Origin of the sequence: Afipia clevelandensis ATCC 49720 (assembly GCF_000336555.1) — a bacterium.
Taxonomy (GTDB): domain Bacteria; phylum Pseudomonadota; class Alphaproteobacteria; order Rhizobiales; family Xanthobacteraceae; genus Afipia; species Afipia clevelandensis.
Map to the genome: position 1 here is coordinate 3,597,154 of NZ_KB375281.1, position 53,516 is coordinate 3,650,669.

Annotated in this window: 55 protein-coding genes and 1 tRNA gene (2 of these 56 only partly in view); 38 read left to right on the forward strand and 18 right to left on the reverse strand. The window is 62.9% G+C overall.

Annotated elements, in window-relative coordinates:
- From hisD to HMPREF9696_RS17215, 6 genes are all read left to right on the forward strand, one after another.
- Positions 1 to 239, forward strand: the end of a protein-coding gene (gene hisD / locus HMPREF9696_RS17190; protein ID WP_002714313.1) for a histidinol dehydrogenase. Its footprint begins 1,060 nt before the window's first position; only the last 239 of its 1,299 coding nucleotides appear in the window; its start codon lies beyond the left edge, outside the window; the stop codon is at positions 237 to 239.
- Positions 236 to 745 (forward strand): UPF0262 family protein, encoded by a 510-nt coding sequence (locus tag HMPREF9696_RS17195; RefSeq protein ID WP_002714314.1) that lies wholly within the window; start codon positions 236 to 238, stop codon positions 743 to 745. The genes hisD and HMPREF9696_RS17195 overlap by 4 nt, the downstream gene beginning before the upstream one ends.
- A gap of 44 nt (positions 746 to 789) precedes the next feature.
- Positions 790 to 1,242, forward strand: a complete 453-nt coding sequence (locus tag HMPREF9696_RS17200) for an arsenate-mycothiol transferase ArsC (protein WP_002714315.1) — start codon at positions 790 to 792, stop codon at positions 1,240 to 1,242.
- Positions 1,243 to 1,353: 111 nt separating this feature from the next.
- On the forward strand, positions 1,354 to 1,977 hold the full coding sequence (locus tag HMPREF9696_RS17205; protein ID WP_002714316.1) for a Maf-like protein: 624 nt from the start codon (positions 1,354 to 1,356) through the stop codon (positions 1,975 to 1,977).
- Positions 1,967 to 2,161, forward strand: a complete 195-nt coding sequence (gene yacG, locus HMPREF9696_RS17210) for a DNA gyrase inhibitor YacG (RefSeq protein ID WP_002714317.1) — start codon at positions 1,967 to 1,969, stop codon at positions 2,159 to 2,161. Before HMPREF9696_RS17205 ends, yacG begins: the two co-directional genes overlap by 11 nt.
- A gap of 174 nt (positions 2,162 to 2,335) precedes the next feature.
- Positions 2,336 to 2,411: transfer RNA gene (locus HMPREF9696_RS17215), tRNA-Phe, on the forward strand.
- 105 nt (positions 2,412 to 2,516) lie between these two features.
- Here HMPREF9696_RS17215 and HMPREF9696_RS17220 read toward each other — a convergent pair.
- Positions 2,517 to 2,855: a hypothetical protein gene (locus HMPREF9696_RS17220; RefSeq protein WP_245259241.1), complete on the reverse strand. Its 339-nt coding sequence runs from the start codon at positions 2,853 to 2,855 to the stop codon at positions 2,517 to 2,519.
- Positions 2,856 to 3,043: 188 nt separating this feature from the next.
- On the opposite strand from HMPREF9696_RS17220, the gene HMPREF9696_RS17225 reads away from it, so the two are divergent.
- The gene (locus HMPREF9696_RS17225) at positions 3,044 to 3,853 is read left to right on the forward strand and encodes an MBL fold metallo-hydrolase (protein WP_002714319.1); all 810 of its coding nucleotides are present in this window, start codon (positions 3,044 to 3,046) and stop codon (positions 3,851 to 3,853) included.
- A gap of 3 nt (positions 3,854 to 3,856) precedes the next feature.
- Here HMPREF9696_RS17225 and HMPREF9696_RS17230 read toward each other — a convergent pair whose 3' ends face one another.
- Complete coding sequence (locus HMPREF9696_RS17230; protein WP_002714320.1) at positions 3,857 to 4,909, reverse strand: hypothetical protein; 1,053 nt, start codon at positions 4,907 to 4,909, stop codon at positions 3,857 to 3,859.
- An 89-nt stretch (positions 4,910 to 4,998) separates the two neighbouring features.
- Entirely contained in the window at positions 4,999 to 5,787 is a 789-nt protein-coding gene (locus HMPREF9696_RS17235) for a thioesterase family protein (protein WP_002714321.1), read from the reverse strand.
- A 360-nt stretch (positions 5,788 to 6,147) separates the two neighbouring features.
- Between HMPREF9696_RS17235 and HMPREF9696_RS17240 the strand changes: the two genes are divergently transcribed.
- Entirely contained in the window at positions 6,148 to 6,381 is a 234-nt protein-coding gene (locus HMPREF9696_RS17240) for a hypothetical protein (RefSeq protein WP_009735052.1), read from the forward strand.
- Between the two features lie 23 nt (positions 6,382 to 6,404).
- Here HMPREF9696_RS17240 and HMPREF9696_RS17245 read toward each other — a convergent pair whose 3' ends face one another.
- From HMPREF9696_RS17245 to HMPREF9696_RS17255, 3 genes are all read right to left on the reverse strand, one after another.
- Positions 6,405 to 8,102, reverse strand: a complete 1,698-nt coding sequence (locus HMPREF9696_RS17245; protein ID WP_002714323.1) for an MFS transporter — start codon at positions 8,100 to 8,102, stop codon at positions 6,405 to 6,407.
- 93 nt (positions 8,103 to 8,195) lie between these two features.
- Positions 8,196 to 8,624, reverse strand: a complete 429-nt coding sequence (locus HMPREF9696_RS17250) for a hypothetical protein (protein WP_002714324.1) — start codon at positions 8,622 to 8,624, stop codon at positions 8,196 to 8,198.
- A 71-nt stretch (positions 8,625 to 8,695) separates the two neighbouring features.
- On the reverse strand, positions 8,696 to 9,715 hold the full coding sequence (locus tag HMPREF9696_RS17255) for a Bug family tripartite tricarboxylate transporter substrate binding protein (RefSeq protein WP_002714325.1): 1,020 nt from the start codon (positions 9,713 to 9,715) through the stop codon (positions 8,696 to 8,698).
- A gap of 319 nt (positions 9,716 to 10,034) precedes the next feature.
- Between HMPREF9696_RS17255 and HMPREF9696_RS17260 the strand changes: the two genes are divergently transcribed.
- The 8 genes from HMPREF9696_RS17260 to HMPREF9696_RS17295 all read left to right on the forward strand — a co-directional run bounded on the left by HMPREF9696_RS17260 (position 10,035) and on the right by HMPREF9696_RS17295 (position 18,077).
- Positions 10,035 to 10,982: a TAXI family TRAP transporter solute-binding subunit gene (locus HMPREF9696_RS17260; RefSeq protein ID WP_002714326.1), complete on the forward strand. Its 948-nt coding sequence runs from the start codon at positions 10,035 to 10,037 to the stop codon at positions 10,980 to 10,982.
- Positions 10,983 to 11,109: 127 nt separating this feature from the next.
- The gene (locus HMPREF9696_RS17265) at positions 11,110 to 13,224 is read left to right on the forward strand and encodes a TRAP transporter permease (RefSeq protein ID WP_002714327.1); all 2,115 of its coding nucleotides are present in this window, start codon (positions 11,110 to 11,112) and stop codon (positions 13,222 to 13,224) included.
- A gap of 20 nt (positions 13,225 to 13,244) precedes the next feature.
- Entirely contained in the window at positions 13,245 to 14,378 is a 1,134-nt protein-coding gene (locus HMPREF9696_RS17270) for a DUF1850 domain-containing protein (protein ID WP_002714328.1), read from the forward strand.
- A 130-nt stretch (positions 14,379 to 14,508) separates the two neighbouring features.
- Positions 14,509 to 16,419, forward strand: a complete 1,911-nt coding sequence (locus HMPREF9696_RS17275) for a propionyl-CoA synthetase (RefSeq protein WP_002714329.1) — start codon at positions 14,509 to 14,511, stop codon at positions 16,417 to 16,419.
- 14 nt (positions 16,420 to 16,433) lie between these two features.
- Positions 16,434 to 16,640, forward strand: coding sequence for a DUF6494 family protein (locus HMPREF9696_RS17280; protein WP_002714330.1), 207 nt, complete (start codon positions 16,434 to 16,436; stop codon positions 16,638 to 16,640).
- 188 nt (positions 16,641 to 16,828) lie between these two features.
- Entirely contained in the window at positions 16,829 to 17,107 is a 279-nt protein-coding gene (locus HMPREF9696_RS17285; RefSeq protein ID WP_002714331.1) for a hypothetical protein, read from the forward strand.
- Between the two features lie 47 nt (positions 17,108 to 17,154).
- On the forward strand, positions 17,155 to 17,367 hold the full coding sequence (locus HMPREF9696_RS17290) for an alkylphosphonate utilization protein (protein ID WP_002714332.1): 213 nt from the start codon (positions 17,155 to 17,157) through the stop codon (positions 17,365 to 17,367).
- A 38-nt stretch (positions 17,368 to 17,405) separates the two neighbouring features.
- The gene (locus tag HMPREF9696_RS17295; RefSeq protein WP_002714333.1) at positions 17,406 to 18,077 is read left to right on the forward strand and encodes a DsbA family protein; all 672 of its coding nucleotides are present in this window, start codon (positions 17,406 to 17,408) and stop codon (positions 18,075 to 18,077) included.
- 15 nt (positions 18,078 to 18,092) lie between these two features.
- Here HMPREF9696_RS17295 and HMPREF9696_RS17300 read toward each other — a convergent pair whose 3' ends face one another.
- Both HMPREF9696_RS17300 and HMPREF9696_RS17305 read right to left on the reverse strand, forming a co-directional pair.
- Positions 18,093 to 18,332, reverse strand: a complete 240-nt coding sequence (locus HMPREF9696_RS17300) for a hypothetical protein (RefSeq protein WP_002714334.1) — start codon at positions 18,330 to 18,332, stop codon at positions 18,093 to 18,095.
- 64 nt (positions 18,333 to 18,396) lie between these two features.
- On the reverse strand, positions 18,397 to 19,098 hold the full coding sequence (locus HMPREF9696_RS17305; protein WP_002714335.1) for a DUF1013 domain-containing protein: 702 nt from the start codon (positions 19,096 to 19,098) through the stop codon (positions 18,397 to 18,399).
- A 197-nt stretch (positions 19,099 to 19,295) separates the two neighbouring features.
- Here HMPREF9696_RS17305 and ispH point away from each other — a divergent pair, with 197 nt between their 5' ends.
- The 3 genes from ispH to rnhA all read left to right on the forward strand — a co-directional run bounded on the left by ispH (position 19,296) and on the right by rnhA (position 21,780).
- Positions 19,296 to 20,270: a 4-hydroxy-3-methylbut-2-enyl diphosphate reductase gene (gene ispH / locus HMPREF9696_RS17310; protein ID WP_002714336.1), complete on the forward strand. Its 975-nt coding sequence runs from the start codon at positions 19,296 to 19,298 to the stop codon at positions 20,268 to 20,270.
- A gap of 83 nt (positions 20,271 to 20,353) precedes the next feature.
- Positions 20,354 to 21,334: a homoserine kinase gene (locus HMPREF9696_RS17315; RefSeq protein ID WP_002714337.1), complete on the forward strand. Its 981-nt coding sequence runs from the start codon at positions 20,354 to 20,356 to the stop codon at positions 21,332 to 21,334.
- The gene (gene rnhA, locus HMPREF9696_RS17320; RefSeq protein ID WP_002714338.1) at positions 21,331 to 21,780 is read left to right on the forward strand and encodes a ribonuclease HI; all 450 of its coding nucleotides are present in this window, start codon (positions 21,331 to 21,333) and stop codon (positions 21,778 to 21,780) included. The genes HMPREF9696_RS17315 and rnhA overlap by 4 nt, the downstream gene beginning before the upstream one ends.
- Before the next feature lie 180 nt (positions 21,781 to 21,960).
- On the opposite strand, the gene HMPREF9696_RS17325 is transcribed toward rnhA, so the two are convergent.
- Together HMPREF9696_RS17325 and HMPREF9696_RS17330 are read right to left on the reverse strand one after the other, a co-directional pair.
- Positions 21,961 to 22,446 (reverse strand): peroxiredoxin, encoded by a 486-nt coding sequence (locus HMPREF9696_RS17325; RefSeq protein ID WP_002714339.1) that lies wholly within the window; start codon positions 22,444 to 22,446, stop codon positions 21,961 to 21,963.
- Positions 22,447 to 22,558: 112 nt separating this feature from the next.
- Complete coding sequence (locus tag HMPREF9696_RS17330) at positions 22,559 to 23,419, reverse strand: protein-disulfide reductase DsbD domain-containing protein (protein WP_002714340.1); 861 nt, start codon at positions 23,417 to 23,419, stop codon at positions 22,559 to 22,561.
- A 160-nt stretch (positions 23,420 to 23,579) separates the two neighbouring features.
- Here HMPREF9696_RS17330 and HMPREF9696_RS17335 point away from each other — a divergent pair, with 160 nt between their 5' ends.
- Positions 23,580 to 24,230 carry a YqgE/AlgH family protein gene (locus tag HMPREF9696_RS17335; protein WP_002714341.1) on the forward strand — a complete coding sequence of 217 codons (651 nt, stop codon included), beginning with the start codon at positions 23,580 to 23,582 and terminating at the stop codon, positions 24,228 to 24,230.
- 107 nt (positions 24,231 to 24,337) lie between these two features.
- Here the strand turns inward: HMPREF9696_RS17335 and HMPREF9696_RS17340 are convergent, their stop codons facing one another.
- A complete protein-coding gene (locus tag HMPREF9696_RS17340; RefSeq protein ID WP_040301567.1) occupies positions 24,338 to 27,304 on the reverse strand; it encodes an EAL domain-containing protein in 2,967 nt (988 codons plus the stop codon).
- 148 nt (positions 27,305 to 27,452) lie between these two features.
- Positions 27,453 to 28,451, reverse strand: coding sequence for an NAD(P)H-quinone oxidoreductase (locus tag HMPREF9696_RS17345; RefSeq protein WP_002714343.1), 999 nt, complete (start codon positions 28,449 to 28,451; stop codon positions 27,453 to 27,455).
- A gap of 83 nt (positions 28,452 to 28,534) precedes the next feature.
- Between HMPREF9696_RS17345 and HMPREF9696_RS17350 the strand changes: the two genes are divergently transcribed.
- Complete coding sequence (locus HMPREF9696_RS17350; RefSeq protein WP_002714344.1) at positions 28,535 to 28,726, forward strand: DUF1192 domain-containing protein; 192 nt, start codon at positions 28,535 to 28,537, stop codon at positions 28,724 to 28,726.
- A 377-nt stretch (positions 28,727 to 29,103) separates the two neighbouring features.
- Complete coding sequence (rcdA, locus tag HMPREF9696_RS17355; RefSeq protein WP_002714345.1) at positions 29,104 to 29,610, forward strand: protease adaptor protein RcdA; 507 nt, start codon at positions 29,104 to 29,106, stop codon at positions 29,608 to 29,610.
- 213 nt (positions 29,611 to 29,823) lie between these two features.
- Here rcdA and rpmE read toward each other — a convergent pair whose 3' ends face one another.
- Positions 29,824 to 30,051: a 50S ribosomal protein L31 gene (rpmE, locus tag HMPREF9696_RS17360; protein WP_002717151.1), complete on the reverse strand. Its 228-nt coding sequence runs from the start codon at positions 30,049 to 30,051 to the stop codon at positions 29,824 to 29,826.
- Between the two features lie 162 nt (positions 30,052 to 30,213).
- Here rpmE and HMPREF9696_RS17365 point away from each other — a divergent pair, with 162 nt between their 5' ends.
- Positions 30,214 to 32,082: an ABC transporter ATP-binding protein/permease gene (locus tag HMPREF9696_RS17365; RefSeq protein ID WP_002714347.1), complete on the forward strand. Its 1,869-nt coding sequence runs from the start codon at positions 30,214 to 30,216 to the stop codon at positions 32,080 to 32,082.
- A gap of 132 nt (positions 32,083 to 32,214) precedes the next feature.
- Here the strand turns inward: HMPREF9696_RS17365 and HMPREF9696_RS17370 are convergent, their stop codons facing one another.
- Complete coding sequence (locus tag HMPREF9696_RS17370) at positions 32,215 to 33,063, reverse strand: enoyl-CoA hydratase (protein WP_002714348.1); 849 nt, start codon at positions 33,061 to 33,063, stop codon at positions 32,215 to 32,217.
- A gap of 265 nt (positions 33,064 to 33,328) precedes the next feature.
- Here HMPREF9696_RS17370 and HMPREF9696_RS17375 point away from each other — a divergent pair, with 265 nt between their 5' ends.
- From HMPREF9696_RS17375 to HMPREF9696_RS17385, 3 genes are read left to right on the forward strand one after another with little or no spacing between them, the layout of a single operon-like run.
- Positions 33,329 to 33,958 (forward strand): LemA family protein, encoded by a 630-nt coding sequence (locus HMPREF9696_RS17375; RefSeq protein WP_002714349.1) that lies wholly within the window; start codon positions 33,329 to 33,331, stop codon positions 33,956 to 33,958.
- A gap of 20 nt (positions 33,959 to 33,978) precedes the next feature.
- Positions 33,979 to 34,854 (forward strand): TPM domain-containing protein, encoded by an 876-nt coding sequence (locus HMPREF9696_RS17380; protein ID WP_002714350.1) that lies wholly within the window; start codon positions 33,979 to 33,981, stop codon positions 34,852 to 34,854.
- Positions 34,855 to 34,868: 14 nt separating this feature from the next.
- Positions 34,869 to 35,366 (forward strand): TPM domain-containing protein, encoded by a 498-nt coding sequence (locus HMPREF9696_RS17385; protein ID WP_002714351.1) that lies wholly within the window; start codon positions 34,869 to 34,871, stop codon positions 35,364 to 35,366.
- A gap of 112 nt (positions 35,367 to 35,478) precedes the next feature.
- Here the strand turns inward: HMPREF9696_RS17385 and putA are convergent, their stop codons facing one another.
- Positions 35,479 to 38,490 (reverse strand): bifunctional proline dehydrogenase/L-glutamate gamma-semialdehyde dehydrogenase PutA, encoded by a 3,012-nt coding sequence (gene putA / locus HMPREF9696_RS17390; RefSeq protein WP_002714352.1) that lies wholly within the window; start codon positions 38,488 to 38,490, stop codon positions 35,479 to 35,481.
- Positions 38,491 to 38,601: 111 nt separating this feature from the next.
- Here putA and HMPREF9696_RS17395 point away from each other — a divergent pair, with 111 nt between their 5' ends.
- Both HMPREF9696_RS17395 and HMPREF9696_RS17400 read left to right on the forward strand, forming a co-directional pair.
- Entirely contained in the window at positions 38,602 to 39,063 is a 462-nt protein-coding gene (locus HMPREF9696_RS17395) for an Lrp/AsnC ligand binding domain-containing protein (RefSeq protein ID WP_002714353.1), read from the forward strand.
- Between the two features lie 121 nt (positions 39,064 to 39,184).
- Positions 39,185 to 39,817: a hypothetical protein gene (locus tag HMPREF9696_RS17400; protein WP_040301569.1), complete on the forward strand. Its 633-nt coding sequence runs from the start codon at positions 39,185 to 39,187 to the stop codon at positions 39,815 to 39,817.
- A 137-nt stretch (positions 39,818 to 39,954) separates the two neighbouring features.
- Here the strand turns inward: HMPREF9696_RS17400 and HMPREF9696_RS17405 are convergent, their stop codons facing one another.
- Positions 39,955 to 41,508: an acyl-CoA synthetase gene (locus HMPREF9696_RS17405; RefSeq protein ID WP_002714355.1), complete on the reverse strand. Its 1,554-nt coding sequence runs from the start codon at positions 41,506 to 41,508 to the stop codon at positions 39,955 to 39,957.
- 150 nt (positions 41,509 to 41,658) lie between these two features.
- A complete protein-coding gene (locus tag HMPREF9696_RS17410; protein WP_002714356.1) occupies positions 41,659 to 42,831 on the reverse strand; it encodes an acetyl-CoA C-acetyltransferase in 1,173 nt (390 codons plus the stop codon).
- A 137-nt stretch (positions 42,832 to 42,968) separates the two neighbouring features.
- On the opposite strand from HMPREF9696_RS17410, the gene HMPREF9696_RS17415 reads away from it, so the two are divergent.
- The 9 genes from HMPREF9696_RS17415 (at position 42,969) to HMPREF9696_RS17455 (ending at position 52,690) form a co-directional block, all read left to right on the forward strand.
- Positions 42,969 to 43,688 carry a TetR family transcriptional regulator gene (locus HMPREF9696_RS17415; protein ID WP_040301571.1) on the forward strand — a complete coding sequence of 240 codons (720 nt, stop codon included), beginning with the start codon at positions 42,969 to 42,971 and terminating at the stop codon, positions 43,686 to 43,688.
- A gap of 89 nt (positions 43,689 to 43,777) precedes the next feature.
- Entirely contained in the window at positions 43,778 to 44,902 is a 1,125-nt protein-coding gene (locus tag HMPREF9696_RS17420) for a CaiB/BaiF CoA transferase family protein (RefSeq protein WP_002714358.1), read from the forward strand.
- Between the two features lie 49 nt (positions 44,903 to 44,951).
- The gene (locus tag HMPREF9696_RS17425; RefSeq protein WP_002714359.1) at positions 44,952 to 45,710 is read left to right on the forward strand and encodes an SDR family NAD(P)-dependent oxidoreductase; all 759 of its coding nucleotides are present in this window, start codon (positions 44,952 to 44,954) and stop codon (positions 45,708 to 45,710) included.
- A gap of 4 nt (positions 45,711 to 45,714) precedes the next feature.
- Complete coding sequence (locus HMPREF9696_RS17430; RefSeq protein WP_002714360.1) at positions 45,715 to 46,524, forward strand: enoyl-CoA hydratase/isomerase family protein; 810 nt, start codon at positions 45,715 to 45,717, stop codon at positions 46,522 to 46,524.
- Positions 46,525 to 46,574: 50 nt separating this feature from the next.
- The gene (locus HMPREF9696_RS17435; RefSeq protein ID WP_002714361.1) at positions 46,575 to 48,449 is read left to right on the forward strand and encodes an AMP-binding protein; all 1,875 of its coding nucleotides are present in this window, start codon (positions 46,575 to 46,577) and stop codon (positions 48,447 to 48,449) included.
- 136 nt (positions 48,450 to 48,585) lie between these two features.
- Positions 48,586 to 49,713 carry an acyl-CoA dehydrogenase family protein gene (locus tag HMPREF9696_RS17440; protein WP_002714362.1) on the forward strand — a complete coding sequence of 376 codons (1,128 nt, stop codon included), beginning with the start codon at positions 48,586 to 48,588 and terminating at the stop codon, positions 49,711 to 49,713.
- Between the two features lie 14 nt (positions 49,714 to 49,727).
- Positions 49,728 to 50,972, forward strand: coding sequence for an acyl-CoA dehydrogenase (locus HMPREF9696_RS17445; protein ID WP_002714363.1), 1,245 nt, complete (start codon positions 49,728 to 49,730; stop codon positions 50,970 to 50,972).
- A 5-nt stretch (positions 50,973 to 50,977) separates the two neighbouring features.
- On the forward strand, positions 50,978 to 51,670 hold the full coding sequence (locus HMPREF9696_RS17450) for a nitroreductase (protein WP_002714364.1): 693 nt from the start codon (positions 50,978 to 50,980) through the stop codon (positions 51,668 to 51,670).
- A 138-nt stretch (positions 51,671 to 51,808) separates the two neighbouring features.
- A complete protein-coding gene (locus HMPREF9696_RS17455) occupies positions 51,809 to 52,690 on the forward strand; it encodes a haloalkane dehalogenase (protein ID WP_002714365.1) in 882 nt (293 codons plus the stop codon).
- Between the two features lie 3 nt (positions 52,691 to 52,693).
- On the opposite strand, the gene HMPREF9696_RS17460 is transcribed toward HMPREF9696_RS17455, so the two are convergent.
- Positions 52,694 to 53,113, reverse strand: a complete 420-nt coding sequence (locus HMPREF9696_RS17460; RefSeq protein ID WP_040302144.1) for a GFA family protein — start codon at positions 53,111 to 53,113, stop codon at positions 52,694 to 52,696.
- A 213-nt stretch (positions 53,114 to 53,326) separates the two neighbouring features.
- On the opposite strand from HMPREF9696_RS17460, the gene HMPREF9696_RS17465 reads away from it, so the two are divergent.
- On the forward strand, positions 53,327 to 53,516 hold the 5' end (the start) of the coding sequence (locus HMPREF9696_RS17465) for a hypothetical protein (RefSeq protein ID WP_002714367.1). It continues 224 nt past the right edge of the window; only the first 190 of its 414 coding nucleotides appear in the window; the start codon lies at positions 53,327 to 53,329; the stop codon falls past the right edge of the window.

Genomic DNA, 53,516 nt, shown 5'->3' on the forward strand with positions numbered 1-53,516 from the left:
GCCATACGCCGGAAGCGATCGGCGATTATGTCGGCGGCTCGAACCATGTGCTGCCGACGGCGCGTTCGGCGCGGTTCTCGTCCGGCCTCGGCGTGCTGGATTTTATGAAGCGCACCTCGATCCTCAAGTGCGGGCCGGATCAGCTCCGTGCGCTGGGGCCGGCGGCGATGACGCTGGGCAAGGCGGAAGGACTTGAAGCGCATGCGCGCTCGGTCGGGTTGCGGCTGAATCTGACATGAGCAAGCCCGCGCCAGACAAGGACGCCAACAACCGCGTGGTCGCGGTGACGCTCGATGAGGAATCCATCGGGCGGTCCGGTCCGGATATCGAGCACGAGCGCGCGATTGCGATCTACGATCTTGTCGAGCAGAACCTGTTCGCGCCGGAGGGCGACCATACCGGGCCGTTCACGCTGCATATCGGCATCACCGGCAACCGCCTGATGTTCGACATCAAGCGCGCCGACGGCACGCCCTGTGTGGTGCATCTGTTGTCGCTGACGCCGTTCCGCCGGATCGTGAAGGACTATTTCATGATCTGCGACAGCTACTATCAGGCGATCCGCACCGCGACGCCGGACAAGATCGAAGCCATCGACATGGGCCGCAAGGGTATCCATGACGAAGGCTCGCGCACCCTGATGGAGCGCCTGGAGGGCAAGGTGCGGGTCGATTTCGAGACCTCGCGCCGCCTGTTCACCCTGATTTCAGTGCTGCACTGGAAGGGCGAAGGGGGCGGGGCGTGATTGCGGCGTGCATCGTGTGTAAACCTCGCGGGAAAGCCTGAGGCATGGCGCGTTCTCCGCAGGCCGTCCTGTTCATGTGCGGGCAGAACAGCGTTCGATCTCCGACGGCGGCTTGCCTGTTGCGGCATCTCGTGCCGCGCGGGCTGTATGTGCAATCGGCGGGCGTCAGCAAGGCGGACCTCGATCCGTTCGCCGTCGCGGTGATGAAGGAGATCGGCCTCGACATGTCCAACCACAAGCCATGGACCGTCGAGGATCTGGAGGACTGGGAAGGCCTGAACTTCGATCTGATCGTGACGTTGTCTCCGGAAGCGCATCACAAGGCGCTGCAACTCACCGCGACCTCGGCCACCGATGTCGAATACTGGCCGACGCCGGACCCGGTCGGCGTCGAGGGCCGCCGCGAATTGCAACTCGATGCCTATCGCAACGTCCGGGACAGTCTGCAGAAGCGCATCCGCGAGCGTTTCGGACCAGCCGCCATCAAGAACGAGTAGGACAAATCGCCCGAAATCGGCCTCCGGCGCGCCGCCGCGCTGTTGTCGCCGCCGCCCCCTTCGGATAGTTTCCGCGCCCATTGACCCCTCAGCGACATTGATCAATCCCGCATGTTAGGCCGTACCAAATTCGTGCTTGCTTCCGGCTCGCCCCGCCGCCTCAGCCTGCTCAATCAGGCCGGCATCGAGCCCGATGCGCTGCGCCCCGCCGATGTCGACGAGACGCCGAAACGCGGTGAACTGCCGCGCGCCTGCGCCAACCGCCTCGCGCGCGCCAAGGCCGAGGCTGCGCTCAAATCGGTCCAGCTCGATGACGAATTGCGCGGCTCCTACATTCTCGCCGCCGACACGGTGGTTGCGGTGGGCCGCCGGATCCTGCCAAAGGCGGAACTGGTGGATGAAGCCTCGCAGTGTCTTCGGCTACTGTCGGGCCGCAACCATCGGGTTTACACGGCGATCTGCCTTGTCACGCCGAAAGAGAGCTTCCGTCAGCGTCTGGTGGAGACCCGCGTGCGTTTCAAGCGCCTGAGCGAGGATGATATCCAGGCCTATATCGGCTCCGGCGAATGGCGCGGCAAGGCAGGCGGCTATGCCGTGCAAGGCATCGCCGGCTCGTTCGTGGTGAAGCTGGTCGGCTCCTACACCAATGTTGTCGGATTGCCGCTTTATGAGACCACGGCGCTGCTCGGCGGAGAGGGTTTCCCGATCCGGTTCGGCTGGCTGAATGCGAGTTGATGGCGAAAAATCTGCGGCCCGCGTGAAACCGTGCCCGATCTGCGGCAAGCCGCCGGTGGAGGCCTCGCGGCCGTTCTGCTCTGAGCGCTGCCGCGAGGTGGACCTCAACCGCTGGCTGTCGGGCTCCTATGCCATCCCGGCGCGGGAAACCGACGACGAGGACGACATGGACGAGCCGAAATAGGTCGTTCGGCCCTTTTTCCGAGGCTTCGGAAGCCCTTGAATCCGATGAAATTTTGTCGCGCGCCGGCGGCAGTCATGGGGCGTGGGGAAATTGCGCCGGTGGCTGGACAGGGCGGTTCTGGCTCTCTATAAACCGGCGCTCCCTCCAAGCTGTCTTGGCAGCGTTCGAGGCGGCGCCCAGGTAGCTCAGTTGGTAGAGCATGCGACTGAAAATCGCAGTGTCGGTGGTTCGATCCCGCCCCTGGGCACCATTTCTCCCACATCCCATCGGTCAGATATCGGATATCTCGCGCGGCGTGACGTGAAAACGCGCCCGCTGATCGCGATGCATCGGCCCGGTTTGGCACCGTGATATCCTAGCTTTCCGGCGGCGGAACGAAGCAGAGGATTCCTGCCTCGGGCGTGTAGCAGAGGACCGCTCCGCCGGTAGGGTTGTCGCGCTCATCGAGGATCCGCTCCGCTGGAATGCGGAGCCAGAATGCCGACGAGATATGCCACCTGTGGTCGATCTTGACCTCATAGCCCCGGCTGTCCCGCCGCACCTCAGCCGTGCGGCAATCCGAAATGGAGCAACATTCCGCGCCGGTTCCCGGCTGCTTCAGGCTTTTGAACCACGGCGCCAGCCGCGGGTCGGCATTGTCAGGCGGCTGGGCATGGACTGGCGTTATCAAGAGTGCGGTTGCTGCGGTTCTCATCAGGAATGTTCGCATGCTGACCTCCGTCAAGACAGATGCGGCCGCCCCCGGGCTGGCTTGGTGCTTCAACTCCCCAATTAGCGACAATACGCCGTCAGGCCGGCATCGCAATCAGCCGGCGGCGCTCGTGTATACTGAGCCCGTCCCGGCTGGGTTGACTTCCGCTTGTCGTTCGACAGGAGCCCTCGATGCGATTGCGCCTGATCCTCGCTTTCATTGCTCTCGTCCTGCCGATCCATGCAGCCGCGCAGGACAAGCCGCTGCCGAGCGAGTGCCTCGCGATGGCGCAGTCGTTGCCGCGGGTGAGGTATGCCAGCCTGTCGCGGGTGGCGGCCGGCAGAGGCGAGGTGACGATCACCTATGCGGGGCACTCGACCTACATCATTGAGACGCCGGGCGGTGTGACTATCGCCACCGATTTCAGCGGCGCCTATACTGCCGGAAAATCGCCCAACGTGGTGACGATGAACCGGGCGCATACAACGCACTACACGCTCAATCCAGATCCCGGCATCGCCCATGTTCTGCACGGTTGGGGTGAGGGTGGCCAGCCGGCGCGGCATTCCAGAATGATCGGCGACGTGCTGATCCGGAACGTCACCACCGACATCCGCGCCTTCCGGTTCGATTCCGAAGCGCTGCAGAAGGACGGCAACTCGATCTTCATCTTCGAGGTCGCGGGCCTGTGCGTCGGCCATCTCGGTCATCTGCATCATCCGCTGGACGAGACGCACTACGCGGCGATCGGCCGTCTCGACATCGTGATGGTGCCGATCGACGGCACGTTCACGATGTCGCTCGATGGCGTATCCGAAATCACGCGGCGGCTGCGTTCCTCCATCGTGCTGCCGATGCACCGCTTCGCGACGCCGCTCAGTGAATTTCTGGCGCGGATGAACGGGCAGTTCGAGATAGACATCCGTCCCGAGCGGTCGTTCACCGTTTCGCGCGATACCTTGCCGCAGAAACCGACCATGATCGTGCTGGACGGAGTCTAGGTTTCAGAACGCCGCGGCGAGATCCTTCGCGCCCTGCAGGTTGACCTGATTGTCCATCCGCGCGTCGGTCGCAGCGAGCAACCTTGCGACAGTGTTGTTGCGGATCGCCACCGGATTGCGCTCATAGCCGTTGCGCTGGAAGAAATTCGAGGTCGGAACGATCACGCGCAGTGACTGCGGCATCGACACCATGTCGAAACCGTTGCCGTCGCCAGTCAGGTTCATCATTTCAAGCTCGGCGGCGGTGAGCGGCGCGTTGTGGCCCTTGCGCTTGGCGAAGGTCACCGAGTCCATCAGCTTGAGCGTCTGCAGCACCGGGCCGACATCCATGTCGAGATTGAGCGCATGGACCCCGATGCCGCGCGGCGTGACGCCGAGTTTTTCATGCGCGCTCCACTGGTTCGGTACGGTTTTGCAGAACGCGACCATCTGCTGGACGATGGCGGCCTTGCGCTGCAGGTCGGCTTTCTGCGCGCCGCTGGCTTGATGCGCCTTGTCGTGCATGGCCTTGACCACAAGGCCGCCGTGTTCCGCGAGGATGCTGATGGTGTTGGTGGTCAGAAGCTGGTTGTAGCCGAGCGCGGTGGAGATCGCACGGGCTCCGGGGCGAGTGCCTTCCAGCCCGGCCTGCACATCGTACTTGCCGTTGCCGCCGGATTCAAAGCTGTAGACCCGCACCGCCTGATCGCGCGTCAGGCCGAAGCTCGCCGCCACCCGCGCATAGGCGCGCTTGTAGTCGATCTCGTTGACTGGCTTGCGCGGCGAGAAATTGAAATGCTGCTGCGCCTGGGCGAGGAAATCTGCCACCACGGGCAGCGGTGCGCGCGGTTTCGGCTGTTTTTCCGGCGGCGTGGGATCGCGCGGCTTCGGTGGGCCGCTATAGACAGGCGGCTGGGTCAGGACGTAGTCCTCGGCAACGATAGTCTCGCCGTTGCGGCGTTTGGCGAAGCGCGCGCGCCGCTTCTCGCTGATCGTGCTCCAGTAGGCAGAGGCGGCTTCCTCAAACGGCTCGCGCACGGCGTTATACTCGGCGAGCTTGCGGCGATAGTCCGCCATCTGCTGCGGCGTCTGGGCGATGGCGGCAGAAAACCACGCTGCGGCACATGCCGCAGCCGCAAGGCCTGTGACCGCGCGTGAACGGGGCCTCACATGAACACCGCGACGTTCTGCCGGCTGACCAGAATGGGCTGGCGGGCGGAATTCCACAGCGTGGTCGCCTGGCTGGAATAGCCGCCGACGACATTCTCCGCCTTGGTTTGCAGCAGCCACCAGCCGTCCTGGGTCTCCGGCATGTCGGTGAGCAGATCGACGGCCCACGTCATGGTGCTGATCGGTCCCGGCCGTTCAAACAGCACCAGCGCTGCGGGCGGCGGCGCGTCGGTGAGCGCGACCAGCGCCGACATTGTCGCCGGCTTCGCCGGGTCCTGATGACGCAGCCAGATCGAGAAGTTCGGATTCTGGCTTTGGCTGAACGGCGGATGCCCGCCGGCGAAACGGCCTTCAAAGTGCTGGATGAAGTTCAGTCCCGGAATCTTGCGGAAGAACGGTGGGCAAGCTTCGGGTTCCGGCACGCTGGGCGCCGCGAGACTACCATAGGCAACAGCGGAGGTGCGCGCCGTGCCGTAGCAGAGCGTCGCGCGTGTCGCGAGGCCGCCTTCGCCGAACAGTTCGACGCCGACGAACACGGTGGACTTGCCTTTCCGCAGCAGCGTCGGGCGGATCATCACGGTGCCGGCGGCCGGACCGACAAAGCTGAACTGCGCGGAGCGTAACGGCGGCAGGTCGGAGAAATGCTGCGCCACGCTTTCCAGACAGAAGGCTGCGGTCAGGCCGCCATAGATGGTTCGCCCTTGCAGCCAGTCTTCCGTCGCGGTGACGGAACTGGTGTCGGCCTCCGCGGTCATGCTTGCCATCAGTGCGGTGAAATCAATCATCGTCTTGCGCCTGTTCCAGAAATTGTCCGCAATTGTATCGCGGCTTTTGATGTTTAAGTCGTCATGCCGCCCATGCGGTGCGACTCAACTGGCGGAATCATACGTGGCATGCTGGCCATTGGAAGTTCTTGCGCCGTCCCGGGCGAATTCCACCCCTGGAACGGGCGTTGAAAAACATGTCCGCACCGCTTGCAAGTCCGCTTTGACTCATCGCGGACTCAATCTGTCAGTAGGACTGACCGAATCGAGTTATCAACAGGCGTTTCGGCTGCTCTTTCGAATCATTCTCGCTTCACGTTACGAGATCGTCTCAAATGTGACGCTTGGGTGACTGTGGCGTTCGCGTGCGGGGCGACGATCATGAACAAACTTGTTTCGCCGAAAGGCATTGTGTCGCGTGAGTCGTCGAAGCTGTTTGGCGATGTTCCGAAGCCGGATCGCGCCGAATGGGAAAAGACACTCAAGGCGCTGAAGCCGTGGTTGAGCCCCGAAAAGTTCGCGGAGACCGAGGCCATTCACTGGCGCATGTTCGAGCGCGCAAATCGCTGGCACGAAAATTTTTCGTTGTCGTCGGACGATCCCGCAGCCTCCTGAATCCGAACGAGTGCGGCGTGCGATCACACGCTGCTGGCTGATGGTTCGATTTCCACATTTCCGCCCTTGGCGCGATCCGGCGTTTCATCCTTCCAGCGCACCGATCCCAGCGGCCGCTCCAGCATGCGGTGAATCTTGATCGGCTCCGGCCCAAGGTGGAATTCGATCGCCTTGAGCTGGATTTCCCGCTCCGACTGGGTCGAGCGATTGCGCTGGCGCAGATAATCGAGCCAGGTCGGGCAGTGATAACGCTCGATCCACAGTTCCGGATCGGTGATGTCGCGGGCGATCGACCAGTCATAGGCACCGTTGCGCTGACGGATCGCCTGAAGCTGCAGCATCGTGGTGTAGAAGGCGCGTGCCTGCTGCTGGTTCACGCGATATTCGATCTCGACCACGATGGGTCCGCTACGCGGCGTGATGGCGAGGTTGACTTCCGGCTCTTCCAGCGCATCGACCGCGTCGTTATTCGTCCCTTCCGTGGACGGCATGCGGAACCAGATCGCAAGGACCGGCGATACAAACATCGCTGCGCCCGCGATGAGCAAGGCGTTGTTGAGCCCGACGATGTTGGCGACATAGCCCCACAGCCAACTCCCGATTGCGACGCCGCCGGCGATTGCGGCCTGATAGGCTGCCAGCGCACGCCCCGCGACCCAGCGCGGCGTCGAGAGTTGCACGCCGATATTGAACAGCGTCACCGCGATCATCCAGGATGAGCCGGCCACCACCAGTCCGGCCCCGGTGAGCACCGGCCAGCGGCTCAGGGCGAGGATACAGATCGCCAGCCCCATGGTCAGCGCGCAAAGCCGGACGGCGGCTTCGCTGCTCAGGCGGGCGCGGACGCTGGAAATGTTGAGCGCGCCGAGCACGCCGCCGATGCCGAAACAGCCGAGCATGATGCCGTAGGTTTGCGCGCTGCCGTGAAGGGTGTCGCGCGATACCAGCGGCAGCAGCGCGAGCACCGAGCCGCCCGCGATGCCGGTCACCAGCGTGCGATACAGCACAATCCGGATCGAGGGCGAATGGATGATGTAACGCACGCCGGAGACCACGGCGCGGCGCAGCCGCTCCGGCGGCAGCCGCGACGGCTCCAGCGTGCGCTGCCAGAGATAAAGCACGATAATCAGCGGAATATAGAGCAGCACGTTGGACACGAACGCGGCCACCGCGCCCGCAGCGGCCACGATGATGCCGCCCAGCGCCGGGCCAAAGCTGCGCGCGATATTGTAGCTGATGCCGTTCAGCGCCACCGCCGAGGGCAGCGTCTCGGGCGGAACCTGTTCGCTGACCGAGGCCTGCCATGACGGGCCGAACAGTGCCATGCCGCTGCCGATCATGAAGCAGAACAGCAGCAGGCTGTTAGGCGTGATGGCATTGACGTAGGCGAGAGTCGCCAGCGTGACCCCGCCGATGAGCCCGAGCGACAGCGCAATCAGGCCGACGATGCGGCGGTCGTACATGTCGGCGATGGCGCCGGCGGCCAGCGAGAGGAGCATGATCGGCATCATCAGTGCGGTCTGCACCAGCGCCACCATGCCGGCCGAGGAGGTCATCTGGGTCATGGCCCATGCGGCGCCGACGCCGTTGATCATCAGCCCGAGATTGGTGAGCAGGCTGGCCGTCCAGATTCTCCGGAACACGGCATGGCGCAGCGGCGCGGTGATTCCGTCGGCCGAGAAAAGCGAGCTTTTGGCGGATTTATCGGTCGTCGTGCTCACAAAGGCCTCTGGACGATTCACGGAAAGCGGGCGGAGCGGCCGCAACGGCAGCCGCGACTGTGTTACAATCGGAGTGCATTGAAAAGGGATTTGCTACCAGCGCCACTGTCCGTCGGCGGTCCAGCGCGAGCGATATCCGGTCAGGCGCATCCAGCGCGTGATGATCTGGTCGAAGCCGGTGATGTAGTCGCACGCGGCGTCGCGGGACCATTTTCCATCCGCCTTGATGTCGGCGATGGTTTTCTCGCTGGCATAGGAAAAGAGCTGAAGCGGCTTGGCGGGATCGTTGACTTCCGAACGGTTGGCGATCAGTTCGCGGTCCAGCTTGTTGAACACGACGCAGGGCGTGCTGGCATAGGTTAGCCGTTGCTCGTCGACGACAACCCGCGCGTTGTCCGGCGGCGGCTCTACCTTGTAGGAGAAAAGGATCGCGGCGGCCGCGATCAGGACGGCGAGGATGGCGCTGGTCAAAATCGGCCAGAGCCTGGACCTGACATCGCTCGCGGGAATCGGTTGCGCCATGGACTCGATGCTAGCATGGCCGGACGGAATGGTCCCGGATGCAGCGGGGACGCTGCACCCGGGCGTGGCGGTTACTGAGGCTGGATCTTGGCGAATTGGGCGACCTTGCCCCACTTTTCGGTCTCGGCGATGACAAAGGCCTGCATCTCTTCAGGCGTGTTGCCAATCGGCTCGCCGCCCAGCTTGCGGATGCGCTCGATGCCCTCCGGAGACTTGATATACTTGATGATGCTGGCATTGAGCTTCATCACGATATCCTTCGACACCTTGGCCGGGGCGGCGACAGTGAACCACGACGCGGCGTCGTACCCCTTCACGGTGTCAGCGATCGGCGGAATGTTCGGCAGCAGCGGCCATTTCTCCGCGGTGCTCACTGCCAGCGGACGCACGTTGCCGGCTTCAGCGAACGGCAGCACCGCCGGAAGATTGTCGATCATGACATGGACGCGGCCGGCCACGAGGTCGGTCAGGGCCGGTGCGCTGCCCTTGTAAGGCACATGCACGATGTCGATGCCGGTCATCGACTTGAACAGTTCGGTGGACAGGTGCGCCGTGCTGCCAAGGCCGGGCGTGCCGTAGAACAATTGTCCCGGCTTCGACTTCGCCAGCGCGATGAATTCGGCGACCGACTTCGCCTCCACCGACGGGGTGACCGACATAAGGTTCGGCACCCGCGCGATAATGGTGACCGGCTGGATGTCCTTGATCGGATCGTAGGGCATGTTCTTCTGAACATACTTGTTGATCGCATGGGTACCGGGCGTGCCGACAATGAACGTATATCCGTCCGGATCGGACTTCGCGACGAAATCGGCGGCGATATTGCCGCCCGCGCCGGGCTTGTTTTCGACGATGAACTGCTGGCCGTACTCTTCCGAGAGCTTCTGCGCCACCAGGCGGCCGAGAATGTCGGTGGTGCCGCCGGCTGCGAAAGGCACGACGAATTTAACGGGACGATCCGGCCATGCGGAGGCTTTGGAGGTCTGGCTCAGGAACGGTGTGGCCGCCAGCGCGGCGCCGCCCGCCAGAATGCGGCGGCGAGTGATATGCGATCCTGAAACAGGCTGTACGGAAGTCGGTCGCTTGGTCATATTTTTGCAGTCTCCATCCCGCCCGCTGTGCGGGCCTTGTTGTTGTCACCGGATTGGCCGGTGCTGTCAGCGTTCTAAAGCATCCATCAGGGCTTGGCCATGTGAGCCGTGCCTGCAGGCGTGAGGCGAGGAGCCTGCAGCGGCGTTATTACCCGCGCACGACGGTTCCTTCTCGCAGCGCAGCAAAAGCGGATCGCGCGTCCTAGACCAATGTCTAGGGCCGGTCATGCCGGTCTTATTGCGTTCTTGCCCATGTCACGGGTTGACCGCGTGCGCTCATCCGTCCAATTTCGCGCGAAATTTTAAAAAGGATCAGCGAATGAAGAAGACCCTGTTTGCCGCCGCCGTCCTGTCCGCCACTGCGCTGGCCGCGCCAGCCGCTCATGCCCAGCAGTTCATCAACATTCTCACCGGCGGAACGTCGGGCGTCTATTATCCGCTCGGTGTGGCGATCGGAAAAATCTACGGCGAAAAGATTTCCGGCGTTAAAACCCAGGTGCAGGCCACCAAGGCCTCGGTCGAGAATCTCAATCTGATCGAGCAGGGCCGCGGTGAACTCGCCTTCACCCTCGGTGACTCGCTGAAGGCCGCAGTCGACGGCGATGAGGAAGCGGGCTTCAAGAAGAAGCTGGATAAGCTGCGCACCATCGGCGCGATCTATCCGAACTACATCCAGATCGTCGCGACCGCCGACAGCGGCATCAAGACGCTCGCCGATCTCAAGGGCAAGACGCTGTCGGTCGGCGCGCCGAAGTCGGGCACCGAACTCAACGCGCGCGCGATCCTGAAAGCGGCGGGTCTGAGCTACAAGGATCTCGGCAAGGTCGAATACCTGCCGTTCGCCGAGTCGGTCGACCTGATGAAGAACCGTCAGCTCAACGCCACGCTGCAGTCGGCGGGCCTTGGCGTCGCGTCGCTGAAGGATCTGTCCAGCTCAACCGAAATCAACGTGGTCTCGGTGCCGAAGGCTGTCGTTGACAAGATCGGACCTCCGTTCGTGTCGGTCACCATCCCGGCCAACACCTATACCGGTCAGAAGGCCGACGTTCCGACCGCCGCCGTGGTGAACTATCTCGTCACCAGTTCGGCGGTCTCCGACGACCTCGCATATCAAATGACCAAGCTGATCTTCGAGTCGCTGCCGGAACTTGCGAATGCCCATGTCGCCGGCAAGGACATCAAGCTGGAAACCGCGGCCACCGGCAGTCCGGCGCCGCTGCATCCGGGCGCGATCCGCTATTACAAGGAAAAGGGCCTGATCAAGTAAGGCCGGAAGACTTGCCGGATAAAGAAGACATGATGCCCGGGCTTGTCCCGGGCATCCACGTCTTTGCCGGCTATGACGGACTAGGCGTTGGGGCTTTAAGCGCTGCAAGGCGCGCGGGGACTGGGACATGATCTACGAGCACGGCACCGAGGAAAAGGTCAAAGTCGAACTCGATAATTTCGAGCACGGCTTTCCGGAGGGCTTCGGCCCCGGCTGGTGGGGCCATCTCGCCTATCTGATCGGCATCTGTTTTGCGGTGTTCCAGTTGATCATCGCGGCGTGGAATTTTCTCCCCAGCCAGGCGGTGCGCGGCATCCATGTCGGCTTCCTGCTGCTGCTGACCTTCGGTCTGATCGCCAATTTCACCGCGAAGACGAATTTCCAGCGCGCGATCGGCTGGATCATCGGCGGAGTTGGATTTTTCTGCGGTCTCTATCAGTACATTTTCTATGCGGAACTGATTCAGCGCGACGGCGATCCGACCCGGCTCGATCTCGTGGTCGGCACGGTGCTCGGCATCCTGATCTTCGAGGGCGTGCGCCGGATGATGGGCCTGGCGCTGCCGCTGATGTGCGGCGCGTGTCTGCTGTACTGGTTCTTCGGCCAGTATCTGCCGTCGCCGCTGAACCATCGTGGCTACGATTTCGATCAGATCGTGACGCATCTGTCCTACGGCACCGAAGGTTTTTATGGCGTGCCGATCTATGTTTCGGCGACCTATATCTTCCTGTTCATCCTGTTCGGCTCGTTCCTCGAACGCGCGGGCATGATCAAGCTGTTCACTGACGTCTCGCTCGGCCTGTTCGGCGGCACGCGCGGCGGTCCGGCGAAGGTGGCCGTGGTCGCATCGGGCATGATGGGCACGATTTCCGGTTCGGGTGTCGCCAACGTCGTCACCGTCGGCCAGTTCACGATTCCGCTAATGATCAAGTTCGGCTATCGCCGCGCCTTCGCGGCCGGTGTCGAGGCCACTGCCTCGATGGGCGGGCAGATCATGCCGCCTGTGATGGGCGCGGTCGCCTTCATCATGGCCGAGACTCTCGGCGTCGATTACTCGGTGATCGTCAAAGCCGCTGTCATTCCGGCGGTCCTCTACTTCGCGTCCGCATTCTGGATGGTGCATCTGGAAGCCGGCAAGTACGGCCTCACCGGCATGAAGAAGGACGAGATTCCGAGTGCGCTGAAGGCGCTGACCAAGGGCTGGTATCTCGTGCTGCCGCTGGCTGCGCTGGTGTTCATGCTGTTCGAGGGCTTCACCCCGCTTTACGCCGGTTCGATGGGCCTTGCGCTGACGGTCGCGCTGATTCTCGGCGCGAGCATCGTGCTCGGCTTTTCGAGCGTGGCGCTGCGTTACGTGTTCTGGATCGGCCTCGCGCTGATCGCCGGATCGTTGTTCCGCAACGGCACCTCGGTGGATATCCGCTATGTCGCGGCCATTGTCGGCGCGCTGGTGCTGATCGCTGCGCTGACCCGCGGCGGCCGCGCGACACTGACGGCCTGCCGCGACTCGCTGGCGGACAGCGCCAAGTCCGCGCTCACCGTCGGCATGGCCTGCGCCATCGTCGGCACCATCATCGGCATGATGACGCAGACCGGTGTCGGCACCATTTTCGGAAGCTGGGTGATCGGGCTTGGCGAAAAGAGCCTGTTCCTTGCGCTGATCATGACCATGCTGCTGTCGATCGTGCTCGGCACCGGCATCCCCACCATTCCGACCTATATCATCGTCGCCGCATTGGCCGCGCCGGCACTCGCCAAGCTGGGTGTGCCGCTGATCATCAGCCATATGTTCGCGTTCTACTACGGCATCATGGCCGATCTATCGCCGCCGGTGGCGCTGGCCGCACTGGCCGCGGCGCCCATCGCCAAGGAAAATCCGGACAAGATCGGCTGGGAGGCGATGCGGATCGCATTGGCCGGGTACGTCATCCCGTTCATCGCGGTTTATTCGCCGGCGCTGATGCTGCAGCCTGGCGACCCGATGCAGGCCTCGCTCGGCTTCTATGGCGCGGTGGCTTACGCCTTTGTCAAGGCGCTGGTCGCCATCGGCCTGTTCGGCATGGTTGCCATCGGCTACCTGTTTACGCGCATGAGTGTTGCCGAGCGGATTGCGTGCTTTATCGCCGCGCTGTTGCTGCTCGGCGAATTCACCTACAGCGACGAACTCGGCTTTGCGCTCGCGATTGCCGCTGTGATCTGGCAGTGGCGCAAAAAGCCGGCGCAGGTCGCTGCCAGCGCATGACCTGATCGCGTGAGGTAACCGTGGGTCTCTGTCTCGCCAGCGCAGGCGTCGTCAAGTCGCTTGCGGTGGCGTCGTTCATGCTGTCATGGACCCATTCGGTGGAGAAGATCGAGTGGCAGGAAGACTGGCGCGTCACGCCGCAGGGTCTCGAAATCGTGGAAGCGCGGGTCAAGGGTTCGGGCGCGGGGATGGAGCCGCCGCCGGAGGCGCGGCTGGCCAATGGCTGGTTTCACTGGACGCCGAAACTGCCGGTCCTTCCCGAGGTCGCGCTCGGAAATTCCGGAATGGCGGGAGAGTGGCGGCTCTGCAGCGGCGGCGTCTGCCAGACGCTGTCCGGCATTCTCGGAATGCCTGCCGGTCCCGTGACCACGATGCGGGCCTGCGACATGCCGGCGAATGTGAAGATCGGCGACGCCGCGCCGATGACCAACAGCGCGATAGCCGCGGAGCATGTTGCGGTTCTGATCGCGCGTGCGGGAGCGCTTGTCGAGGCAAAGCAGTTCGACAAGGCCATCGACAGCTACGACGAGGCGATCAGGCTCGATCCGAACAGCGCACGCCTGTTCGCGCTGCGCGCTGCGGCCTTCGCCTCCATGCACGAGCCGCGTCTTGCGATCCGCGATTACACCGAATCCGTCCGTCTTGATCCCGGCGTGATGAAGACCTATACCGACCGCGCCGCGGTCTTCAGACGAATCCGGCGCTTCGATCTTGCGATCGACGATCTCACCGAAGCCCTTCGTCGCGATCCTGCTTCCGCCGATCTCTATGACAGCCGTGGCCAGGTCTATGCGCACAACAATGCGTATGACCGCGCCATCGCGGACTACAACGAAGCCATCCGGTTGCGGCCCGCCGCCGCGTTTTATCTCAATCGCGGCATCGCCCGGCAGCTTAAGGACGAACTCGACCCGGCGATTGCGGATTACAACAAGGCGATCGAACTCGATGGCAAGCTGGCGCTGGCCTACAACAACCGCGGCATGGCGCTGCGTGCGCAGGGGCACCGCCCGCGCGCGCTGGCCGACTTCACAACGGCGATCAGGCTCGATCCGACCCTCGACGTTGCAGTTGCGCATCGCAAGGATCTGGCCCGGGAGATCGAGCGCCTCGGCGCGCGGATGCCGCTGAAGGGCAAAGACACCGGCCGATAGGCGCAACAACGGGAATTTTTTGTTCATTCTGACCGGACTTGTTCCGGGCATCCACGTCTTCTAGGCTCCAACGCAAGACGTGGATGGCCGGGATCAACGCGGCCATGATGACGGAGTTCAAAGCAGACCCATGACCGCCATTTCCAACAGCCGCTACGCCGAAATCCATGCGCGCTCATTGCGCGATCCGGAGGGATTCTGGGCCGAGGCCGCGCGCGAGATCGACTGGATCGAACCGGCGAAGAAAGTCTTCGATCCGTCCATGGGCCTTTATGGCCGCTGGTTCGCGGGGGGTGTGGTAAACACCTGCTACAACGCGCTGGATCGTCATGTCGCGGGCGGCCGCGCCAGCCAGCTTGCGCTGATTCATGACTCGCCGCTGACCAACACCGTTACGAAGTTCACTTATGCGGAATTGCTGCACGAGGTGCAGACACTGGCCGCCGTGATGCAGGATTTCGGCGTGGTGAAGGGCGACCGCGTCATTCTTTATATGCCCATGGTGCCGCAGGCGATGGTGGCGATGCTGGCCTGCGCCCGCATCGGCGCCATTCACTCCGTGGTGTTCGGCGGCTTTGCAGCGAAGGAACTGGCCACCCGCATCGAGGATGCCGAGCCGAAACTCATTCTCTCCGCAAGCTGCGGCTTGGAGCCGGGCCGCATCGTTCAATACAAGCCGCTGCTGGACGAGGCGATTAATCTCTCCAGCGTGAAGCCGCAGGCCTGCATCATCCTGCAGCGTCCGCAGCAGGCCTGCGATCTGATCAAGGGCCGCGATCACGACTGGGGCGAGCTGCGCGAGGCGGCGATCAAGGCGAAGAAGCTTGCTGCCTGCGTGCCGGTGCTGGCGACCGATCCGCTGTACATTCTTTACACATCAGGCACGACCGGAAAGCCGAAGGGCGTGGTGCGCGACAATGGCGGGCACCTCGTCGCGCTGAAATGGTCCATGTTCAATCTCTATGGTGTGAAGCCGGGCGAGGTATGGTGGTGCGGCTCCGATATCGGCTGGGTGGTCGGTCACAGCTACATCATTTACGGACCGCTTTTTCATGGCGCGACCTCGATCATGTACGAGGGCAAGCCGGTCGGCACGCCCGACGCCGGCGCGTTCTGGCGCGTGATCTCGCAGCATGGCGCGGTGGCATTTTTCACAGCGCCCACTGCATTCCGCGCCATCAAGAAGGATGATCCGAACGGCGAGTTCATTCGCAAGTATGACCTGACGAAATTCCGCACGCTGTTTCTCGCCGGCGAACGGGCCGATCCGCCAACGGTGGAGTGGGCCGAGCAGCAGTTGAAGGTGCCGGTGATCGATCACTGGTGGCAGACGGAAACCGGCTGGTGCATCGCCGGCAATCCGGTGGGGCTTGGGACATTGCCGGTCAAGCATGGCTCGCCGACAGTGCCGATGCCGGGCTATCAGGTGGACGTGGTCGATGAAGCAGCCAAGCCGCTGCCGCCGAACACCATGGGCTCCATCGTCATCAAGCTGCCGCTGCCGCCCGCCAACCTGCCGACGCTTTGGCAGCAGGACGAGCGCTGCAAGGAAGCGTACTTCACGGAATTCCCCGGCTACTACAAGACCTCCGACGCCGGCTACAAGGATGAGGACGGCTATGTCTTCGTGATGGGCCGCACCGATGACATCATCAATGTCGCGGGCCATCGTCTCTCCACCGGCGGCATGGAGGAGGTGCTGGCCTCGCATCCGGATGTCGCCGAATGCGCGGTGCTCGGCATCAAGGACGCGGTGAAGGGCGAGGTGCCGTGCGGCTTCCTGGTGCTGAAGGCCGGTGTGACCCGGCCTGTGGCGGAGATCGAAAAGGAAATCGTCGCGCTGGTGCGCGAGAAGATCGGACCCGTGGCCGCGTTCAAGCTCGCGATCACCGTGGCGCGGCTGCCGAAGACGCGCTCCGGCAAGATCCTGCGCGGGACCATCAAGAAGATCGCCGACGGCGAGCCATGGACCATGCCCGCGACCATCGAGGACCCGATGGTGCTGGAGGAAATCAAGGCGGCCCTCAGCGGCCGGGCCTGACAGAGGAGACGACAATGAACGAGGACGTCTTCAACACCAGCGTGCGCAAGTTTCTCAAGCAGGTCGGCGTGACCTCGCAGCGCCAGATCGAAAAGGCGGTGCGTGATGCGGTCGCTTCCGGCAAGCTGAAAGGTGGCGAAAAGCTGCCCGCCAAAATGGTGCTCACCATCGACGGAGTTGCGCTATCTTTCACGGTCGATGGCGAAATCGAGCTTGGATAGGCTCAAGACCCAGCCACGGTCGTCATCACCGGGCTTGACCCGGTGATCCCGATTGGTTGAGTACGGTGCCAGCCCCATCGGGATGGCCGGACATAGGCAAGCGGAAGCGACGCCGTTCCTCGAACGGCTGTGCCTGGCCATGACAAAACCTGAAAGGCCCGCTGTGCTGCGGCTCCAAAGGACATCAGATGAACGCATCAACTGCAAAATTTTCCAGCCTGCTTGCTTTCGCCGTTGCCGCGCTGTTGCTGTCGGCCTGCGCGCAATTCGAGCGCAACACCTCGCCGCAGGCCACCGTGGACGACGACGCCTATTGCCGCGCCAACGGAGGCGAGCCGGGATCGTCCGCCTATGTGGCCTGCCGCAAGGATCGCGACGTCCAGAGCAGCCGGGCGGCGGGCAGCAACTCGCGGATCGAGCGCTCTCACCGCAATCTGGCGGAAGACATGCTCAACAATCCGCGCTAAGGCTATCGGAATGCGGCGCGGATGCCGTGTTCTGTGATGGATATGCGATGGCGGTCAGGGACAGCAACGGCAACGAACTGAAGGACGGCGACACCGTCGTCGTCATCAAGGACCTGAAGGTCAAGGGTTCGTCCAGCGGACTGAAGCGCGGCACCGTGGTGAAGAACATCCGTCTCACCGGCAATGAGGACGAGATCGAAGGCCGCACCGACAAGATCAAGGGCCTCGTTCTGCGCACGGAATTTCTCAAGAAGGCGTAGCGGTCTTTACGCTCGCAGATTTGAAGGCTGATGATCCCATGAAACTTGCTGCACGGTACACCATCGGTCTCGTGGTCATGGTCCTTGCGACGATGGCGCCGGTGCTCGACTCCGCGCAGACCGCGCCGGCACAGGGGCAAAGCACGGCCCCGGACATCCTGAGCAAGGATGCGGTGCTGCGCGATCCGGAGATTCCCGCGCTCGGCAATCCCAAGGGCGACATCACCATTGTCGAGTTCTTCGATTACCAGTGCCCCTACTGCAAGAAAATCTCGCCGGTGCTGGATCAGGTGCTGAAGGACGACGGCAATGTGCGGCTGGTGCTGAAGGACTGGCCGATCCTCGGTGATCCGTCGGGCTATGCGGCCCGGCTTGTGCTGGCCACGAAGTATCAGAACAAGTATGAGGCCGCGCACCGCGCGCTGATCGTCAAGGTCGGCCGCCTCACCGAAGCTGTGATCGACGAGACGCTGGCGCAGGCCGGCGTCGATGTGACCAAAGCCAAGGCGGACCTCGCGGCGAACAAGGCGAAGATCGACGCGCTGCTCAAGCGTAACAGCGAGCAGGCGCAAGCGTTCGGCTTTCGCGGCACGCCTGTCTTCATTGTCGGGACGTTCCGCATTCCCGGCGGCCTGACGGCGGAGCAGTTCAAGCTCGCCATCGCCGATGCGCGGAAGGCGGCGAAGCAGGGCGGCGCAAAGGGGAAGTAGACCGGCTCAAGCCGTCTACTTGTCAAAACACTGGGCAACGTATTGCGCCAGGTCGCGCCGCGGGACTTTCGCGACCTTCGCGGCATTGTTGCATTCGATCAGCTTCATCTGTTCGGCGTGGCGCTTTTCGGCGGCCTCGCGGAACTCGGGCGCGACGGTTTTGGGATCGACGATTTTGTCGGCGTGCGCAGGCGCTCCGCTCAGGGTCGCTGCGGCCAGAAGGGCAAGAAAAAGGGGCGTGAAGCGATGGCGCATCACACCCCTTTACCATTGATCTGTGGATCAGGCTACGCGCCGTCCGGCGCATCCTCCAAAATGGTTATTCGTCCTCGGCCTTCTTGCCGCCGATGGTCTTGAGCTTGGCGAACACCGCGTCCACCTCGAGATCGTCGCGCTGCTTGTCGGAGGCCGGCGAGCGCTCGTGCTCCTCCTCCTTGCGGGTGGTTTCCGAGGCCGGGAGCAGGGTGGCGCCGCCATACTGCTGGGCTGCCGGCTTTTCCTTGGCCGCGCGCTGCACCTCAAAATCAAGCTCGATCTGGGAGCAGAGGCCGAGGGTGACCGGGTCCATCGGGGTCAGGCCGGCGGCGTTCCAGTGGGTGCGCTCGCGGACGCTGGCGATAGTGGTCTTGGTGGTGCCGACCAGACGCATGATCTGGCTGTCCTTCAACTCGGGATGGTTGCGGACCAGCCACAGGATCGCGCTCGGGCGCTCGTGGCGGCGCGAAACCGGGGTGTAGCGCGGGCCCTTTTTCTTCTTCGCTTCCGGCAGGATCACCTTGGATTCGCCGAGTTTGAGGCGATAGTCCGGATCGGCTTCGCCCTTTTCGATTTCCTCGCGGGTCAACTGGCCGGTGGAGATGGGGTCCATGCCCTTGATGCCCTGCGCGGCGTCGCCGTCGGCAATCGCGCGGATTTCGAGCGGGTGCATCTTGGTGAATTCGGCCACCTGATCGAAGGTCAGGGCGGTATTATCGACCAGCCAAACGGCCGTCGCCTTCGGCATCAGCGGTGCATTGCTCATGGCAAATCTCCTTTGCGCTTCGCCCGCCAATTTTTTGAGGGGTAAAGCCGTCTGGTCATCGGTGATGACGGGAATTCGTCCCTATATAGTCCGCGGAGGGCGGGCCGTGCAATGGTTTGGATCGCCCTTGACAGAACCGGGATGGCGGCCCCAAGTCCTTTCCCGAAGCTCCCAAAACGCTTGATTCCGGCTGAAAAATGACCCCTGACGCTCAAAAACCGCAGCTCTCCGTCGTGCTTTGTTCCCCCCGGGGCTTTTGTGCCGGTGTGGTGCGGGCTATCGACACGGTGGAACGCGCCCTGAAGCTCTATGGCGCCCCGGTCTATGTCCGTCACGAAATCGTGCATAACCGCTATGTGGTGGAAAGCCTGCGCGAAAAAGGGGCCATTTTCGTCGCGGAACTCAATGAAATTCCGGAAACCGACGCGCCGGTGGTGTTTTCCGCCCATGGCGTGCCCAAGGCCATTCCGGCCGAGGCCGACAAGCGCAATTTCTTCACCCTGGACGCGACCTGCCCGCTGGTGACCAAGGTTCACCGCGAGGCGGCGATCCACTTCAAGCGCGGCCGCGAAATCATCCTGATCGGTCATGCGGGTCATCCCGAAGTGGTCGGCACCCTCGGCCAGTTGCCGAAGGGCGCGGTGGTGCTGATCGAGACCATGGACGCGGCGCGGACCTTCCAGCCGAAGGACGCCTCCAAGCTCGCCTTTGTCACCCAGACCACGCTGTCAATCGACGACACCAAGGAAATCGTCGCGGTGCTCAAGGAGCGCTTCCCGGATATCGACGGGCCGCACAAGGAAGACATCTGCTACGCCACCACCAACCGCCAGCTCGCGGTGAAGAAGGTCGCGCCGCAGGTCGAAGCCATGATCGTGGTCGGCTCGCCGAATTCGTCGAACTCGCAGCGCCTGCGCGAAGTCGCCGAGCGCGAAGGCTGCAAGGTCTCCGTGCTGGTGCAGCGCGCCTCCGAACTCGACTGGTCGAAGTTCAAGGGCATCACGTCGCTCGGCATCACGGCGGGCGCGTCCGCGCCGGAAGTGATCGTCGAGGAAATCATGGATGCGTTCGCGGCCCACTATCATCTGAAGGTCGAAACAGTGTCGGCTGCGATGGAAAACGAATTCTTCCCGCTGCCGCGTCCGCTGCGGAGCGATGCGGCTGCGGAGTAATCGGCAGGGCGGAAGTTCTGTCGTTTTGTCCCGGATTCGTCTAGAAGTCTCCAATCCTGAACCTAGCGGAATCGAGACACCAGATGGCGGTTTACACCGACGTCACCGCCGAAGAGCTTGCGGATTTTTTAAACCCCTACGGGATCGGTGAATTGCTCTCCTACAAGGGCATTGCCGAAGGCGTGGAGAACTCCAACTATCTGGTTCACACCAGCGGCGGCTCCTACATCCTGACGCTGTACGAAAAGCGCGTCGCGAAAAACGACCTGCCGTTCTTTCTCGGATTGATGGGCCATCTGGCGTCCCACAACATCACCTGTCCGCAGCCGGTGTTGAACAAGAGCGGCGAGGCGCTGGGCACGCTGGCCGGTCGTCCGGCCGCGATCATCACCTTCCTTGAAGGCATGTGGCCGCGCCGCCCGAGTGCGACGCATTGCGCGGGCGTCGGCGCGGCGCTGGCGAAAATGCATCTGGCTGGCGCCGATTTCAATATGTCGCGGCCCAATGCATTGTCGGTGAAAGGCTGGCGGCCGCTGTTCGATCAGGCCGCAGACCGCGCCAACGATGTCCATCATGGCTTGCGCGCGCTGCTTGGCACCGAACTCGATCATCTCGAACAGCATTGGCCGAGCGATCTGCCGAAAGGCGTGATCCATGCTGACTTGTTTCCTGACAACGTGTTCTTTCTCGGCGACAAGCTGTCGGGACTGATCGACTTCTATTTCGCCTGCAACGACATGCTCGCCTATGACGTCGCGATCTGTCTCAACGCCTGGTGCTTCGAGATCGATCATTCCTTCAATGTCACCAAGGCGCGCGCGTTCCTCAATGCCTATAACCGCGAGCGCAAGTTGACCGCCGCCGAACAGGACGCGCTGCCGCTGCTGGCGCGGGGCGCTGCGATGCGCTTCCTGCTGACTCGGCTGGTGGACTGGCTCAACGTCCCGCCCGGCGCGCTGGTGAAGCCGAAGGACCCGCTCGAATATGTCCGCAAGCTGCGCTTTCATCAGGGCGTGAAGAGCATGAGCGATTACGGCGTCGAACAGTCCGGGTTCGTGGCGTGAGCGGCGCAAAACTTCCGCATGTGACGATCTTCACCGACGGCGCCTGCTCCAGAAATCCGGGGCCGGGCGGCTGGGGCGCGATCCTGCGCTTCGGCGATGTCGAGAAGGAATTGAAGGGCGGCGAAAATCCCTCGACCAACAACCGCATGGAATTGATGGCGGCGATCTCGGCGCTTGAAGCCCTGAAGAAGCCGGCGCTGGTCGATCTTACCACCGACAGCCAGTATGTCCGTCAGGGCATCACGCAGTGGATTCACAACTGGAAGCGCAACGGCTGGAAGACAGCCGACAAGAAGCCGGTGAAGAATGCCGATCTGTGGCAGCGGCTCGATGCGGCGCTGAAAGAACACGACGTGCGCTGGCACTGGATCAAGGGCCATGCCGGCCATGCCGAGAACGAGCGCGCCGATCAACTGGCGCGCGACGGGCTGGCGGAGAATCGCTGAAGGCTAGCCACTCAGCGGTGTGTCTATTTTTTCTTTGCGTTGTCCCCGCGAAAGCGGGGACCCATAATCACCGATGGTTATTGAAGCAAAGACGCTAACAGCCTGCTTAGGGAGTATGGGTCCCCGCTTTCGCGGGGACGACATCTCGTATGTTTCGGCTCTCTCAGAGAGACATTTGCCTCAAAGCTGCGACAGCAGCGTGTCGCCGCCGGATACTTCGACCTTGCCGGGGTTCGCTTCAAGATTGAGAATCTTCACCGTGCCGTCGTCCACCAGCATTGAGTAACGCTTGGAGCGGATGCCGAGGCCGTTGCCGGAAGCGTCGAGCTCCATGCCGATCGCCTTTGCGAATTCGGCATTGCCGTCGGCGAGAAACACGCCTTCATCGCGCTGGTCGGTGTCGCGCTTCCAGGCATTCATCACGAACGCATCGTTGACCGAGACGATGGCGATGGTGTCGACGCCCTTGTCCTTAAGTGCGTAGGCGTTCAGGAAAATGCTGGGCATGTGCATCTTGTGGCAGGTGCCGGTATAGGCGCCGGGCACCGCGAACAGCGCGACCTTCTTGCCCTTGAAAATATCGTCGGTGGTTTTGACCTGCGGGCCTTCCGCGGTCATGACGCGAAACTTGGACTCGGGCAGCTTGTCGCCAACTTTGATGGTCATCGGGTCTCTCCGTGGGATCGATGCGCTGTCATAGCGCGGTTTCTCCGAAGGGGGGAGCACGTTTTGCGGATGGGAGCCGCGTGTATTGCTTGCTGCGGTGCGATCCCGAGGCTTATGGCAGCTTGGCGTTGACCTCGTATGCGCTGCCCGATCCGGCAACCGTCAGCTTCAGCGCGGCGCCGTCGGCGCTCGCGCCGGGCGGCAAGCCATCGAGTTCAAACGTGAAGTGCTGGAGGCCCGGCTCGCGTTTGACAAGCTTCGGCACCGGCAAAGCCCAGTCCGGCGTCGGGCCTTCGACAAAAAGCTGGACGTCTCTTTCTTTCTCTTTTCCAGCGGACGCCTTGTCGTCCTGCAGGGCGACATCGACATGCACCACATTGCCCTCGCGACGGACATCGCGAACGGAAACCGGTGCGGTGTCGCCGATTTTTGCAGGTTTCGGCACGGTGTCGAGCGCGGCGGAAATCGCGCCGTCTTCGGTCGAGGCCACGCTGACAAAGGCAAGCTCGGCCTGCGCCTCGACCGGGATGCAGAGTTTTTCGCACACTGCGTAACTGATCGCGGCGCGCAGCGTCACCGGCTTGTCAGGACTCTTTGCGATGATCCGCAGCGGCAGCGTCACCTGGTTCTTGTAGCCGAACGAGATGCCGCCGGCGCCGTCGGGGAATTTCGTTGGCAGGGGCCAGAGAATTTTGACGGTTTCGACGTTGTCGGATTTGGTGAAATCGATGCGCGGCGGCACGCCGGAATCTCCCGGTGTGCGCCAGTAGGTCTTCCAGCCGGGCTGCAACTGGAAGCCGATGCCGCCGAGCAGCACGTTGCCGCTGCGTGAACCTGCTATCAGGCGCACCGAGGAGTATGTGTCCTTGATCCACGGCGATGCGTCCTGCGCGTTCGCGCGCAGCGGCGCAAGGCAGGCGAAGGTCGCAAGGGCTGCGGTGGAAGCCGCGCGAACGGGAACTATCAGTGTCATGAAACGTCCTTACAGGGTGGTATCCCTGTGAACCATTGAATTGCCCGTGATCCGGTCTTTTTCGCGGCCAAACGCGGCTCGGCGGATGGTCGCGGCGGGTTGATTGACAGAACCGGCACCCGATATCAGGATGGTTCAACAGCATGAGAGTCGTTTGCGAATGAGCACCACGCGCAAGAAGACCGGAAAGCCTGCTGGCGGCCCCATCCTGGCCGAAGGCGAGACGTCTGGCGCTGGGTATCTCGACGGTCAGTTGCTGATTGCCATGCCGGTGATGGACGATGAGCGCTTCGCGCGATCGGTGATCTACATGTGCGCGCATTCCTCCGAAGGCGCCATGGGCATTATCGTCAATCGTCCTGCTGGCAGCATTGATTTCCCGCAACTGCTGGTGCAACTCGACATCATCAACAAGGCTGACCAGATCAAGCTGCCTGGCAGCGCCGAGGACATGAAGGTCCTGAAAGGCGGGCCGGTCGATACCGGCCGCGGCTTCGTGCTGCATTCGAGCGATTTCTTCATCAAGGATGCGACGCTGCCTATTGATGACGGTATCTGCCTCACCGCGACGCTCGATATCCTGAAAGCCATCGCCGCCGGGTCCGGCCCGAAGCATGCTCTGCTGGCGCTGGGTTACGCCGGCTGGGCGCCGGGCCAGCTTGAGGATGAAATCCAGCACAATGGCTGGCTGCATTGTCCCGCCGATCCCGATCTGGTGTTCGGGATGGACGCCGAGGGCAAGTACGAACGCGCGCTGGAGAAGATCGGCATCGAACTGGCGATGCTCTCCAACGAAGCCGGACACGCCTAGATATTGTTGCTTTGTCATGCGAGGAGCGCAGCGACGAAGCAATCCATATACTGCGCATAAAAGTAGATTGCTTCGCTTCGCTCGCAATGACGAGGCGGGCCGACCCCTTACGCCGTTTCCGGGCCCGGAGCGGTGGTGGGCGCGGTGGCCGTTGCGGCAGGCTTCAGAAGATTGCGCGCGCTTTGCCGCCGGTTGCGCGGCTGCGGCACCTTCTCGCCGGTGAGAAGTCGGATGGTGGCGTCGGCATCGATCGGTTCGCCGAACGCAAAGCCCTGCGCATATTCGCAGCCGAGCTGGAACAGCTCCACCGCGTCCGAATCCGTCTCCGCGCCTTCGGCCACGACCGCCATGTTGAGATCGTGCGCCAGAGCGACAATGGATTTCAGAAGCACCGGCCGTGCACCGCGGCTCGAGGTGCGCACGAAGGACTGGTCGATCTTGATGGTGTCGAACGGGAAGCGTTGCAGATAGGCCAGCGAGGAATGGCCGGTGCCGAAGTCGTCAAGCGACAGCCCGACACCAAGCTCCTTGATCCGGTGCAGCATCTGCGCCGCATGTTCCGGATTTTCCATCACCAGCGATTCCGTCAGTTCGAGCTTGAGCGAGCCGCGTGCAACCGCCGAGCGCGAGAGCACGCCGCGCACGTCATGGATCAGGTCGTGACGCAGCAACTGCCGCGACGACACATTGACGCTGGCGAAGATCGGTTCGCGCGAACGTACCGTGCGTTGCCAGACCGCAAGTTGCTTGGCGGTGGTGTCCATCACGAACAGGCCAAGCTCGACGATCAGGCCGATCTCTTCGGCGATGGAGATGAATTCCGACGGCGACATCCGGCCGAGCTTGGGATGATCCCAGCGCGCCAGCGCCTCGAAACCCGCGATGGAGCGATCTTCCAGCCGCACGATGGGCTGATACAGGATCGTGATTTCCTCGCGCTCGATGGCGCGGCGCAGTTCGGCTTCCAGCGCGAGGCGGTCGGTCTTGCGGGCGCGCATCGCGGGCTTGTAGACGTCGATGCGGTCGCCGCCGATGCGCTTGGAGTGATACATCGCCAGTTCTGCATCCTTGATGATCTCGTCGGACAGCGGGGTCTGCGGATCGCTCAAGGCAAGGCCGATGGATGCGGTGAGGAAAATCTCGCGGCCATCGAAGGCGATCGGCGCGCGGATGGTCTTGCGGATGGTTTCGGCGAAGGCGGTGATGCGCGCCGGTTCATACTCGGAGGTCAGAATGAGGCCGAACTGGTCGCCGGCGAGACGGGCCAACGTGTCCTGCGGCTTGAGAATGCGGGCAAGACGACGCGCCAGCGTCAGCAGGATCGAGTCCCCGACGGCGATGCCGACGGAATCGTTGACCTGCTTGAAGCGGTCGAGGTCGATCACCATCACGGTCGGACGCAGGTTCGGCGCGCTCTTCGCGAAGGCCGACAGGGCGCTGAGGCGGTCGATGAAAAGCTGACGGTTCGGCAGGCCGGTCAGGTTGTCATGGACCGAGTCGTGCAGCAGGCGCTCTTCCGAATTCTTGGTTTCGGTCACGTCGGTGAGCGTGCCGACCACGCGGGAGACTTCGCCGTCGGAGCCGACCACGGGCCGCGCCTTCAGCGCGAACCACATGAAGTGCCCGTCCGGCGTGCGCAGCCGGAAGTCCTGCACCAGACGGCCGCGGCGCTGATCGAGCACGCTGTCGAGCGCGGCGCGGAAACGGTCCTGGTCGAGTGGATGCAGAACTTCGAGCCACTTCGCGGCGGGGCCTTCAAGCGTGCCGCGCTTGAGGCCGAGAAGGCCTTCGGTCTCGGGGCTGGTGAAGACCTTGTCGGCGGAAACGTCCCAGTCCCAGATCAGGTCGCCCGAGCCGGTCAGCGCCAATGCGCGGCGCTCGACATCCGAGACGACACCGTTTGTCGCGCCGCCGCCGGCGAAGGCGTGCTGCATCACCGTGAAGCCGATCAGCATGACGATCAGCACAAGGCCGCCGAGCAGGGCCGGGCCAACGATATCGTTTGTCACGCCGCCGGCGATGGTCATGCCCGCCGCGATCACCCAGACCACAAGCAGGAACCATGTCGGGATCAGCAGCACCGCGCGGTCGAAACCGTGCGTGGAGAGATAGACGATCAGCGCGAAGCCGAACACCGCAATCAGCGCCAGCGAAATGCGCGCAATGCCGGATGCCACCGCAGGATCGAACAACGCCAGCGCGACCAGCGCACCGAGGAACACCAGCCAGCCCATCGTGATATGCGAGTATCGCACATGCCATCGTGAGAGATTCAAATAGGCAAACAGGAACACCAGCAGCGTTGCTGCCAGCATCGCTTCGCCCGCCGCGCGCCAGACGCGCTCCGCGCCGGCGGACATGTCGAACACCTTGCCCCAGAATCCGAAATCGACGCCGATGTAAACCAGAACCGCCCACGCCAGCGCCGCGGCGGCAGGGAACATGATCGAGCCCTTGACCACGAACAGGATGGTCAGCACCAGCGCCAGCAGGCCCGAAATGCCGATGACGATGCCCTGATACAGCGTGAACGAGTTGACCTTGTCCTTGTAGGCTTCCGGTTCCCACAGATAGAGCTGCGGAATTTTGTCGGTGCGCAGTTCGGCAACATAGGTGACCACCGCGCCCGGATCGAGCGTGATGCGGAACACGTCGGCGGTGGCGTTGTCCTGCCGTTCGGGGCGGTCGCCGGTCGATGGCGTGATCGACGCGATGCGTGAGAGGCCGAGGTCCGGCCACAACAGGCCCGAGGACACGATGCGGTAATGCGGCACGACAATCAGGCGGTCGAGCTGGTCGTCGGTATTGTTGGTCAGCGCGAACACGATCCAGTTCTGGCCGCCTTCACGCGCGCGCACCTCGATGCGGCGGACAATGCCGTCGGTACCGGGCGCGGTGGAAACCTGGATGCGGTCGGTGTCGCTGCGCTGGAACTCGAGCACACCGGTGAGGTCGATCGCAGGCGCGTCGCTGCGCACGCTGATCGCATCAAGCGCATGTGCCGGCTGGACTGCGGCAGAAAGGATCAAACTCAGCAGACATGAGAGCGCTGCGGCACGAAGCGAACTTCGCATAGGGAACAGGTGCAGCGCGAAGTCTCTGATCGAGCGCAAAGTCAGCTCTCCGCGTGGAAGGTGACGGGCCGCGAACGGCCCGTCGCAGGAACGCGATAAATGCCACGAATATGAAGCAAATCAAAGGGTTTCGATGAGTTCCCGAGCCCTAAACCACGAGCACAATTTTGCCAATATGTTGGCTGGATTCCATCCGTGCATGGGCTTTTGAGGCCTCTTTCAGCGGGAATGAGCTGTCCATCAGCGGTTTGACGCGGCCATCGTTCAGCCAGGGCATGGCATTGGCCTCGATGGCGGCGACCATGGCGGCCTTGTCGGCCACCGAGCGGGGCCGCAGCGTCGAGCCGGTATGATGCAGGCGCTTCATCATCAGCTTGGCGAAATTCGGCGTCGCCTTCGAGCCGCCGAGGAACGCAATCTGGACAATGCGGCCTTCGACGGCGGCAGCTTCATAGTTGCGGTCGATATAATCGCCGCCGACCATGTCGAGGATGACATCGACGCCCTTGCCGCCGGTCAGTTCCTTGGTGCGGGCAACGAAGTCCTCGGTCTTGTAGTTGATCGCCGCATCCGCGCCGAGCTTGAGGCACGCATCCACCTTGTCCTGACCGCCGACAGTGACGAACACCTTTGCGCCATGGGCTTTCGCCATCTGGATCGCCATGGTGCCGATGCCGGACGAGCCGCCGTGGATCAGCAGCGTTTCGCCGGGCTTGAGACCGCCGCGCTCGAACACGTTATGCCAGACCGTCATCAGCGTTTCGGCAATCGCGCCGGCGTCGGTCATCGACAGGCCTTTCGGCACCGACATCGCGTGGCTCTCGTGGGTGATGCAGTATTCGGCATAGCCGCCTCCTGCGACCAGCGACATCACCTTGTCGCCGATCTTGCGCTTGGTGACGCCTTCACCGAGCGCGACCACTTCGCCGGAAATTTCGAGGCCCGGAAGATCGCTGGCGCCGGGAGGAACCGGATAAAGGCCAAGCCGCTGCAAAACGTCGGGACGGTTCACACCGGCGGCCGCGACCTTGATCAGGATTTCATTCGGGCCGGGTTTCGGCACCGGCCGCTGTTCGGGCACCAGCACCTCGGGGCCGCCGGGCTTGGAAATGGCGATGGCGGTCATTTGTGCGGGCAGCTTGTCCATGATGTGTCCTTGCGGCGGTGGGGCTGACGATAAAAGATGCAGATGGAACAGACCTATAATCGGGTCAGCGGCAGGAGGAAAGCATGGCGGGCGAGGACGACGACAAGCCGAGGAAGAAAATCACCCATGAACTGGGGCAGGATCTGTCGGCGCTGTCCTTCGACGATATCGAAGAGCGCATCGCAGCACTGGCGGCGGAAATCGAACGCCTGAAGGCGGACGCTGTGAAAAAGCGCGCCAGCCGCGACGCCGCCAATTCCTTCTTCAAATCGTAAATGCACACGGGCCCGTGAACGCAGGTTCCGCGCAATAGCAAAGGAACCGTAAAGGGAATCGTTAATTTACGGCGTATTAATCTTTCGCGTTTATGACTGAGCTTGTCCTTGTTTGGACACCGAGTGGCTCCTGTCACTCTGTTTGACGCCTCCCTGTTATCAACTTTCAAAAGCCGCCGGTTTCCGGCGGCTCTTTTTTTGCCCGGTCCTCGATTGCCCTGCCGTTAGACTTTGGCGGGGTCTGTTTCGGCGCGGGCGGCAGACGGCTGGAAACCATATCTCCTCATTGTTCCGCGGTGTGGCTGGACTCACGGCCTCGGGCGCGCAATGATTTGTTCATCATAAAAAAATCAGCGTAACCGCGTGAGGCGTTAACCATGTCCGACCAGGGCGCAGCCGATCTCGTTCTTCTAAGCGAGAGGATCACCAACTCACCCGCCTTCGGGACTTTGTTCAGGGAAGGCATGGATCTCGTCGAAGAGACCGCCGCCTATCTCGACGGCCCGGGCCGCACCGAAGCCAAGGCGCTCGAGCGGTCCGTCAGTCTCAGCTATGCCACCGAAAGCATGCGGCTCACCACGCGGCTGATGCAGCTTGCCTCGTGGCTGCTGCTGCATCGCGCGGTGAAGGAAGGCGAGATGACGCTGCATCAGGCCAATCGCGAAAAGACCAAGGTCAAGCTGACCGCGGCGGATCCCGGTGCCGACGATGTGATCGAGAAACTGCCGGAGCGCCTGCAGGATCTGGTGGCGCGCTCGATGGCGTTGCAAGCGAAGGTGCGCCGTCTCGATGTGACGATCCATGCACCCGCGCCGGAACATCTGTCGATCGGCAATCCGCTGGTGCCGCAGATGAACATGCTCAAGGCCGCGTTCGAGAGATAATTATTTTCATTGTGTCGTCCCCGCGAAGGCGGGGACCATACTCCCTAATATTGTTGCTTCGACGAGAGGCCCGCCACCGCGACCAATGGAGGAGCTGGTGGTTATGGGTCCCCGCCTTCGCGGGGACGACATCCGAGAGTTGATTGCCCCAACGAAAAACGCCCCTGCGAAAGCGGGGGCGTTTTTGTATCCAAACCAGACTTGCGAGAAGGATCAATCCTTCTTGAGGAAGCCCGAAAACTTCTTCTGGAAGCGGGAAACGCGGCCGCCGCGATCGAGGATCTGCTGGGTGCCGCCGGTCCAGGCCGGGTGCGACTTTGAGTCAATGTCGAGGTTCAGCGTGTCGCCTTCCTTGCCGTAGGTCGAGCGGGTCAGGTACTCGGTCCCGTCGGTCATGACGACCTTAATTGTATGATAATCCGGGTGAATTTCGGCTTTCATGGCAAATCCTCTGGCGCCGCGCGCCCACAGATCAATGATGTTCGGGACGAATTTGGGCGCTCTATATCGCAGGAATGGCCCCAAAACAAGCAGCGAGGTCATTTGCCAGCCTCTTATTGGAGGCCTATTGGAAGGCCGAAACCATGAGGCGGCCGGCGAAAAATGAGTGCAGTGGAGCGCGTTGAAGACAGGGAACTGACATCCGCACCGGCGCGCGAGGCCGCGTCTGTGACAGAAGCCTCCACGCCCGCAGCACCACCTCCGGAGACGCTCCAGAAGAAATCGCGCGGCGTGAAGCTGCGCCCGCTCATGGCGCTCGCGCCTTATGTCGCGCGCTATCGCGGTCAGGCCTTTGCCGCGCTGGTAGCCTTGATCGTGGCTTCCGCCGCGACGTTGGTGGTGCCGCTTGCCGTGCGCCGCATGATTGATTTCGGTTTCAGTCCCGAAGGCATCGCCCTCATCAACAGCTACTTCGCGGTGATGATCGCAGTGGTTGCTGTGCTCGCGGCTGCCAGCGCATCGCGTTACTACCTCGTCATTACGCTCGGCGAACGCATCGTCGCGGATTTGCGCCGCGATGTGTTCAATCATCTGACCTCGCTGTCGCCGTCGTTCTTCGACACCGCCCATAGCGGCGAACTGGTGTCGCGCCTGACCGCCGACACCACGCAGATCAAGTCCGCGGTCGGCGCGTCGGTGTCGATCGCGCTGCGCAACCTCGTGCTGTTCATCGGCGCGTCCGCGATGATGGTGGTCACCAGTCCGAAACTGTCGGGCATCGTGCTCGCTGTGATTCCGCTGATCGTGCTGCCGCTGGTGGCATTCGGCCGCCGGGTGCAGAAATTGTCGCGCGGCGCGCAGGACACGCTGGCGGAAGCCTCGTCCTATGCGTCCGAACTGATCGGCGCGATCCGCACGCTGCAGGCCTTTACCAATGAGCGTCTTGCCGAGACTCGTTTCGGCGGCGAGGTCGAGCGCGCCTATGTCGCGGCCCGCAATTCGACCCGCGCACGCGCCTATCTCACCGCGACCGTGATCTTCCTGATCTTCGCCAGCGTCGTGGCGATCTTGTGGATCGGTTCGCATGACGTGCTGACCCATCAGATCAGCGCGGGCCGTCTCGGCCAGTTCATTCTCTATGCGGCATTCGCGGCGGGCGCGCTCGGCGAACTCAGTCAGGTCTGGGGCGAAATTTCCCAGGCTTCGGGCGCATCGGAGCGGTTGTTTGAAATCCTGCGCATCAAGCCGGACATTGCTGCGCCTGCCCATCCGCGCGCGATGCCGGTGCCGCCGCGCGGCGACGTCGCATTCGACAATGTGCGGTTCTCCTATCCGACGCGGCCCGATCATCTCGCCGTCGATGGTGTGTCGTTCGCAGTGAAGGCCGGCGAGAAGGTCGCGGTGGTCGGCCCGTCCGGCGCGGGCAAGAGCACGCTGTTTCATCTGCTGCTGCGGTTCTACGATCCGGCATCCGGCACCATCTCGGTCGATGGCGTGCCGGTCCGGGAGGCCGATCCATCCGCCGTGCGCTCACGCATCGCGCTGGTGCCGCAGGACTCGGCGGTGTTTGCCACCAGCGCCCGCGAGAACATCCGCTTCGGACGTCCCGATGCCAGCGATGCCGAGGTCGCGCGTGCCGCCGATCTCGCTCATGCCACCGAGTTCATCTCGCGTTTGCCGCTCGGCTTCGATACGCAACTCGGCGAGCGTGGCGTGACGCTGTCCGGCGGCCAGCGTCAGCGCATCGCGATCGCGCGTGCGATCCTGCGCGACGCGCCGCTGTTGCTGCTGGATGAAGCCACGTCAGCGCTCGACGCCGAGAGCGAAACGCTGGTGCAGACCGCGCTGGAAGAACTGATGAAGCAGCGTACGACCCTGGTGATCGCGCATCGCCTCGCTACGGTGCTGTCCTGCGACCGCATTCTGGTGATGGAGAACGGCCGCATCGTTGAGCAGGGCACGCATGCCTCGCTGGTCGCGGCGAACGGGCTTTATGCTCGCCTCGCGCGATTGCAGTTCGAGGGCGTGTAGAGAACTCCTGGAAACTCGACCGCTATTCACCGTCATTGCGAGCGAAGCGAAGCAATCCATCTTTGGATCAGCAAAGATGAACATGGATTGCTTCGTCGCTGACGCTCCTCGCAATGACGATCCAATTACCGTCTAGCCTTTTGCGAACACCGGCTTGCGCTTCTCGACAAAGGCCTTCACCGCTTCCTTGTGGTCGGCCGTGCCTGCAGACCTGACCATCCGTTCGGCTTCGTGATCGAGCGAGGTCAGGAAGTCGTTCATCAGCACTTCGTCGAGATTGTCCTTCAGGAAACGCAGCGCGGTGGTTGGTCCCTCTGCGAGCTTTTTCGCCCAGGCGAAGGCCTCCTCGCGGAGCTTGTCGTCCGGAACGACGCGGTTGACGATGCCGAGCGCCTCGCATCGCTTTGCATCGACCTTCTCGGCGAAGAACATCATTTCGCGCGCGCGCGATGTGCCGACAAGCCGCGTCAACAGCCAGGACATGCCGTAGTCGCCGCTGAGGCCGATCTTCACATAGGCCGTAGTGACGAACGCCGACTCCGCCGCGATGCGCAGATCGCAGGCCAGCGCCAGCGAGAGTCCGGCGCCGGCCGCCGGGCCGGGCAGTGCCGCGATGGTCGGCTTGCGCACATTGACCAGCGCGCCGGTGAGCGTGCGCTGGCGTTCCTGCAGCCGCGCCACCTTCTGATCGAAGGTCAGTTCGGGCGCGTTGCTGCTGCCGGGCTTGCCGCCCATGCCTTTCACGTCCCCACCTGCGCAGAACGCATCGCCCGCACCGGTGATGAGAAGCGCGCCGACATTCGGGTCTTCGCCGCATTGCTTGATCATGCGACGCAAGGCAGGCGTCAGATTGTCGGAAAGCGAGTTGCGCGCCTGCGGGCGGTTGAGCGTGATGACCGCGACGCGCTCGCGCACCATGCAAAGCAATTCCTCGGTTCCGGTGTCGATGATGGTGTCCGATGCGGTCGCGGTGGCGGTCATGGTCGCTGTCCCGGGTTGGTTTTGAAAAAGAACTTAGTCAGCTTCCGGGCGGCTTTTCCAGCAAAACCTCGCGCAACGCTGTCATGCCGGGTGGGGTTTCGGTCTCCCTCGGTATCCGCGCCCTCGCATGCATTCATCCGGCATTCAACACCAAAGCCGCTAAAAGAGCGTGGCCATAGCAATGACCGCGCCGCACGTAGCGTGTATGCTGACCGTCACATCGCCGCCTTATGGTCGCGTGCGGGTTCATTTCTGGAGATCATTCATGCGCAAGATTTTGACTGTCCTCGCAGCTCTCGCTTCCCTGAGCCTCACCAATTGCGGCTACAACGCGATCCAGCAGAACGACGAGTCGGTAAAGTCGGCATGGTCCGAGGTGGTGAACCAGTATCAGCGCCGCGCCGATCTCGTTCCCAATCTGGTGAATTCCGTCAAAGGTTTTGCACAGCAGGAAAAGGACGTGCTGATCGGCGTGACCAATGCCCGCGCCAAGGTCGGCACCATCCAGGTGACGCCGGAAGTGCTGAACGATCCGGCGGCGTTCCAGAAATTCCAGGCCGCACAGGGCGAACTCAGCGGCGCGCTGTCGCGCCTTCTCGTCACGACTGAGAACTATCCGCAGTTGAAATCCGACCAGTTGTTCCGCGATCTGGTGGCGCAGCTTGAAGGCACCGAGAACCGCATCACAGTGGCGCGCAACCGCTATATCAAGGCGGTGCAGGATTATAACGTCGGCATCCGCACCTTCCCGAACAACCTGACCGCGATGGCGTTCGGCTACAAGGAAAAGGCCAACTTCACGGTGGAGAACGAGAAGTCGATTTCCACTGCGCCGAAGGTCGATTTCAACGCACCGGCTGCGCCGGCGCCCGCGACGCCCGCTCCCGCAAAGTGAAGGAATAGCGGTCGCGCGCAATGAAGGCGGTCAGGACGGTCATTCTCGCGTTCACGCTATGCTGGGTATTTGCCGGCGCGGCGCTTGTCGCGCGGGCGGACGTCGCGGTGCCGCCGCTGACAGGGCGCGTGGTCGACCTGACCGGAACATTGTCGGCAGATCAGTCAGCGGCGCTCGACCAGAAGCTGAAGGCCTTCGAGGACCGCAAGGGCAGCCAGGTTGCGGTCCTGATCGTACCGACCACTCAGCCTGAAACCATCGAGCAGTATTCGCTGCGGGTGGTCGAGCAATGGAAGCTCGGGCGCAAGAAGGTCGATGACGGCGTACTGCTGATCGTCGCCAAGAACGACCGCAAGCTGCGCATCGAGGTCGGCTATGGCCTCGAAGGCGCGCTGAATGACGCGACCGCCAAGCGGATCATCGACGAGATCATCACGCCGAAATTCCGCAGCGGCGATTTCGCGGGCGGCGTTGCCGACGGCGCGGACCGCATTCTGAAAGTGATCGACGGCGAGCCGCTGCCCGCGCCGGAGCCGGAAGGCGAGGTGCCGGATCTCGGCTTTATCGGCGAGTACTTTCCGTTTCTTCTGATCATCACGCTGGTGGGCGGCGGCATTTTCCGCGCGATCTTCGGACGGCTGCTGGGTTCGATCATCGCGGGCGGCGGTGTCGCGGCCTTTATCTGGTTTTTTCTCGGCACCTTGTCGATCGCGGCGATCGGCGGAGCGATCGCCTTCTTCATCACGCTGATCGGGGACGCGATCCTGAGTTCGGGCGGCGGTGGCCGTGGCGGCTATGGCGGCGGATTCAGCTCGGGCGGTTCGAGCAGTTCAGGTGGCGGGTTCAGCGGAGGCGGCGGCAGCTTCGGCGGCGGCGGCGCGTCGGGTAGCTGGTAGCCGAGAGAACGCATATGGGCATCAGGCGCATCGGCAAGCATCTTCTTCTCAACCGCTGGCGGGTCCGGCGCGCGTTTCCGCGTCAGGCGCTCGCCAATATCGAGAAGGCGATCAGGGCCAGCGAGACGGCGCACAGTGGCCAGATCCGCTTTGCGGTGGAAGGCGCGCTCGATGGCGCGCCGCTGTTCAGGAACCAATCGGCGCGCGCCCGCGCCATCGACGTGTTCGCGAACCTGCGCGTCTGGGATACCCAGCAAAGCAACGGTGTGCTGATTTATCTGCTGCTCGCGGACCGTGACGTGGAGATCGTCGCCGACCGCGGCTTCAATGACAGGGTCTCGCAGGCGGAGTGGGAGAATATCTGTCGCCTGATGGAAACGGAATTCCGCGCCGGCAATTTCGAGGGCGGGGTGCTCAAGGGCGTCACCGCCGTAACGCAAATCCTGGCGAAGCACTTTCCGCCCGGTGGCGCGCCGCGCAATGAATTGCCCGACAAGCCGGTGGTATTGTAGTCGCTTGTTCCGTCATGGCGAGGAGCATCAGCGACGAAGCAATCCACTCTTCCGCGAATCAGGATGGATTGGTTCGCTTCGCTCGCAAAGACGATAGGGCAAATTTGCGCCCTTATTCCTCCGTCATCAGCCCGACATTGCCGCCCGCGGCCGCGGTGTTGATCGTCACCGTCTGCTCGGTGGCAAGGCGCGGCAGATAATGCGGCCCTCCCGCCTTGGGTCCGGTGCCGGAGAGGCCATGTCCGCCGAACGGCTGCACGCCGACCACGGCACCGATCATGTTGTGGTTGACATAGATGTTGCCGGTTGCGAGCCGCTCCACGATGCTTTCAATGGTCTCGTCGATCCGCGAATGAATCCCGAGCGTCAAGCCATAGCCGCTGGCCGCGATGGATTGCAGCACGCGCTCAAGGTCGGCGGCCTTGTAACGCACCACATGCAGGATCGGGCCGAACACTTCTTCGGTGAGCTGATCGGCGCTGGCAAGTTCAAAGATATGCGGCGCGACGAAATTGCCGGAGACAGGCGCCTCGCCTGCAAGATGAACCCGCGCGGCCGTCGTCATATGCGCAATATGCGCATCGAGCCGCGCCTTGGCCTCGGCGTCGATCACGGGGCCGATCTGGGTGGCCGGGTCACATGGAGCGCCGACCTTCAGTTCGCGCGCCGCCCCCGCGATCATTTCGATCATGCGGTCCGCGACATCCTCCTGCACGAACAGCAGACGGAGCGCCGAGCATCGCTGACCGGCGGAGCGGAATGCCGACATCACCACATCGTCCGCGACCTGTTCCGGCAGCGCCGTTGCATCCACGATCATGACATTGATGCCGCCGGTCTCCGCGATCAGCGGAACGATCGGGCCGTTCTTCGCCGCCAGCGTGCGATTGATCGAACGTGCGACCTCTGTGGAGCCGGTAAATACCACGCCCGCGATCTCGGGATGTGCGACCAGCGCCGCGCCAATGGCGCCGTCGCCCTGCACCAGATGCAGCGCGGAGTCCGGGATGCCCGCTTCATGCAACAACGCGACGGCTTCCGCTGCGATCGAGGGCGTCTGTTCGGCGGGCTTGGCGATCACGGTGTTTCCCGCCATCAGGCAGGCGGCCACTTGCCCCATGAAAATCGCCAGCGGGAAATTCCACGGCGAGATCGCGACCATCGCGCCGCGTCCGCGCAGGCGCAGCGTGTTGCTCTCGCCGGTCGGGCCCGACAGCGGCTGGCCCTGCGCGAACAGCCTGCGGCCTTCGCTGGCATAGTAACGGCAGAAATCCACCGCCTCACGCACTTCCGAGACCGCGTCGTCAATGGTCTTGCCGCCTTCCGATTGCAGCAGTGCGATGAAGCGCGGCATCCGCCGTTCCAACAGATCGGCTGCGCGCTCGAGCGCATTGGCGCGCGCGTCCGCCGGCGTCCGGCTCCAGAATGCGAAGCCGGTGCGCGCCAGCGCTACGGCCATTGATGCCGCTTCGGCCGTTGCGGCTTTCACATGGGCTTGTGGTGCGGACTGCCCGTGGATCGCGGCGACCAAGCCGTCGAGCGCCGCCCTGTCGCCGAATTCGACGCCGCGCGAATTGATGCGCGGAAGATACATGTCGCGCGGCAAGGGGAGGCGCGTATTGTGCGCCCGATCCGGCGTGCGGATGATTTGTTGTGGCCGTTCGAGCAATGCCGCGACGGGAATGCTATCATCCGCCGCGAGCGCGACGAAGGACGAGTTCGCACCGTTCTCCAGAAGCCGCCGCACCAGATAGGCCAGCAGGTCGCGATGGCTGCCGACCGGCGCATAGGTGCGGCAGGCGAATGACGGCTTGTCCTCTTGGAACCGCGTATAGAGCGCGTCGCCCATGCCATGCAGGCGCTGGAATTCAAAGCCGCCACCGTCGCCAGCAAGTTCGGCAACAGTCGCCACCGACAGCGCATTGTGTGTGGCGAACTGCGGGAAGATGCGTTGGCGCAAGGCGAGCAGCTTGCGCGCGCAGGCGATGTAGTTGAGGTCGGTCATCGCCTTGCGCGTGAACACCGGATAGCCATCCAGCCCGCGTTCCTGCGCACGCTTGATCTCGGTGTCCCAGTAGGCGCCCTTCACAAGGCGCACGGTGACGCGGCGATCCATGCGTTCTGCGAGGGCGTGAACATGGTCGATCACCGCTCCGGCGCGCTTCTGATAGGCCTGCACCGCAAGGCCGAAACCGTCCCAGCCGTGAAGTGACGGATCGGCCAACACCGCGCCGATCACGTCGAGCGAGAGTTCGAGGCGGTCGGCTTCCTCCGCGTCGACGGTGAAGTTCATGCCGTGCGCTTTGGCGCGGCGGGCGAGATCGAGCACGCGCGGCACAAGCTCGCTCATCACGCGCGTCCGGCTCAGTGCGTCATAGCGCGGATGCAGCGCGGAGAGCTTGATCGAAATCCCCGGCCGATCTTCTGGCTTCCGGTCGCCTGCTGACGCGCCGATGGCGGCGATCGCAGCGGCATAGGACTCGAAATAGCGTGCGGCGTCGTCCGCCGTGCGTGCGCCTTCGCCAAGCATGTCGAACGAATAGCGGTGGTGATGGTGAGGCGCGTCATGGTCCGCCGCGCGGTCCAGTGCCGATTCGATGGTTTCGCCGAGCACGAAGTGATTGCCCATCAGCCGCATGGCCTGGCGGGTTGCGGCCCGCACCGCAGGCAGGCCGATGCGCTTGGCGATCAGGCCGAGCGTGCCTTGCGGCGTTTCGCCGGGGTGGATCACGCGCGCGGACAGACCGAGCGCCCAGGCTGAAGCATTGACCAGCAGCGCGCTGGATCTTGTCTGGTGATGTGCGAAATCGCCCTGGCCGAGTTTGTCTTCGATGAAGCGGTCCGCAGTCGCGGTATCCGGCACGCGGAGCAGCGCTTCGGCCATCACCATCAGCGCGAGGCCTTCCTTGGTCGAAAGCGAAAATTCCCGCAGCATCTCCTCCACGCCGCCGAAGCCGCCATCAGCGCTGCGCACCGCCTCGATCAGGCGGGTGGCGGTCGCATCGATCCGGGCATTCTGTTCGGCGGAGAGCGAGGGCAGCGCCAGCAGGGTTGCCGCGATCTCGCTGTCGTCGGGCGAGTACGGCGCTGAAAACGGCGGAAGCGGGTTGGCGGGGTCTGGCATGGCGTCCTCTTGAGAATGCGCCATCCTAGCGCCGGTCTGCGCCGTGGTTCGATAGGATATTTAGCAATTTTACCTTACATAATGCGGAAATATAATGTATTAGCTGGAAACATGAGCGAAATTGACAAAACAGACCGGAAAATCCTCGATATCCTGCAAGCCGACGGGCGGATCGCCAATGTCGAGCTTGCGGAGCGGATCGGGCTGTCGCCGACCTCGATCGGCGAGCGGCTGAAACGGCTGCAGCGCGACGGCTTCATCGAGGGCTATGGCGCGCGGCTCAATCCGCATCGCCTGGGGCTGGGCCTGCTCGTCTTTGTCGAGGTGCTGCTCGACAAGACGACGCCCGATGTGTTCGCGCGCTTCGCCGAAGCGGTGCAGCTCGCGCCTGAAGTGCTGGAATGTCACATGGTGGCCGGCGGGTTCGATTATCTGGTCAAGGCGCGTTTGCCGGACATGACGGCCTATCGCCGGTTTCTCGGCGAGACATTGCTGGCATTGCCGGGGGTGCGCGAGACGCGCACCTATGCGGTGATGGAGGAGGTCAAGCGCGATGCGCCACTGCCGGTATAGCGGAACTGCCGCCGCTGAATCTTCTCAGGTGTGGTATTCGCGCTGTTGATTGCCGGTCAAATCCGGAGATAGTTCTGCCGGGCAGATTTTGCAGGATTGTGCGTTGGTTCAGTTTCCCTCCATGTTTCGTGCCGTTTCAACCGTAGCGCTTGTTACTGGCTTTGTTCTTGGCTTTGCTTTTGCGGCACAGCCGCTGTCGGCGATGCAGCTCACGCCGCAGCAAAGCGAGCTTTATACGTCGGTCTCGACCAGTCCGCCCACGGCGCAGACCATGACGGTCTGTTACGGTTTTGTCTGCCGCCGCCGGGTCGAGCTTGATTTCAACGCAGCGGACCAGAAGACGCTGACCCAGATCATGGCGTCGGGCAAGGCGTCGGCCGTCGCGGAGCGCGCTGCGATCCAGAAAGCGGTGCAGTGGTTCGACAAGCGGATGGGGCCGGTGATCGGCACGACGACGCGGGTGGCGCGCGCCGATATCCGCAACCGCGCCGATGCCAATAACTACGATTGCTGGGATTCGACCCGCAATGTCTCAAGCCTGCTGCTGGTGCTGCAGGAGTGGGGACTGCTCAGGCATCACACTGTCGGCAATCCGCGCTATCGCGGCAACATCTTTGCGATGCAGTTGCCGCACAACACCGCCGTGATTGCCGAGAAGGAAAGCCGGATCGAGTGGGCGGTGGACATGTGGACCACCAGATATCTTCAGCCGCCCGATGTCATGCTCGTCGAGCAGTGGCTGAAGGAGGAGTGAGCGCGCAGCCACTCCCATACACCGAGCGTCATGCGCGGGCTAGACCCGCGCATCCATCCTTTTCGAGAAAACTCTTGCGATGGATTGCCGGGTCGAGCCCGGCAATGACGATTGTGTGTTGGTGCGTCGCGCCGTTTTCACGCCTGCGCCGGTGTCTTCTTCACCTTCGCCCAGTACTTGTCGCGCAGATGCCGTTTCACCAGCTTGCCGGTGGGGGTGCGCGGCAGTTCGGCTTCGAAATCCACGCTCTTCGGGCATTTGATCGGCGACAGATGCTTGCGGCAAAATAAAATCAGCTCGGCCTCAAGCTCCTTGCCGGCGCGTGACATGTCGTGCGGCTGCACCACGGCCTTGACCTCTTCGCCCATTTCCTCGTTCGGAACGCCGAACACCGCGACATCGGCCACTGCAGGGTGGGAGATCAACACGTCCTCGGTCTCCTGCGGGTAGATATTCACGCCGCCGGAGATGATCATGTAGGCCTTGCGGTCGGTGAGATAGAGGAAGCCGTCATTGTCGAGATAGCCGACATCGCCGAGGGTGGACCAGCCGCGGTCGTTATAGGCGCGCTGCGTCTTGTCGGTGTCGTTGTGATAGGCGAATTGCGGGCCTCCGGCGAAATACACGGTGCCGGTTTCACCGACGGGCAACTCAGTGCCGTCGTCGTCGAGAATCTTGATCTCGCCGACCACGGCGCGGCCGACGGTGCCGCGATGGGCCAGCCAGTCCTTCGATGTCGACACCGTGACGCCGTTGCCTTCGGAACCGGCGTAGTACTCGATCAGGATCGGCCCCCACCAGTCGATCATTTTGGCCTTGACGTCAGCGGGGCAGGGGGCAGCGGCATGAACCGCGCCCTTCAGTGTCGAGGTGTCGTATTTGGCGCGCACATCGTCCGGCAGCTTCAGCATCCGCACGAACATGGTCGGCACGAGTTGCGACTGCGTCACCTTGTGTTTCTCGACCAGCGCTAAAAATTCTTCCGCATCGAACGATTCCATGATCACCGACGTGCCGCCGAGCGCGCCGCACATCATGTTGAAGCGCAGCGGAGCCGCGTGGTAGAGCGGCGCCGGCGACAGATAAACGCTGGTTTCGTTCATGCCGCACATGGTCGAGCACAGCAGCTTGAGCAGCGGATTGGGCACCAGGATGGACGGCTCGGTCAGCGGGCGCTTGATGCCCTTGGGCCGGCCCGTGGTGCCGGACGAATACAGCATGTCGTAACCGGCGGCCTCGTCGGCGATCGGCGTGGCTGGCTGCGCCGCGAGCGCGTCGTCCCACGATTTGAAGCCGTCTGGCGCCGGTCCGGTGATGAAAAATTGTGTTTTGCTAGAGGCATTGCCGATGAGCGGCGCAATCGAGGGCATGCATTTCGGTGTGGTGATGACGATCTTCGCGCCGCAATCCTTGACAATGTAGGCGATTTCGTCCGGCGTCAGATAGCGGCTGATCGCGGTGTAATAGAGCCCGCTGCGTTGTGCTGCCCAGCAGATTTCCATGAACGCGATGTTGTTTTCCATCAGCAGGGCGATGTGGTCGCCCTTCTTCAGGCCGAGCGACCGGAACAGTTGCGCGCCCTGATTGGAGCGGCGGTCGAGTTCGCGATAGGTGATCGCCTCGCCGCTGCCCGCCATTTGGTAGGCTATCTTGTCCGGCGTCGACTGGGCGTGAATCGATGGATGAGACATGGTGTTCCCTTGGCGCTCCCTGGGCGTTCCCTCTGGTCACGATGCTCCGGCGGCTTGTGCCGCTCGTCTGAGCCTTGAAATGCGCGGCGAATGCTTTGCCGGCATGAAAAAGGGCGGGTGATCAACCCGCCCTTCAAAGTCGCTGTTTTCTTACAGGCGTTCGACGATGGTGACGTTGGCCATGCCGCCGCCTTCGCACATGGTCTGCAGGCCGTAGCGCTTGTTGCGCTGCTTGAGTGCATTGACCAGCGTGGTCATCAGCTTGGTGCCGCTTCCGCCGAGCGGATGGCCGAGCGCGATCGCGCCGCCGTTGACGTTGAGCCGCGCGGGATCTGCGCCGGTGGTCTTGAGCCAGGCGGTCGGCACCGACGCGAAGGCTTCGTTGACCTCGAACAGGTCGATGTCGTCGACCTTCATGCCGGCCTTTTGCAGGGCGCGCTGGGTTGCGGGCAACGGGGCTTCCAGCATGATAACGGGGTCGCCGCCGATCATGGTCATGTGGTGGATGCGCGCCAGCGGCGCGATGCCGAGCGACTTCAGGCCCTTCTCGTTCACCACCATGACGCCGGAGGCGCCGTCGCAGATCTGGCTGGCGCTGGCGGCGGTCAGCTTGCCGCCTTCGGCAATCGTCTTGACGCCGCGAATGCCGTCGATGGTCGCGTCGAAGCGGATGCCTTCGTCAATGTTGTGAATGTCGGTGGAGCCGTCGGCGCGGGTGATGGTGAGCGGAACGATCTCGTCCTTGAAGGCGCCGGCCTGGGTCGCGGCAATCGCGCGCTGATGGCTTTCGTAGGAGTACTTGTCGAGGTCATCCTTTGAAAGACCGTACTTTTCCGCCATCATTTCAGCGCCGGTGAACTGGCTGAACTGGATGTTCGGATATTTTGCCTGGATGTTCGGGCTGTAATAGTTGCCGAAGCCGTTCTTGGCCGCCAGCGTGGCGGGAAGGCCCATCGGCACGCGGGTCATGCCTTCGACGCCGGCGGCGATCACGATGTCCATCGAGCCTGCCATCACCGCCTGCGCGGCGAAGTGCAGCGCCTGCTGCGACGAACCGCACTGGCGGTCGACCGATGTGCCGGGCACGCTTTCCGGCAGCTTGGACGCCATCACGGCGTTGCGGGCGACATTGTTCGACTGCTCACCGGCCTGCATGACGCAGCCCATGATGACGTCTTCGATCTGGGCCGGATCGACACCGGTGCGGTCGACCAGCGAATCCAGCACCGAGGCTGCGAGATCGACCGGATGCCAGCCGGCAAGACGGCCGCCCTTGCGGCCTCCGGCGGTCCGGGCAGTGGCGACGATATAGGCTTCAGCCATGGGGGTGCTCCCTGTTGGATTGTTATCGGTTGGGCGCGATTAAAGGCGCGGTGCGAGATTTAGTCAATCGGTCAATTAACTCTTGAGCGCGGGCCGATCATCGGGTTAGCTGTGGGCTCCCGTTTTCCGAGACCTGTATGCCAGCCACGACCGCCAAAGCGCCGCGCCGTTCCCCGTCGAAGCCGGTTCCTGAAAAGGAAGCGGCGCCGATGAACGCGACCGCCGCGAAACTTCTCGTGGCGGCGGGCGATCTGATGATCGAGCGCAACACCACGGATGTCTCCTTGAGCGAGATCGCACAGAAGTCCGGCGTGAACGCGGCGCTGGTGAAATATCATTTCGGCAACAAGGACGGCCTCTTGCTGGCTCTTCTGGCGCGCGATGCTGCCGCCGAGATGAAAAATCTCGCCTTCGTGCTCGATCAGCCGATCTCGCCCACGGAGAAAATGCGCCGGCACATCGCGGGCATCATCAATGCCTATTACCGCGTGCCCTATCTGAGCCGGTTGATCCATCTGCTGCTACATCAGGGCAGCGAGGCGACGTCCAGGGAAGTCCATCGCTTTTTTATCGACCCGCTGTTCGGTTTTGTGCGCGGCCTGCTTGAGCAGGGCGTCGCGGCGGGCGAATTCCGCAAGGTCGATCCGGCGCTGTTTTACATCAGCCTGAATGGCGCCTGCGACAATCTGTTCTATGGCCGTCAAATGAACGCGCGGTTTCTCGGCAATGCCGGAATCACCGATGAGGTACGGCGTCAGTACATCAGGCATATGACCACGCTGTTCCTCGGCGGCTTGCTGACCGACAAGGCTGCCATGCCTTCGGATACGGAGAGATTACCGGCGGCCAAGGCATGATAACACTGCACTAGAATAACAAGCGCGTCCGGCCTCGAAGCAAAATGGACGCGCCGATAACAAGAAGACGTTGAGTCTGGGAGAAGCGTATGACGGAGCGTTCGGCTGCAACGGGACCCTTGCGCGGTGTGCGCGTCGTTGAATTCGCCGGCATCGGGCCTGGCCCGTTCGCCTCGATGCTGCTGTCCGACATGGGTGCGGATGTGGTGTCGATCGCGCGGCCACGGCAAGGCAAGCGCGATGTTCGCGACTTCGTCAATCGCGGCCGCCGTGTCATCGAGCTCGATCTGAAGAACCCGGCCGATATCGCCAAGGCGCTCGACCTGATCGGCGCAGCCGATGTGCTGATCGAGGGGTTTCGTCCGCAGGTGATGGAGCGTCTCGGCCTCGGCCCGGATGTCGTGCTCAAGCGCAATCCGAAGCTGGTGTATGGCCGCATGACCGGCTGGGGCCAGGAAGGCCCGCTGGCGCAGGCCGCGGGGCATGACATCAATTACATCGCCATCACCGGGGCGCTGGATTCGTTCCGCGCGGCCAATGGCGAAACCGTTTCGCCGCTCAACCTGGTCGGCGACTATGGCGGCGGCGCGCTTTATCTCGTTGTCGGCGTGCTCGCGGCGGTGATCGAGGCGCGCACCTCGGGCAAGGGGCAGGTGGTCGATGCCGCGATGTGCGACGGCGTCTCCAGCATGCTCACCATGTTCCACAGCATGAAGGCGACCGGACGCTGGACCGATCAGCCGCGCACCAATCTGCTCGACGGCGGCGCGCCGTTCTACCGCACCTATCAGTGCAAGGACGGCGGCTTCATGGCCATCGGCGCACTGGAGCCGCAGTTCTATGCCGAACTGCGCCAGCTCGCCGGCCTGAGCGAGGATTGCTACGACGCCCAGATGGACAAGGCCGGCTGGCCCAACCTGCATGAGAAGATGACGGCGCTGTTCAAGACCAGAACGCGCGATGAATGGGCGGCGCTTCTCGAAGGCTCCGACGCCTGCGCCGCCGCCGTGCGTGGACTGTTCGATGCGCCGAACCATCCGCACCTCGCCGCGCGCAAGACCTTCGTCACCGTCGATGGCCATGTGCAGCCTGCGCCTGCGCCGCGTTTTTCGCGCACGCCATCCAACATTCAGGGATCCCCGGCGGTGCCGCCGGTCGATGCCGCCGACATACTTTCGCAGTGGTCGCAACCGGCCGCCGCGAAGGCCTCCTGACGTCATCACGACTTAAACAGCATTTCACTCCAAAGCAGGAAAACCACGTATGCAGCTCAAGGATGTTTCGGTTCTCATCACCGGCGGCGGTTCGGGTCTCGGCGCGGCGACAGCGCGCGCGATGGCCGCGAAGGGCGCCAAGGTTGCCGTGATCGACATGAACAAGGATGGCGCCGAAGCGGTCGCCAAGGAGATCAACGGCCTCGCGCTGGTCGGCGATATTTCCGAGGAAGCGCCGGTCAAGGAGGCGATTGCCAAGGCGGAAGCCGCTCACGGCACCATCCGCGTGCTGGTGAACTGCGCCGGCATCGGCGGCGCGGTGAAGACCGTCAGCAAGAACGGCGCCTATCCGCTCGATCACTTCACGCGCATCATCAAGGTCAACCTGATCGGCACTTTCAACTGCATCCGTCTTGTGGCCGAGCGCATGCAGTCCGCGCCGACCATCGGTGAGGAGCGCGGCGTGTTCATCAACACCGCCAGCGTCGCCGCGTTCGACGGCCAGATCGGCCAGGCGGCCTATTCGGCCTCGAAGGGCGGCATTGTCGGCCTCACCCTGCCGGTGGCGCGCGATCTCGCCTCGCTCAACATCCGCGTCATGACCATCGCGCCGGGCCTGTTCCTGACCCCGCTGCTGATGGGCCTGTCCGAAGAGGCCCGCAAGAGCCTCGGCGCGCAGGTGCCGCATCCGGCCCGCCTCGGCGATCCGGGCGAATACGCGCAACTCGCCGTCGCCATTGTGGAGAATCCGATGCTGAACGGCGAAACGATCCGCCTCGACGGCGCGATCCGCATGGCGCCCCGGTAGCGCGATGACCGCAACGCCTCTGATTGTCGAGCACATCGACGGTGTGGACTGGGTGACACTCAATCGCCCGGACAGCCTGAACGCGCTCGACGATCAGATGATCGACGCGCTCAATCAGTATTTCGGAGATCTGGCGCGCAATTCGCGCACCCGGATCGTGGTGCTGAAAGGTTCGGGGCGGGCGTTCTGCGCCGGACTCGATCTGAAGGAAGCGATGAGCCGGCGGCCGCCCAATGCGCCGCCGCCGAGCGTCGCCGACGCGCTGGATCACCAGCGCTCCATTGCAGACATCGTGATGCTGATGCGGCGCTGCCCGCAGCCGATCATCGCGCTGGTTCAGGGCGCGGCCTCCGGCGGCGGGTTCGCGCTGGCGCTTGCTGCGGATATCCGCATTGCCGCGAAATCGGCGCGGATGAACTGCGCCTTCATCCGGCTCGGCCTCGGCGGCTGCGACATCGGCACCAGTTATTTCCTGCCGCGTCTTGTCGGCGTGTCGGTGGCATCTGAACTGATCCTGACCGGACGCTTCATTCATGCGGAGCGCGCGCATGCGGTCGGTCTCGTGTCGGAGGTCGTTGAGGACGGCGAGCTTGATGCGGCTGCCGCGCCTTATGTCGAATCCATGCTGGCGGCATCGCCGCTCGGTCTGCGGCTCTCCAAAGAGTGCCTCAATATGAGCGTCGATGCGTCTTCCATTGAAGCGGTGATCGCGATGGAGGACCGCAATCAGGTTCTCACCTCGCGGTCCGAGGATTTCAAGGAAGGCGTGCGCGCCTTTCTGGAGAAGAGGAAGCCGGTCTACCGCAACGCTTGAGTTGCGCACCAAACAGAAGGCCCGCAAGAGGCCGCAACGGGAGAAACCAGGTGAACGTGCATTCGTCGGCAGGACTTGCGAAGCCTCCATTCCGGAAGATCGAGTGGCTGCCGCGCGACATCGCGGTGGAGCGCCGCGACGATGGCGTGATCGTGATCAAGTCTCGCACACCGCTCGATGCCTATGGGCCGCATATTCCGGCCTCGCTGGCGAAGTGGGCTTTGGAGCGTCCCGATCACACCTGGCTGGCGCAGCGCCGCGGTCCCGAGCGGCAGTGGCGCAAGGTGTCCTATGGCGAAGCCAAGCGGACTGTCGATGCGCTGACGCAGGCGCTGCTCGACATGAATGTGCCGGAAGGCCGGCCGATTGCGATTCTCAGCGGCAACTCGCTCGAACACGCGCTGATGACGCAGGCCGCGATGCAGGCGCGGATTCCGGCGGCCCCGGTCTCGCCGGCCTATTCGCTGATGAGTCAGGATCACGCCAAGCTGAAGTATCTTTTCAATCTGGTGAAGCCTGCCGTTGTGATGGTGCAGGATGGCCCGGCCTTCGAGAAGGCGCTGGCCGCGCTCGATCTGAATGGCATCACGGTCATTCACGTTGATCGTGCGCCCGCGAATATCAAGAGCGTTGCCTATGCCGATCTCGCCGCGAACAAAGTCACCCCGGCGGTCGAGGCCTCGATTGCGAAAATCACGCCGGACACCGTCGGCAAGCTGCTGTTCACCTCCGGCTCGACCGGAATGCCGAAAGCCGTCATCAACACCCAGAAGATGATGTGCGCCAATGCCAGGATGATGATGCAGGTGCGTCCGCGTCCGCCCGGTCCGTCGGAGGCGATCTATCTCGACTGGATGCCGTGGAATCACACCATGGGCGGCAACGCGCTGTTCAATCCGGTGCTGGTGGAGGGCGGCACGCTTTACATCGACGATGGCCGTCCGCTGCCCGGCATGATCGAGGAGACATTGCGCAATCTGTGCGAAATCTCGCCGACCTATTACGCCAACGTCCCGGCGGGCTATGCGGCGCTGGCGGCGGCGATGGAAAAGGACGATGCGCTGTGCCGGAATTTTTTCAAGAATCTCGGCCTGATCGCCTATGGCGGCGCGCGCCTGCCTGACGATCTCTATGAGCGCGTGCAGGCGCTGGCAGTGCGCGCCACCGGTGAGCGCATTGTGTTCTACACCGGCTGGGGCTCGACCGAGACCGCGCCGACATCGACCGGCACTTACTGGGACACCGAGCGCGTCGGCCTGATCGGCCTGCCGTTCCCCGGCGTCGAACTGAAGATGGTGCCTGCGGGAGCGCAGTACGAATTGCGCCTGCGCGGCGTCAACGTCACGCCGGGTTATTACGGCCAGCCTGAACTGACGGAAAAAGCGTTCGACGAAGAAGGTTTCTATTGCATCGGCGATGCGGGCGTATTCGTCGATCCGGAAGATCCGTCAAAGGGCCTGATCTTCTCCGGCCGTGTGGTGGAGGACTTCAAGCTGACCACCGGCACGTTCGTTCTGGTCGGCTCGCTGCGCACCGATGCGATTGCCGCTGCTTCGCCTGTCGTTCAGGATGCATTGGTCGCGGGACAGGATCGTCCCTTCATCGGGTTGCTGGCCTGGCCGAACCTCGATGCCTGCCGCCGCCTGATCGGCGACATGGAGGCATCGCTGGAGACGGTGGTGAACCATCCGAAAGTGCGCGCGCACTTCCGCGACGGCTTGATGGCGCACAACAAGGCGGTCAACGGCGTCAGCAGCATGAAAATCGCGCGTGCGATGCTGATGGTGGAGCCGCCGTCCATCGACGGCAACGAACTCACCGACAAGGGATATATCAACCAGCGCGCGGGCCTCGAGCGCCGCGCCGCGCTGGTGGAGCAGCTTTATGCAGACCAGCCGGGGCCGGACGTGATTGTGCTGGATTGAAATTGATTTTGACCGTCATTGCGAGCGAAGCGAAGCAATCCATTTTTTAAGATAGCAAGCTGGATTGCTTCGTCGCTTCGCTCCTCGCAATGACGACCGTGATGTGAATGAACGTGAACGAGAAAAGGCGTGATCTATGAACTTTGAATTCTCGGAAGACCAGAAGCAGTTGCGCGATCAGGCGCGGCGGTATCTTGCGGAACATTCGCCGCCGAAGGCAGTGCGCGCCGTGCTGGAAGGCAAGGCGCCCTATGACAAGGCGTTGTGGAAGGGTCTTGCCGAGATGGGCTTTCTCGGTGTCGCGATCCCGGAGGAATTCGGCGGCGCGGGCGCGGGACATCTTGAGCTTTGCGTCATTGCCGAGGAGATCGGCCGCTCGCTCGCGCCGGTGCCGTTCTCGTCCACGATCTATCTTGCCGCCGAGGCGCTGATGCTGGCGGGCAGCGATGCGCAGAAGGCGAAGTGGTTGCCGAAGATCGCCTCCGGCGAAGCCATCGGCACGCTGGCGCTGTTCGAGGGCGTCGGCAATCCCTCGCACAAGGCGATCAAGGTTTCGGCCGCGCAGGGCGCGATCTCGGGCACCAAGATGCCGGTGGCTGACGGCGCGATTGCCGATTTCGCCGTCGTTGCCGCGCGCACCGGATCGACCGGTCGCGAAGCCGATATCGGCCTGTTCATTGTCGATCTCAACGGCGAGGGCGTGACGCGCAAGGCGCTGTCCAATCTCGATCAGGCGCACGGCCAGGCCGGGATCACCTTCGACCGCGCCAAGGCCGAACCGCTGGGCGCGGTAGGCGAAGGCTGGAGCATCCTGACCCGCGTGCTGGACCGCGCCGCGGTGCTGACGGCTTTCGAGCAGGTTGGCGGCGCCGACCGCGCGCTGGAAATGGGCCGCGACTACGCTCTCGACCGCATCGCCTTCGGGCGCCCGATCGGATCGTTCCAGGCGGTGAAGCACATCCTCGCGGACATGTATGTGTCGGCGACGCTGGCGCGCTCCAATTGCTACTATGGCGCATGGGCGCTTTCGACCGACGCGGCGGAGTTGCCGGAAGCGGCGGCGACCGCGCGGATCAGCGCAACACAGGCGTTCCAGCACTGCGCCAAGAACAATATTCAGGTGCATGGCGGCATGGGCTTCACCTGGGAATTCGACTGCCATCTCTATTACCGGCGCGCCAATGTGCTCGCGCTTACCCTCGGAAGCGCGACCTACTGGGAGAACCAGTTGATCGACCGCCTGCGCTTCAAGAACGCGTCTTAACAAGGATCATTCACATGAATTTCGATGACACCCCGCAGGAAGCCGCGTTCCGCGCCGAGGCCCGCGCCTGGATTCAGGCCAATGCGCCGAAGGAACTGGAAGCCGAACTGTCACAGCCGACCGTCGGCCGCATCAAGCTGAAGAACCATGACATCCTGGAAGAATCCAAGAAGTGGCAGAAGAAGAAGGCTGAAGCCGGCTGGGCCTGCCTGCACTGGCCGAAGGAATTCGGCGGCCGCGGCGCGTCTCCCATCGAGCGCGTGATCTGGCAGCAGGAAGAAGGTTTTTACGGCAAACTCGAAGGCGTGTTCCTGATCGGTCAGGGCATGTGCGGCCCGACGCTGATGGCGTTCGGCAGCGATGCCGACAAGCAGAAATATCTTCCGCCGCTCGCCTCGGGTGAGCATGTCTGGTGCCAGTTGTTCTCCGAACCGTCCGCCGGCTCTGACGTCGCCGGTCTGCGCACCCGCGCCGAGAAGAAGGGCGACGACTGGATCATCAACGGCCAGAAAGTCTGGACCACCGGCGCGCACTTCTCCGACTACGGCATCGTGATTACGCGTACCGATCCGACCCAGCCCAAGCACAAGGGCCTGACCATGTTCTGGCTGGACATGAAATCGCCGGGCGTCACGGTGAAGCCGATCAAGCAGGCCAACGGCCAGTCGGAATTCAACGAAGTCTATTTCGTCGATGTGAAGATTCCGGACTCGCAACGGCTGGGCAAGGTCGGTGACGGCTGGAATGTCTCGCTCACGACGCTGATGAACGAGCGCATGTCGATCGGCGCGCGCCAGTCCACCGGCTTCCCCGAACTGTTCGCCTTCTGCAACGACCTGATGCTCGAGGATGGTCCAGCCATCGACGATAAGAACGTGCGCTCGAAGCTCGCGAACTGGGCGGTGAAGGCCAGCGGACTGAAATACACCAGCTATCGTTCGATCTCGGCGCTGTCGCGCGGCGAGCGTCCGGGTCCGGAAAACTCCATCGGCAAACTCGTCGCCGGCACCATGCTACAGGACATCGCGACCTTCGCGATGGATCTTCAGGGCGCCTCGGGCGTGCTGACCGATGCGGACAGCCCGTCTGTCGGCGGCCAGTTCCAGTCGATCCTGTTGCGTTCGCCGTCGGACCGCATCGCGGGCGGCACCGACGAAATCCTGCGCAATATCATCGCGGAGCGCGTGCTCGGTCTGCCGGGGGACATCCGCGTCGACAAGGACGTGCCGTTCAACGCGATCCCGACCAAGGGGCGCTGATCGTCATGTCCGCACCGTCTGACAACGGCGACATCGGCGTCGTGGAGAAACTTCTGGCCGCGCGGTATTCCTGCCGCGCGTTCAAGCCCGAGCCGGTGCCGCGCGCGGTGATCGAGCGTGTGTTGTCGGCGGCGCAGAAAACCGCGTCGTGGTGCAACAGCCAGCCATGGCAGGTGACGATCTTCTCCGGCGATGCCTTGAAGGCGTTCGGCGAAGCCATGTACAAGGCCGCAAGCGAGCGCGCGCCGCCAGTCACCGATTTCGACTTCCCCCGCGAATACAAGGGTGTCTATCTGGATCGCCGCCGCGAAAGCGGCTTCCAGCTTTACAATGCGCTCGGCATTCCGCGCGGCGACAAGGCTGGTTACAACAAACAGATGCTGGAGAACTTCCGTTTCTTCGGCGCGCCCCATGTGGCGATCATCACCAGCGACGAAGCGCTCGGTACCTATGGTGCCATCGACTGCGGCGGCTATGTCAGCAACTTCATGCTGGCGGCGCAAGCTGTCGGCGTTGCCACCATCCCGCAGGCGGCGCTGGCCGGGCATGCGGATGTGGTGCGCAAGCATCTCGGTGTGGGTGACGACCGCCGCGTGGTGTGCGGCATTTCGTTCGGCTACGCCGATACGGCGCATCTGGCCAACAGCTACCGGACCAATCGCGCGAGCATCCCGGAAGCGGCGAACTTTATCGGATAACCCATCGTGCTGAACGGCGGAACGTCATTGCGAGGAGCGTAGCGGCGAAGCAATCCACCCTATGTTCAAGATGGATTGCTTCGCTTCGCTCGCAATGACGCCGCATATGTTGGCGGGCCTTTGCGGAGAGCGATAACCATGACTGAACAGCCGCTGTCGAAAAAGTTTATCGATGTCCTCGGCCATCGCATGGCATATCACGAGAGGGGCGACGGCGCGCCGATCCTGTTCCTGCACGGCAATCCCACCTCGTCCTATCTGTGGCGCGATGTCATGCCGGAGCTTGAAGGGCAGGGCCGCCTCATCGCACCGGACCTGATCGGCATGGGCGATTCGGAGAAGCTGCCGGACGTCAAGCCTGACACCTATCGCTTCACCACCCATCGCGATCATCTCTGGGCGTTCATCGACGCGGTGATCGGGCCAAAAGAAAAAATTCTGCTGGTGATCCACGACTGGGGTTCGGCACTCGGTTTCGACTGGGCCAACCAGCATCGCGATCGCGTGCGCGGCATCGTCTATATGGAAGGCATCGTGCGGCCGGTGGCGGGCTGGGAGGAATGGAGCGAGGCGGCGACGCCGGTGTTCCAGGGCTTCCGCTCCGACAAGGGCGAGCAGATGATCATCGAGCGCAATCTGTTCATCGAGCGCGTGCTGCCGGGTTCGGTGCTGCGCAAGCTGACCGAAGCGGAGATGACGGAATACCGCAAGCCGTTTTTGAAGTCCGAGGATCGTTGGCCGACGCTGACCTGGCCGCGCCAGATTCCGATTGCGGGCGAGCCTGCTGATGTCGTTGCCATTGTCGATGCTTACGCGAGATGGATGGCGGAAAATGACGTTCCGAAACTGTTCGTCAATGCCGAGCCCGGCGCGATCCTGATCGGCAAGGTGCGGGAGTTCTGCCGTGGCTGGAAGAACCAGACCGAGGTCACCGTGCCTGGCAGCCATTTCATTCAGGAGGATTCCGGTCCCGCGATTGGCCGCGCCATTGCGGGCTGGATCAGGGACAACAAGGTTTAAGCCTCACGCCGTCACATGTTTCTCATATTGAGGCAGGTCGTCAGTAATGGTGAACCATGGCGCCTTCGAGCCGACGAAGATATGCGCGCTCGGGCGAATCGCGGGTGCATCCACAAGGCTACCCATCGCGATATGGACGTATTCTCCGCCGCGCACCACGGAATAGAGAAATGAACCACAGGTCTTGCAATGCGCATCGTGACCGGTGGCGTCGCCGACGATCAGAAGACACTCGCTTCCTTTTGTCACGGCGAGTTTGTGGTGCTCTATCCCGGCAATCGGCTTGAAGGCTGAACCCGTCGCCCGCCGGCAGTTCGAGCAATGACAGTTCATCGCGTAGCGGAATTCGTCGGCAACCGTGTAATGCACGCCACCGCAAAAGCATTGGCCGGCAAGCTGCCGGCTGGCAGGGGTATCTGGCACTCCGGTCTCCCTCTCGCTGACCGAATCATCCCGGCCTGGGTCGAAGCCCGCTCCGCCGGTTCCATCTCCTAACATGAGATGAATGAGCGCGCGAAACCGGGCAGGTGGTTAACCCTGCGTTAGGATTTTGCATTGCATCTTCCGCACATGAGTGGCGCATGATTTTTCCGCCAACCCGCCCATACTGGCGGATCATGTGCTGGGGAGATGACAATGTTATCCAGCCGCGAAGCCTTTGAGAACGATGTCTGCCCGGTCGGCGACGAAATGCTCGGAAGCCTGTACCGCGCGAGCGAACATGGCCTTCCTCAACTTGTGGAATCGGTCTCTGCCGATGTCAGAGCGATGCTGGCGCTGTTCTGCTACAAACGCGCGCATCTGCACGGCATGAGCCTCGCCATCG

What these genes read in the sequence shown, in the direction of transcription:
- rpmE (WP_002717151.1), bottom strand. Translation starts at nt 30,051, where the DNA reads ATGAAAGCCGAAATTCACCCGGATTATCATACAATTAAGGTCGTCATG.
- HMPREF9696_RS17200 (WP_002714315.1), top strand. Translation starts at nt 790, where the DNA reads ATGGCGCGTTCTCCGCAGGCCGTCCTGTTCATGTGCGGGCAGAACAGC.
- HMPREF9696_RS17380 (WP_002714350.1), top strand. Translation starts at nt 33,979, where the DNA reads ATGAAGGCGGTCAGGACGGTCATTCTCGCGTTCACGCTATGCTGGGTA.
- HMPREF9696_RS17400 (WP_040301569.1), top strand. Translation starts at nt 39,185, where the DNA reads ATGTTTCGTGCCGTTTCAACCGTAGCGCTTGTTACTGGCTTTGTTCTT.
- HMPREF9696_RS17385 (WP_002714351.1), top strand. Translation starts at nt 34,869, where the DNA reads ATGGGCATCAGGCGCATCGGCAAGCATCTTCTTCTCAACCGCTGGCGG.
- HMPREF9696_RS17195 (WP_002714314.1), top strand. Translation starts at nt 236, where the DNA reads ATGAGCAAGCCCGCGCCAGACAAGGACGCCAACAACCGCGTGGTCGCG.
- rcdA (WP_002714345.1), top strand. Translation starts at nt 29,104, where the DNA reads ATGTCCGACCAGGGCGCAGCCGATCTCGTTCTTCTAAGCGAGAGGATC.
- HMPREF9696_RS17440 (WP_002714362.1), top strand. Translation starts at nt 48,586, where the DNA reads ATGAACTTTGAATTCTCGGAAGACCAGAAGCAGTTGCGCGATCAGGCG.
- HMPREF9696_RS17255 (WP_002714325.1), bottom strand. Translation starts at nt 9,715, where the DNA reads ATGACCAAGCGACCGACTTCCGTACAGCCTGTTTCAGGATCGCATATC.
- HMPREF9696_RS17220 (WP_245259241.1), bottom strand. Translation starts at nt 2,855, where the DNA reads ATGAGAACCGCAGCAACCGCACTCTTGATAACGCCAGTCCATGCCCAG.
- putA (WP_002714352.1), bottom strand. Translation starts at nt 38,490, where the DNA reads ATGCCAGACCCCGCCAACCCGCTTCCGCCGTTTTCAGCGCCGTACTCG.
- HMPREF9696_RS17250 (WP_002714324.1), bottom strand. Translation starts at nt 8,624, where the DNA reads ATGGCGCAACCGATTCCCGCGAGCGATGTCAGGTCCAGGCTCTGGCCG.
- HMPREF9696_RS17395 (WP_002714353.1), top strand. Translation starts at nt 38,602, where the DNA reads ATGAGCGAAATTGACAAAACAGACCGGAAAATCCTCGATATCCTGCAA.
- HMPREF9696_RS17260 (WP_002714326.1), top strand. Translation starts at nt 10,035, where the DNA reads ATGAAGAAGACCCTGTTTGCCGCCGCCGTCCTGTCCGCCACTGCGCTG.
- HMPREF9696_RS17335 (WP_002714341.1), top strand. Translation starts at nt 23,580, where the DNA reads ATGAGCACCACGCGCAAGAAGACCGGAAAGCCTGCTGGCGGCCCCATC.
- HMPREF9696_RS17275 (WP_002714329.1), top strand. Translation starts at nt 14,509, where the DNA reads ATGACCGCCATTTCCAACAGCCGCTACGCCGAAATCCATGCGCGCTCA.
- HMPREF9696_RS17205 (WP_002714316.1), top strand. Translation starts at nt 1,354, where the DNA reads ATGTTAGGCCGTACCAAATTCGTGCTTGCTTCCGGCTCGCCCCGCCGC.
- HMPREF9696_RS17325 (WP_002714339.1), bottom strand. Translation starts at nt 22,446, where the DNA reads ATGACCATCAAAGTTGGCGACAAGCTGCCCGAGTCCAAGTTTCGCGTC.
- yacG (WP_002714317.1), top strand. Translation starts at nt 1,967, where the DNA reads ATGCGAGTTGATGGCGAAAAATCTGCGGCCCGCGTGAAACCGTGCCCG.
- HMPREF9696_RS17455 (WP_002714365.1), top strand. Translation starts at nt 51,809, where the DNA reads ATGACTGAACAGCCGCTGTCGAAAAAGTTTATCGATGTCCTCGGCCAT.
- HMPREF9696_RS17405 (WP_002714355.1), bottom strand. Translation starts at nt 41,508, where the DNA reads ATGTCTCATCCATCGATTCACGCCCAGTCGACGCCGGACAAGATAGCC.
- HMPREF9696_RS17430 (WP_002714360.1), top strand. Translation starts at nt 45,715, where the DNA reads ATGACCGCAACGCCTCTGATTGTCGAGCACATCGACGGTGTGGACTGG.
- HMPREF9696_RS17375 (WP_002714349.1), top strand. Translation starts at nt 33,329, where the DNA reads ATGCGCAAGATTTTGACTGTCCTCGCAGCTCTCGCTTCCCTGAGCCTC.
- HMPREF9696_RS17410 (WP_002714356.1), bottom strand. Translation starts at nt 42,831, where the DNA reads ATGGCTGAAGCCTATATCGTCGCCACTGCCCGGACCGCCGGAGGCCGC.
- HMPREF9696_RS17300 (WP_002714334.1), bottom strand. Translation starts at nt 18,332, where the DNA reads ATGCGCCATCGCTTCACGCCCCTTTTTCTTGCCCTTCTGGCCGCAGCG.
- HMPREF9696_RS17295 (WP_002714333.1), top strand. Translation starts at nt 17,406, where the DNA reads ATGAAACTTGCTGCACGGTACACCATCGGTCTCGTGGTCATGGTCCTT.
- HMPREF9696_RS17450 (WP_002714364.1), top strand. Translation starts at nt 50,978, where the DNA reads ATGTCCGCACCGTCTGACAACGGCGACATCGGCGTCGTGGAGAAACTT.
- ispH (WP_002714336.1), top strand. Translation starts at nt 19,296, where the DNA reads ATGACCCCTGACGCTCAAAAACCGCAGCTCTCCGTCGTGCTTTGTTCC.
- HMPREF9696_RS17230 (WP_002714320.1), bottom strand. Translation starts at nt 4,909, where the DNA reads ATGGCGGACTATCGCCGCAAGCTCGCCGAGTATAACGCCGTGCGCGAG.
- HMPREF9696_RS17365 (WP_002714347.1), top strand. Translation starts at nt 30,214, where the DNA reads ATGAGTGCAGTGGAGCGCGTTGAAGACAGGGAACTGACATCCGCACCG.
- HMPREF9696_RS17420 (WP_002714358.1), top strand. Translation starts at nt 43,778, where the DNA reads ATGACGGAGCGTTCGGCTGCAACGGGACCCTTGCGCGGTGTGCGCGTC.
- HMPREF9696_RS17235 (WP_002714321.1), bottom strand. Translation starts at nt 5,787, where the DNA reads ATGATTGATTTCACCGCACTGATGGCAAGCATGACCGCGGAGGCCGAC.
- HMPREF9696_RS17280 (WP_002714330.1), top strand. Translation starts at nt 16,434, where the DNA reads ATGAACGAGGACGTCTTCAACACCAGCGTGCGCAAGTTTCTCAAGCAG.
- HMPREF9696_RS17415 (WP_040301571.1), top strand. Translation starts at nt 42,969, where the DNA reads ATGCCAGCCACGACCGCCAAAGCGCCGCGCCGTTCCCCGTCGAAGCCG.
- HMPREF9696_RS17340 (WP_040301567.1), bottom strand. Translation starts at nt 27,304, where the DNA reads ATGCGAAGTTCGCTTCGTGCCGCAGCGCTCTCATGTCTGCTGAGTTTG.
- HMPREF9696_RS17285 (WP_002714331.1), top strand. Translation starts at nt 16,829, where the DNA reads ATGAACGCATCAACTGCAAAATTTTCCAGCCTGCTTGCTTTCGCCGTT.
- HMPREF9696_RS17240 (WP_009735052.1), top strand. Translation starts at nt 6,148, where the DNA reads ATGAACAAACTTGTTTCGCCGAAAGGCATTGTGTCGCGTGAGTCGTCG.
- HMPREF9696_RS17290 (WP_002714332.1), top strand. Translation starts at nt 17,155, where the DNA reads ATGGCGGTCAGGGACAGCAACGGCAACGAACTGAAGGACGGCGACACC.
- HMPREF9696_RS17225 (WP_002714319.1), top strand. Translation starts at nt 3,044, where the DNA reads ATGCGATTGCGCCTGATCCTCGCTTTCATTGCTCTCGTCCTGCCGATC.
- HMPREF9696_RS17345 (WP_002714343.1), bottom strand. Translation starts at nt 28,451, where the DNA reads ATGGACAAGCTGCCCGCACAAATGACCGCCATCGCCATTTCCAAGCCC.
- HMPREF9696_RS17370 (WP_002714348.1), bottom strand. Translation starts at nt 33,063, where the DNA reads ATGACCGCCACCGCGACCGCATCGGACACCATCATCGACACCGGAACC.
- HMPREF9696_RS17265 (WP_002714327.1), top strand. Translation starts at nt 11,110, where the DNA reads ATGATCTACGAGCACGGCACCGAGGAAAAGGTCAAAGTCGAACTCGAT.
- HMPREF9696_RS17305 (WP_002714335.1), bottom strand. Translation starts at nt 19,098, where the DNA reads ATGAGCAATGCACCGCTGATGCCGAAGGCGACGGCCGTTTGGCTGGTC.
- HMPREF9696_RS17425 (WP_002714359.1), top strand. Translation starts at nt 44,952, where the DNA reads ATGCAGCTCAAGGATGTTTCGGTTCTCATCACCGGCGGCGGTTCGGGT.
- HMPREF9696_RS17445 (WP_002714363.1), top strand. Translation starts at nt 49,728, where the DNA reads ATGAATTTCGATGACACCCCGCAGGAAGCCGCGTTCCGCGCCGAGGCC.
- HMPREF9696_RS17330 (WP_002714340.1), bottom strand. Translation starts at nt 23,419, where the DNA reads ATGACACTGATAGTTCCCGTTCGCGCGGCTTCCACCGCAGCCCTTGCG.
- HMPREF9696_RS17350 (WP_002714344.1), top strand. Translation starts at nt 28,535, where the DNA reads ATGGCGGGCGAGGACGACGACAAGCCGAGGAAGAAAATCACCCATGAA.
- HMPREF9696_RS17315 (WP_002714337.1), top strand. Translation starts at nt 20,354, where the DNA reads ATGGCGGTTTACACCGACGTCACCGCCGAAGAGCTTGCGGATTTTTTA.